This is a genomic window from Candidatus Desulfatibia sp. (assembly GCF_036446775.1).
Lineage (GTDB): Bacteria > Desulfobacterota > Desulfobacteria > Desulfobacterales > UBA11574 > Desulfatibia_A.
Genome location: NZ_JAZFTO010000305.1, coordinates 1 through 44,451, shown reverse-complemented (window position 1 = coordinate 44,451; position 44,451 = coordinate 1). Strand labels below are relative to the sequence as shown.

Sequence of the window (44,451 nt, the reverse complement as noted above, 5' to 3'; positions counted from 1 at the left end):
CAACCCTGTATCGAATTAATTATTTGACGAGGCTTGTTTCACGGTGCCTTGCGCCGTTAATAGCATTCAATTGCCATGATACCGATACGTTGTACAAGCAGGCAAAACAGGTAAGGTGGGAAGATTTTTTTGCCAAAGGCTCTACATTCGCTGTGTCAGGGAATGTTTCCGACAGTACTATTTCGCATTCAAAGTTCGCTTCTCTGCGCCTTAAAGATGCTGTTGCTGATTATTTCAAGGAAAAAACCGGTAAGCGCCCGGATGTGTCTATAAGGAATCCTGATATCCTGCTAAACCTTCATATCAGGCATGACAAGGCCGAGATAAGCTTAGATACGTCGGGAGGTGCACTTCACAGAAGAGGATACAGAGCAGAGACCGTATCGGCGCCTATGCAGGAAACTGTCGCGGCAGCGATTATTCGATTTACAGAATGGGACGGGTCTGTCGCTTTATATGATCCTTTGTGCGGTTCGGGAACACTTTTGTGTGAGGCGCTTATGCGGCACTGCAACATTCCTGCGAGTATTTTTAGAAATAAATTCGGTTTTGAATTTCTACCTGACTTTGACGGCTCTGTCTGGAAGCAGGTTAAAAAAGAGGCTGACGGAAGCATCCGGGAATTGTCTAAAGGGCTGATTGCAGGCAGTGATGTGTCCAAAAAAGCTGTCAAGGCGGCGAGGACAAACATAATGGGGCTTCATTACGGAAAGAATGTAAGCGTTGAAAGGGCCGACTTCAGAAAGTTACCCGCTATTGAAGGGCAGGTAATTGTAACAAATCCTCCCTATGGCATTCGAATGGGGGCAGATGAGGACCTTGAAGCGCTTTACAAAAATCTCGGTGATTTTCTTAAACAGAAATGCAAAGGCTCAACCGCTTATATTTATTTCGGAGAACGGGGGTATATAAAAAAAATAGGCCTGAAAGCATCATGGAAAAAACCGATCATGGCAGGTGGGCTTGACGGCAGACTGGTTAAATACGAGCTGTACTGAACCGAAGCTAACAGGCCTGATGCGCACATTTATTATGTCCTGAAAAACCTGGTCCTCTGGGCCTCCGGCTCGTAGAGCCTACGCCTCGGAGAGCCAGGTCAGAGATACCCGGCTCTGCCTTGGCAGTTTTGTGTCTAAAATCACAAAATACAAGCACCAAACATTAAATAAATAACAAATCACAAGCACCAAATTTCAAATAAATCACAAATTCCAAGTCTCAAATTCCAAACAAGGGCTAAAACTATTTTTTTTATTCTTTTGTTTGGTATTTGTTTTTTCAGTCATTGGAATTTATTTGTTATTTGTATTTTGTTATTTGGGATTTCCCCTTTTGGTCATTGTTATTTGTTTGATATTTGATATTTGTTATTTGGAATTTAATTTACTCCATTTGAGATAGGTGCACCCCTGTGGGGGCAAACTAAAGCCTGGTCCTCTGGGCCTCCGGCTCGTAGAGCCTACGCCTCGGAGAGCCAGGATTCTTTACTTACTAAAGACCGTGAAACCTGTAGATATTTTTAAATGCGAACAATGCGGTGATTGCTGTAAAGGATATGGGGGGACTTTTGTAACCGAGGAGGAAATTATAAGCATCGCCGATTATTTGGGTGCGGATCCCAAGTGTTTTGTTAAGGATTACTGCCGGATATCCGGTGGTAAGCCTGTTCTGGCCCAGGGCAATGATGTTTATTGTATTTTCTGGAACGGGCTTTGCGCGATTCATCCGGCTAAGCCCCGCATGTGCAGGGCATGGCCTTTTATTGAGAGCGTTTTGGTTGACGTCGGCAACTGGCAGATCATGGCGGCGTCATGCCCGGGCATTCATACGGATGTGCCTGACAGTGTAATAAAAGAATGTGTGGGCCAAGCAGTTGCAAACTTCCGGTTATAGAATTCTATTGATTTTTTTCCCCTGTTCCACACTGTATACTATTAGCACACTAACCAATAACGTCTAGTTGCGGTGAATATTGGAGTAATGGATAGCCGGACATTTTTTTTCCAATACTCCGCTACTCCATCATTCCAGCCAAGACTATCAAGAAGGCCCCTATATAGGTGGAAGATAACAACCACATGTACGGGCCTGGATTCTTTGCCACCATGATTGGGATATTTGACTCAGGAATCGGCGGACTTACAGTCGTGAGGTCCTTAATGGACCAGCTTTCCGGCTACGACATTATCTACTTTGGAGATACTGCCCGTACACCGTATGGCAGCAAGAGCCCCGAGACCGTCATTAGATATGCACTGGAAAACACTGATTTTTTAATGAATCAGGGTGCCAAAATAATAGTGATGGCATGCAACACCGCTTCAAGCGTGGCTGCCGAAAGGGTATCGGCAGAATTTGATGCCCCTATATTTGAAGTTATTACACCGGCGGTGGAGGTGTCGCTGCAGACTTCAAGAGGACTTAAAATTGGAGTTATCGGAACAAGGGCCACGATAACAAGCGGGATTTATGAGAAAAAGATCAAGGCAATCAACCCGGATGCCAAGGTCTATTCTGCGGCCTGTCCTCTGCTTGTACCACTAGTGGAAGAAGGATGGATGCAGAAGCCCGAAACCGTGATGATTATCAAAAAATATCTGCATCCTCTAAAAGTCCGGCAGATAGACACACTTATTTTGGGTTGCACCCACTATCCCCTTTTAAAAAAATCAATCCAAAGAAAAATCGGTAAAAAGGTATCCGTCATAGACTCTTCCATTGCCGTTGGCGCTAAAATTAAAGATTTTTTGGCAGGACATATTGAAGTCGATAATCTGTTAAGCAGAAACGGCAAGTTGAGGCTCTTTGTATCAGATATAACCGATCAGTTTGAAAAGACAGCCCAGATCACACTCAAAAGAAATGTACATCTTGAGCCGGTAAAACTATAAAATCGCTCCGCGATTTTATACAACATAAGAGATTACAAGCTCATCAGGGTTGCTTTTATGAATGGGTATGTGGAAGCCTTGAAACTGAGCGCCGGAGAAAAAGAAAAGTTGGAAAATGATAAAGCTTTGTTAGTAAAAACAGTGGAATCGGCCGCTGACCGTTATATAGGAAAAGTTGAAGATATAAACAGATAGAGACAATTTCAAAATAATTTACATTTTTATAGGATGAAATATACATATGGTTATACATCATTTAAAATGCGCAACTCGTAACGCGCAAGCCGACTTCGCCATAGCTGCTTTAGCTGCGACGGCTGAACACGCAACCACCCCATTGCGTTTGACCCGGTTGGGGATCTATATTCTTTTTTTGACAGCCGTCGTTTTTTTCTACCCTGTTGGCGCTAAAGCCGACGATTTAGGCCAAAAGGTCGCGCGCATTGTTAAAGATTTTGAACAGCAGATAGTCGGCCTTGAGAGTGGTAATGAATATTTTATTGTGGTCCGTTCGTTTTTCGATGTGAACTCGAAACAACCGAGCAAGCGCAGTGAAGAAGTAACGGACAGCTTTTTTATAAATATCCGTGACAGATATTTTGGCAAAAGCAACGTCGTGATACTGAATTGGAGAAGCATAAAACCTTTTGAAATAGAGGCGTCTTCCAATGCAGATGAAATTTTTTACAAACAAGGCCCGCGGGAACAAAAGCTTGTGGAGAATTTCGGCAAGGGTTTTCTTGTTACCGGCACTACGGCCACAGCTGCTGAACTTGTCGAGATACACGCCAAATTAATTGATATGACCACCGGCAAACAGCTGGCAAGTTCAAAAGCAACCCTGCCGTCCGGCCCGGACGATGTTATGCCCGTCCAAAAGAGACCGCCGGTTGCATTGTTAGGCGCGCAAGAAGTTGTGCAGGCTCAAAAGAAACCGCCGGCCGCGCCGCTGACTGCTGTTGCTGCCGCCCCCCCCAACAAAGAAATGCCATCCGAAAAAAATACAGTGTCTGACGCCCTGAAAACTGAAATGCCTTTAAGAGAGAAGCTTAAAGATCTGCAATACAAAGTCATGCAAGGTATAAATTCCAGGTATGAAGGATATGTGAAAAACGGTAAAAAGCACGGTCAGGGGACGCTGTATTTTAAAAACGGCGATAAATATATCGGTGAGTGGCGGGAAGATAAAAAGCACGGCCAGGGAACCTATATATATGCAGATGCTGAGAAATATGTTGGGCAGTGGAAAGACGGCCGTATGCACGGGAAAGGGACTTATTTTTTTAAAAGCGGCAACAAATTCACAGGCCAATGGCGGGAAGATAAAAAGCACGGCCCTGGCACCTATTTTTTTAAAAATGGTGACCAATGGAAAGGGTCCTATGTAAACAACAAGAAACACGGCCGTGGAGTGTATACCTGGGTGAGCGGCGAATCACAGGAAGAAGTCTGGGAAAACGGAAAATTGGTCAAGTAGTGCTTCCAGCCCCTCCCAAACATTTATCACGAAACCACGAAACCACGAAAAAAGATATTAATAAAATTTCGTGCTTTCCCTATTTCGTGTTTTCGTGATTGTTTTATTGTTATTGTAAAAAAAAGCATTTGGATTTGATTGAAGGGTTACCCTCTTTACCTGCCATCCTGTAAAACGCGTCTATAACCATTGCGGGTGTTGTGCTGTGCAGGCATTCTGTTGTTTCGCAGTTCACGCCGCCTTTTTCAAAACACGGGCGGCAGTCGAGGCCGGGTCTTACCGTCTTTACGAATCGGCCTACAGGTTTCCATCTTTGAGGATCGGATGGCCCAAAAACTGCGATCGTGGGAAGACCCAGAAATGCGGCAAGATGACTGATGCCGGAATCGTTGCCGATAAACCCGCCCGCTTTTTTCAACAACAATGTAAGTTCCAACAGATCATCAAAAATACGAATTTTTATTTTATCATCACCTTGTGCTTGCAAAGATTCTGCCATAAAATGTTCGGCAGGACCTAATATAAATTCCGGTGTATAGCCGTTTGAAATTAATATTGTGGCGGTTTCAATAAAATTTGCAGCCTCCCAGTTTTTTTTTCTGCTTCCGGATCCGGGATGGATCAAGACCTTAACCGGATCGTATCCTCTGTCCCTCCTACCGCTGAATACCTTAGAAAAAAATAACGAATCGAGATCATTATCGGTATCATCGATCATACCGCGTTTGGCCAGGTTGGCCGCAATATGGCTGGTGACATGGATGTTTTGATCAACATCCGGCCTAGGCGGAATAAGATGAATCTTTTTTCCTGTAATTTTGTTGATAGTCTCTTGAAGCTTACGGGAAAATGAAAAAAGGACGATGCTGCCATAGGCACACAGCAGGCTTTTTACCGCCGGATCAACCGATCCGGCATAAAGGGAAGCAAAGGCGGCTGTCTCCAGAGCAAACCAGCGGTCGACAACCTTTAGTTCAGCGGCAAGTTTTCCAAGCTCGTCTCGCAAAAGGGCGTCAATGCTGCCGAACGACCGCCTCAGTCGGAGAAGGGCCGGGAAAGTAGTTATGACGTCGCCGAGGGCACCATGGTGGATGATTAACAGCCTTTGTTTGTTCATAAGTTGGTTTGGGCGGGGCTATCGCGGTTAAATTGTGGATGCTTTACTTTTACCTGGCTACCGTGTAATTAGGTCCTACAATCAAAAAATTGTTGGAAATGGTGGACTGTACCTGTTCCATTTTGCTTCCAAAAAAGATATTTTTGATCAGGCCGTGACCGTAAGCACCCAGGACTACAAGGGCATCATGGGGAACTTGATAGAGGTTTTCTTCAAAGCCACCGCTTTCAAAAAAGTGCCATTTGTTGACATACCGGTCCACTTCTTCTTTAAGGTTTTCTGTTTCTATCACCTTTTCGTACACTTCACGTGATCCTCTCTCCGTCTGAGTGAAAACATTCAGCGGCAGGTTGGAAACTCGGCTGAGCCGCAAGCCCAGTTTGAGGGCGTTGACGGCATTGGCCGATCCGCCGAAGAAGGATGCTATGCTTTTCCATTCCTTATAGACCGGGCTTGTAATCAGAACGGGAAACCGGGCGGACTTCACAATACGCCTTACCCTGGGACCGATGTAGCCCAGTCCGATTTTAGAAGAAAGATCGCTGATGCTGCGGGGACAGCACATGAAATCAAAGTTTGTCTGAATATCCGGCAGGGTAGAGGCCGTGAAATGCTTTGGGTCCAAAAATCTCGGTTGGATGCCGGCCTGCTCTACCAGTTCGGTTGCGTGCATCTTGGCCGTTGACGGGAATGTGAGATAGGAGCCGTCGAGATCGATCTGAACCACATCGTTTTCAAAATACATTAAAAATTTGGTGTGGCGGGGGATGTAAATCACCGGAGAAACGCTTAAAGTTTTGCAAAAATAAAGCGATTGAAGCAGGGTTTCTCTTCCCAGAGGATTATTCCTAAAAATATGAAATAGTTGTTTATCCATTAGCATCTCCTCTATGCTGTTAGGCACGGGACAATTTGTAATATCATAATACCATAAAATGTGGTTTTTTGCAGCATGCTTTGTTCTTTGGTTGTATAAAATCGCGCAGCGCTTTTATTGGGCGGTCTGAACCATTAGTTCTTTGCGATATTTATCCAGCAGGGTCGCCTTGGAAATCAGGCCAATAAAGCGATTGTTGGCGACTACCGGCATGGAAAACAGGTGCTGTTCATCCATACGACTTAGAATTTCGGACAGATCATCGTCCGGATGCACGACTTCAACGTTAGTATCCATAATCTGACCTATTAATACGGTATCATACATGACTGGATTGAAAAGGTACGGTCGAATGTCGTCCAAATGGATAATTCCCATGAAATGACCGTTGGCTTCGTTTTCAACCGGAAAGTAATTCCGGCGCGATTTTTGTACAATATTGATAAATTCTCGCAGCAGCATGTTTTGTTTAACGGCGATGCAGTCCTTTTCAAGAAGCTCACGCACGGTCATATCAGACAACACCCGGGCATCGGTCCCCGGCCTGAGAAGATGCCCGAGATCAACAAGATCCTTGAGGTAAAAGGATGCCGGTTCAATCCAGTGACAGAGGGTCGTTGAGATTGCCGAGACGATAATTAGCGGCAGAATAACTTCATAGCCGCCGGTAATCTCGACAATCAGGAAAATTCCCGTAAGCGGAGCCTGGAGAATTCCGCTAATGAGACCGGCCATTCCCAGCAAGGCAAAATAGCCTTCATTAACCCATGATACTGACGGCCACAGCAAAATAAGACCTTGATGATAGGTTACTCCTACCAGGCTTCCGATTACCAGGCAGGGGGCAAATATTCCGCCGGAGCCCCCCCAACCCAACGTCAAGGATGTGGCCAGGATCTTGGCAAGGGCGGCAATAGCCACCAATACGAGTCCCTTGGCAAAAACACCTTCGATCATGATACGAATCCAATGGTAGCCTTCGCCCAGTACGACCGGTAAAAACATTCCGACAATGCCGACCGCGCAACCGCCGATAGCGGCCCGTACCCATACCGGTGCCGGAACCCTGCCTGAGATTGAATGCATGGACCTTAGCATGCGGGTCAGCAAAATAGATGCAGCGGCTGCCAGTACGGCCAGCCCTATAGAGGCTAAAATATCTGTAAAGTCGATGCTGAACTGCCGGTGGCTGAAGGCGATCTGGTTGCCTTGCAGGATTCGGCTGATTTCAGTCCCGGTCACGGATGCTATGGCAATCGGGATGATATGCAGAGCTTTCCACTCACCCAGGATCACTTCAATCGCAAATACCATTCCGGCAATGGGGGCGTTGAAGATGGCAGATATAGCACTGGCAGCGCCGCAACCGACAAGCGTTACCCGCTGGCGGTCGTTCAAAAAGAAGAACTTTGCTATATTGGAGCCGATGGAAGCCCCGCTCATAACCACCGGAGCCTCAGGGCCGGCTGATCCTCCACTGCCGATGGTAAGACAGCTTGATATCAGCCTCGAAATACTCGAACGCAGCCGCAACAGTCCGCCATAGCGGGACACGCTGTAAATAACTTCCGGGACACCGTGTCCCGCTCCTTCTTTTACGATCTTATCCAAAAACAGCGACGAGAGGGCGGCGCCCACGGCCGGGAGTGTGAATGCCCACCAGTAATGGCGGAAATGCTGCAGCCATTCAAACATGGCCAGCAGTGATCGGTTCAGCGCCACTGCCGCCAACCCGGCGCAGTTGCCGACGATAACGGCCATAATTATAAGCAGAAGGCGGTCGTCTAAGCGAAAAATAGACCAGCTTGCAGGATAGCGCCACGATTGAAAAATGCGCATATTGTCAAGACCTAACCCGGATCAACCCGCCGGAAGCGGACAAGCCGGACCAAAAAAAAGTTGCCACCAAGGCACGAAGACACAAAGACATAAAAAATATATTTATTATTCTTTCTTCGTGCCTTGGTGTCTAAGTGGCAATTAAAAAAGTTTTGTACAAAAAGCAAAAAAGTCCGCCATAAAAACTAATAATGATCGGCTTTATCGAGTTGCTTTTCAAAGTCAGCTATTTTTGAAAAAAAAGCATCTGAGTCAGAAGATGTTTTCAAAAATTCCACAAAAGCGTTGTCGCGAACACAATAAGAAAGCCTTGAAAGCAGGTGCAGATGAATCTTTATTGTCGGGCTTAGCAGGATGAACATGACAAACACCGGTTTGTCGTCGATGGCGGCGAAGTCTATCGGTTTTTCAAGAAAACAAGTGGCGATTAAAGGCTTTTCAATGATATCCGCAAGAGGATCATGGGGATGGGGGAGAGCCACTCCTTTGCCGATACCGGTGGAGGTAAGGTTTTCTCTTTCAAGCAGCCGTTCATACAACCGGATTTTGACTGATGCAGACAAGGCCGGCATCTTGTTAACGGCGTACTGCAGGACTGCCGGCACATCACTCCCCTTTACATTGTGCAATACACCGCCACGTTTCATCACAGGAAGAAGATTTTCCAGCCGGGAACCCTCCTGCGGCGCTTTATCTTTTTGGGGTTTGGTAAAAGGCAGGTTATGGACTTCCGCCCATTTTTCTATGGCTGAATCGTTGAATATCAGGTTATTGCCGCTTTTTTGGATTGGTATTCTGCCCTGGCGGATCCAGCGTTCTACAGTACTTAACGGAAGTTGAAGACACTTTGCGACTTCTTTGATAGACAGTTTCATAGTACTCTAATAAGCGAAAGGTTTGCCCGCCCAGGCGGGTAAACCTCAGCCCTCTGGGCTGCGGCACCGCACTTTCTCTTTAAAAAAGATTTTATCTTTCATTTGAATTCATCCCGCGCTGCCCCGCTGCGGCGGGATTTCCGCTTCGCTTCAGCATGCAGCGGGGAATTCAAATTTAAAAAAGAAATCGGCTATAATTACCTCCAAAAATCTATTAAATCAAGTGGTTTCTTTGTAAGTAATGGTAATGTCTCTTTTGGGATAGGGAATCTCAATTTCATTTTGATCGAAGGTCGCTTTTACTTTGTCAGTTATGTAGGAAATCGTATCCATGCGTTTGCGGGCATCATCAATCCATACTCTCAACTGAAGATCTACCGACGAATCCCCGAAATTCCTGACCACCACTTTGGGTGCCGGGTCCTTTGAAATCCAGTCGGCCGAATCAGCCACGGATATTATTAAACGCTTGGCTTTTTCAATATCCGCGTCATATGCAATGCCGATATTAACCCGCACTCTGATTTCTGATGAAATAATAGTATAATTGACGATGTCGCGCTTCATGATCTCATTGTTGGGGATGATGATGACAATGTTGTCCGTAGTTTTGATCTTTGTTGCCCGTAAGCCGATGTATAAAACATCTCCCCAGGTGGCACTGCCGGTAGGCGCACTCCAGATTTCGATGCGGTCGCCGATTTCAAAAGGGCGGTCGATAATCAGCAATATTCCGGCGATAAGGTTTGACAAGGTATCTTTGGCGGCAAAACCGACGGCAATGCCGGCAACTCCGGCCCCCGCAATAAAGGGCATAACATTAACCCCCAGTATGTCCAGAGCCAGGATAACCGCGGTAGCATAAATGATGGCGCCCGTAAATTTTTTCAGTAGGTCGAAAATTATATTATCAACTTTGGTTTCGGTTTGGTTTGCTACTTTATCTTCAAGATAGGTCAGCAAGATTGCCAGAAAGCTATTAAAGGGTGCTGCCAGGAGGATAATCAAGAAGGCATGGAATATTTTTTCCAAAATTAAAACATCAAACAGCCTCATCAGATACGTACCGGCTACAATGATAAGTCCGTAGAAAAGCACCTTTTGAATCAGATCAAAAATTTCAAGGTTTATGCGGATAAATTCATAATTTTCTATTTTTACTCTGAAAGAAGCAAGGATGCGTTTTAGAATGAACCAAACAATAAACGAGCCGGCGACGGCAAACAAGGCCTTTAGCAGAACCTGAAGATAAGGGGATGTTGGACCTAAAGCTGTCTGGAGTTCGTCAAAAAAAGCAAAAAAATTCTTCATAAGTATTTATCGATATAAGACACTTTTGTTACTTCAGTCAAGTTGTCCTTTTTAATCTCGCTGATAATAGGTTTGCCTGGAATGAAGGGGGCCGGGTCAATAAGACAATAACATCGTGAAAATAAATACAATATAGGCATAGCGCGTGCCGGCCATACAACCAGAATCTATAAGGTGGGTTTAATTGGCAACTTTTTTGAACAATTTGCCATGTGAGGTAACGTTCAATCGCAAGCGAACGGCTAGCTCGCGTTTTGCTCAAGCCATTTATCAACATCTTCCTTTTTAAACTTCCAGAGACGGCCAAGGCGGTAGGCTGGCAGCCCCTTGGTCTCGATCCACTTGTAGACCGTGTCTCGGCTGAGGCCAAGGTATTGACATATGTCTTCGACAGACAATAGACGCTCTTTGATCATATTCAGCTCCTTTACTTGTGATGAATTCGTAAAAAGTAAAATATTTAGCTTTTTTACAAAACCAACAATGAAGTAAATCTTTAGAAATGATTTACTTTCAAGAAATGTGCCACATTGTTTGCCCCTATTGCCACCTGGCCCCCCGATTGAATCCGGAAAGCCAAGAAAGTGTCTTAACTTCCTGTTTTTATGGGGATAGGGGAGGGGTGAGCGTAATACAAATTACAAGCTCCTTGACATGGTGATCCTGCTCGACGGGACGGCCTGCTGCGGCAGACCTTAGAGAGTTTCTCATAATCGTCATCAAATTGACGCCGTATGACTAATTCTTTGACGATTTAGGCCGACAAGCAACTTTTTCTAATGACGAGACCCTTCGAATAGAATGGGTCAATTTTAAAAATTCAGATTGGATACGACCGTCTGAAATTTTTCGAATTCACTCTCAAGTTGCTTAAGGGCTGCCTGGGCCAGGACCGGATCATTATCCTTTCCGGCCGTTTCCATGCTCAACGCTGCATTTTTCAGTGCGTATGCCCCCAAATTTGCCGACGCGCCCCTGATGGTATGTGCCTGGTGGGTTACTTGCTCAGTATCGTTATTTTGCAGGGCCTGTTTCAATGCTTGCAGCTGGTCCGGAAAATTCTTCAGAAACAGGTTTAAAAGTTCCTCCAAGAGTTCTTTATCACCCCCCGTTCGGTTCAGCAATTCATCTTTATTGAAGATATCTGCTTTATCTTGCTCTATGCTGTCAGCGGTTTTGTGGTTGGCCGCATCTGCATCTGCTGTATACTTTGCGATAATTGCAAGAAATTTTTGGGAATCTATCGGTTTTGAAATATAGTCATTCATACCCGCCTTCAGGAAAAGTTCCCGGTCTCCGGTCAAGGTGCTGGCGGTTACGGCGATGATGGGGATATCATGGTTGCGGACTTTGGATTGCGGATCACGGATAATCCGAGTGGCTTCAAGACCATCCATCTCCGGCATGCGTATATCCATCAAGACAACGTTGTAGGAACTTTTTTCGAGGGCTTCAATTGCCTCTCTGCCATTGGCAGCAACATCGACACGGCAGCCAATTTTTTTCAATATCGAAACGGCCAGCTTTTGATTGATTTCATTGTCTTCAGCAAGTAAAATGCGGACCCGGCGTCTCTTTGATTCGGCCAGGGTGTGGCGGGTGACAAAGGCCGGTTGCCGTCCTGTCAAATGTTGATTTGGCTTTTTGGCAAGCACTGCGACCAGACAGTCGAAAATAACTAAGCGCTCGAGTGGTTTTGGAAGGTATGCGTCAAAACCGACTTCCTTAACCCGGGCAGCATCACCGCGCTGAGCCTGAGACGTAAGCATTACAAGTCGAGTTTCCTTTAATACAGGGTCAGCTTTGATGGTTTGCCCAAGTGTTTCTCCGTCCATATCCGGCATCACCTGATCGAGGATCGCCAGGTCGAACGCAGCTCCGTCTGCAACTGCCTGGTGTAACAGGGATAGGGCTTCATAAGCGCCGGAAGCGCCGCTGTATTGACATCCCCATGATTGCAAATAATCACCAAGAACAAGCAAATTTTCGGGGTTGTTATCAATTGCAAGAACTCGTTTTCCTTTAATGTCCGCCAGAAATTCAGGGAGCTCCGCGACGGTCTCCGGCTGTTTTTCAAAGTCCGCCGTAAACCAGAAGATAGAGCCTTTTCTCTGTTTGCTTTCAACTCCGATTTGACCCCCCATTATTTCTGCCAGTTGTTTTGAAATGGCAAGCCCAAGACCGCTACCGCCATACTTGCGCGTTGTTGAAGCGTCTATTTGGGAGAAAGATTGAAAAAGAAAGTTCATGCGACTAGCAGGGATGCCGATTCCCGTATCCTGAATAGAGAACCTGACCAAGGCTCTTTTACTGGTCTCTTTATCCAAAGTTATATGAATTTTGATTTGGCCGGTTTCCGTGAATTTTATTGCATTGCTGATGAGATTAAGCAGAACCTGCCGCAACCGCCCGGGATCACCCCATAGCAAGGATGGGACCTCGGGGTGGATCGTGCAACTAAATTCCAGACCCTTTTTATAAGCGTTTTGAGCCATCAAATCAGTCACATCTTCCAGAGTGACACGCAGATCAAAGTCGATCATTTCTAAGTCTAATTTTCCGGCTTCAATTTTTGAATAATCCAAAATATCGTTGATAATCCGTAGCAGAAGGCCGGCACTTTTCTGAACAGCGACGGCATATTCGCGCTGCTGCCGATCAAGATCGGTGCCAAGCAGCAGTTCCGCCATGCCGATCACGCCGTTCATGGGGGTCCGGACCTCATGGCTCATATTGGCAATAAATTCGCTCTTGGCGATGCTGGCGATTTGGGCTTCTACGGCCATTTCATTGGCTTTGGCAATGGCGTTTTCAAGCTGGTCGTATATGCTCTTCTCCCTTATGATCCGTCCCATCCTGGCCTTTAATTCCTTTGATTCAAAAGGCTTGTTCAGATAATCGGCAGCTCCGGCATCTATAATGTCAACGTAAGTGTAATCATGCGAATGGCCTGTCATGATGATAAAGTCTAAATCCGGAAAAGACTCTTTGGCTTTTTTCATCAACTGGATACCATCCATTTCCGGCATGCTAATATCAGAAATTACCATATCGAAAGTGTGGCTGTTAAGGATCTTGAGGGCTTCAGAAGCATTAGAGGCGACTTCACAGGTGCAGCCGATCCCTTCCAGCATGCTTCGCATATGCCTTTGAATCATCTTTTCATCATCAACGACCAAAATGGATTTACACAAATTGTTTTCTATCGGTCTTGCCATTGCTTTATCCAAAGTATATATGTCAAGGTTGTGTATATTGATAGATGTTGAATTTTGACCGCTATGCGGCTTAAGATACTCGGTCCTGGCCAGACAGGGATTAATCCGCAAGCAATCCGGGTTGAAATCCGCCACCAATGATATCGGAACATTTTCCCAAAACTTAAGGGCTTTTAGAAAAACTGTAACCGTTCAGGGGTTCAGGGTTCATAGGTTCAAGGGTTCAGAGGTTCAAAGGTTCAGAGGTTAACGCAGAACGCAGAACGCAGAACGCAGAACCCAGAACGCAGAACGTTGAACCCAGAACGCAGAACGCAGAACGCTGAACCCAGAACCCAGACCGGCCTGGTGTCCAATTTATGTGCAATCCTATGGTATCTAAAGGTCTACGGCTATTTATATAAGTTGAATAACGAGGTCTGTAATATGAAGAAACAGGCAAACTCGCGAACGTGTTTTTTGTGTGGTCGTCAAAATGATATTTCGTTAAAGATGAGTTGGTACGAAGATCACGATGCTCAGCAAGTGCGGGCTACAGTGACGGTTCCCGAGCATTTTAACGGCTATCCCGGGGTTGTTCATGGCGGCATCGTTGCCGCCATACTTGATGAGACGTCCGGACGGGCCATCATGCTGAAGTCCGGCCAAGATGCACTGATGGTTGCTTTGAAACTGGAGGTCTTGTTTCGCCGCCCGACCCCAACCGACATACCGTTGACGGCGACCGGCCGGGTGATCAAGCAGAGTGCAAACCGGGCCAAGGTTGCCGGCGAGATCCGTCTTCCTGACGGGACGCTCACCGCCGAATGCAAGGCGGTGGTGGTTCGTCCGCCGGCGGAAATTATGGAGAGCTGGGAGGCCGAGAAGCCCTACTGGAAAGTGGATGACGACTAGACCACAGATATACGAAAATCTGGTAAAACTTGATGATTAAGGGGCTGGGGATTTTTCGCTGTAAGACCGCTCATCGGAAAAATAGCCATTTATGGATGGGAACTATTTAACGGCTGAGACTATACTCGCCTTGATAAATTCGCGGTTCATGCGGGCGATATTGGTAATTGATATCTTCTTGGGACATTCTGCTTCGCATTCTCTTTCGTTGGTGCAGTTTCCAAAATTGAGTGCATCCATGGTCCTGACCATGGACAATGCACGTTGGGCTGCTTCAGGTTTTCCCTGGGGCAGCAGAGCAAGTTGAGATATCTTGCCGCCAACGAAAAGCATGGCCGCAGCGTTAGGGCAGGAGGCCACACAGGCTCCGCAGCCGATACAGGCCGCGGCATCCATCGCTTTTTCGGCTATTTCCTGGGGTACGGGGATGGTATTGGCTTCCGGTGCCGCACCGGTGTTGACGGAAATATATCCACCGGCCTGAATGATTTTGTCAAAGGCACTGCGGTCAACCACCAGATCTTTAATGAGCTTGAACGCTCTTGACCGCCAGGGTTCGACGACAATGGTATCCTGGTCCGAAAAATGCCGCATATGAAGCTGGCACAGGGTTGTTCCCTTTTCAGAACCGTGGGCCCGACCGTTCGCAACGGCTCCGCACATCCCGCAAATGCCTTCCCGGCAGTCATGATCAAAAGCAATCGGATCTTTGCCGTTCAGGGTCAACTGTTCGTTGACGACATCGAGCATCTCTAAAAAGGACATGTCCGTGGAAATATTTGTAGCATGATAGGTTACAAAACCGCCCTTGACATCGGAACTCTTTTGGCGCCAGACTTTTAGTGTAATATTAATGGTTTTTATCACTTGTAACTCCTTTGGGTTAATTCGACGTTCTCAAAGTTAAGCGGTTCCTCGTTAAGATGCGGTGCTTTGTCATTTCCTGCAAACTCCCAGGCAGCGACGAAGCTGTAATTTTTATCGTCACGCAAGGCCTCATTGTCCTCGGTTTGATAGGCTTCGTTTAAGTGACAACCGCAGGATTCCTTGCGGCCGTGGGCGTCGATGACCATCAACTCGGCGAACTCAAGAAAATCGGCCGCCCGTCCGGCCCGCTCAAGACTCTGATTGAAATCTTTATCAGAGCCCGGGACAATAACGTTTTGCCAGAATTCCGAGCGCAGCTCTTGGATAAGTTTTTGTGCTTTCAACAGCCCCGCTTCGTTTCTTGACATACCGCAGTATTCCCAGAGAATGTGGCCAAGCTGTCTATGGAAATCATCAACGGTACGCTTGCCGTTTACGGCCAGCAACCTGGCAACGCGGTCTTTTGCTTCCGTGGATACGGATTCGAAGGCCGCATGATCGGTTGTTACTTCCGGGAGGGCCGTGCCGGCAAGATAGCCGCCAATGGTGTATGGGATGATGAAATAGCCGTCTGCCAGTCCCTGCATCAGGGCGCTGGCACCCAGACGGTTGGCACCATGGTCTGAAAAGTTGGCTTCACCAAGGACAAAGAGTCCCGGAATGGTGCTCATAAGATTATAGTCGACCCACAGTCCCCCCATGGCGTAATGAATCGCCGGGTAGATCATCATGGGTTCTTTATAAGGGTTGGAGGCCGTGATTTTTTCATACATCTGAAAAAGATTGCCGTATTTTTGGCCAATGACGGCTTCTCCATCCGTTTTGATGGCATCTTCAAAGTCTAGATAAACCGCCAAGCCGGTTTTGCCCACCCCTTTTCCCATGTCGCACTGGGCCTTGGCATTGCGCGAAGCCACATCCCGCGGGACCAGGTTGCCGAAGCTTGGGTATCTATTTTCCAGGTAATAATCTCTTTCAGCCTCGGGAATCTGGCCGGGCGGGCGTTTGTCTCCGGGATTTTTCGGCACCCAGACCCGGCCGTCATTTCTTAAGCTTTCACTCATCAATGTCAGTTTGGATTGATAGATCCCGTGCACGGGAATACAGGTTGGATGAATTTGGGTGAAACAGGGATTAGCGAAAAAAGCGCCGCGTTTGTATGCCCGATAGATAGCGCTGACGTTGGATGCCATGGCATTAGTGGACAGAAAAAACACATTGCTATAGCCCCCGGTGGCTAACACCACGGCATCGGCAGCAAAACGTTCGATTCGGCCTGTAATCAGATTGCGGGCGACAATTCCCCTGGCCTGGCCATTTACAACAACAAGATCCAGCATTTCACGGCGGGTAAACATTTTGACGTTTCCGGCAGCTATCTGCCGTGATAAAGCGCTGTAAACACCCAGCAGAAGTTGTTGCCCGGTCTGTCCCCGGGTGTAAAACGTCCGGGATACCTGGGATCCGCCAAAACTGCGGTTGGCAAGCAGTCCTCCGTAATCACGGGCAAAGGGGACCCCCTGAGCAACGCATTGATCGATAATACTGTTGCTTATCTGGGCCAGGCGATAGACATTGGCCTCCCTGGCCCTGAAATCGCCGCCTTTGATGGTGTCGTAAAAAAGACGTTGGATGCTGTCGCCTTCATTAGTGTAATTTTTAGCGGCGTTAATGCCTCCCTGGGCGGCAATGCTGTGAGCACGCCGTGGGCTGTCCTGAATGCAAAAAGTTTTGACCCGGTAGCCCAGCTCGGCCAGCGATGCAGAGGCACTGCCGCCCGCAAGCCCTGTACCAACGACGATGATGTTAAACTTTTTTTTGTTGGCCGGATTAACAAGTTTAAGTTCGAAACGGTGTCGATCCCACTTTTCAGCAAGCGGCCCTCCGGGAATGTTGGCATTAAGCGCCATAATTTTTCCTTTTGCAACGGATCTGAAACTGCAAATTCAGACCTCGTAAGTTATAGCATATTATAGTGCAATATTTTGGACAAAACGCGCCACTTCTAATCAAAGAATTGGGTTCAAAGGTTCAACGTTCAAAGGTTCAGAGGTTGATCCCCTCATTTAATTACCCCTATGGAATCAATGGTTAAGGGAAAAAGCGCTAAGCGCTTAACCTTGAACCGGGAACCCGACTCGGCTGAGCTCGTCGCAGGCTGAACCTTATAACCCAGACCGATCTGATGTCCAATTTTCATGTAAATCCATGTCATTTTAAATTCTTATAGTTATTTTTAAATAATAAATTATGAGGTCTGTACTTTAAGAAATAAACGTAAAATATATGGGGATAAACCCAAAGCCGATCCCGACAATCAAGCTGAAGATGATGCTAGCTGCCGTGATAATGGGCATGTATTTGGGATGATTGGCCCCGATGGTCTGAAAAGCGCTCCACAATCCATGGCTGACATGAATTGCCGCAACGATCATGGCGGCCACATATATGAAAACATAGACCGGGTCTGTAAATGCGCTGGCGACAATTTGATAGATGGTCGTGTTGGTTTTATCCGTAAAACGAAAATTTATCAGGTGAAAAATGATAAATGCTAACAGGGCAAAACCGGTATAAGGTATGGTTGCCGACCCCAGGCTGCGGCCTCCGGCTCTTTTGTTGACGGCATATCCGACCGGCCTTGATCTATAATTTTGATAAAAGAGTGTTGCACCTGTCAATACATGGATGATTGCCAGGGTCAACAAGATCCATTCAAATACGGTGAGAAGGGGACCCAATGAATTCAGGTGCGCAGCGTAAGCGTTAAAAAGATCTTTTCCGCCGTAAAGCATTAGATTGCCGGCAAGATGTAAAACCAGAAAGCAGCAGAAACACAGACCGGTTATGGCCATCATCAGCTTTTTTCCGATGGAAGTCCCCAGAGTGTTTATCAGCCAATTCATCTTTTCCTCCGATATTTAGATTACTTTTTGCTACCAGACGAGTGCAAGTATAAAATTTAGTTATTCTTGTCGGGTCTATCAACGTGATTTTCGAACCACCAGGCATCCCAGGCCGTTTCCATTATGCTTTGCGCCAGATCTTTACCGATTTTTGTTTCCAGACGTTTTAACGCAAAAGGGAGCCATTTATTTGGCGGATTGTAGCCGATGTCCGCCAGGGCCTTCAACTCCAAAATAAAAGCGAGTTGATCCGCATCTCGCGCAAGCTTGGCTTCCAGAGACCGGCCTTCATTAAATTCATGGATAAGATCGGCGAGATCAGACCCAAACGGAAGGCTGCGGGTTATATCAGCCACGGCTTTTTTTTCGTGGACGGTTACGTATTTTTTTTGGACATAGTTCAGGTCGCCGGTTTTGGCCTCGGGAAGATCATGCACCAGGCACATACTTATCAGTCTCAGGGCATCGACATCAGGCTCCAGCTGAGACATGACATAGGCAATAAAGACCGTGCCAAATGAATGTTCAGCTACAGATTCCTTCCCCACGCCCAGAAAATGATAGCCCGATCTGGGGATATCCTTTAAAATTTTGGCTTTAAACAGAAGGTTGGCGATGTTTCTCATACATTCCCCCTTTCCGCCTGTCATTTTTAACCGATATTCCGGATCTGTTTTTATGCCTATTGACAGGCTGGTTATCAAACAAAACAATAATTACAAGCAATGTCAAGAGCAACCAAATTCCTTGACACTCTATCCGGGTTCATATACGCTTTTATATTTAAAACTACCTGTTATTGAAGTATGTTTTAGGCACGCAGGTGTTATGAAAAACCGGAGTTATTATGTTCTCTGTAGACATGGATTTAATCAACATTGTTATGAACGCCGGGTTGATGGTTAAGTTTGTACTGATACTGCTGCTCTTTTTTTCCATCACGTCATGGGCGATTATGATCATGAAATATCAGTATATAAAACGGGCATATAAAGAATCAGCAATTTTTACGGATTTTTTCTGGAAAAGCAGGGATCTCTCCGATGCTTTTGCGAAAGCCAAGCAGCTTCGAGGCAGTCCCATTGCCAGGGTTTTTCGCGTTGGATATATAGAACTTAAAAAGTTAAGTCCATCCGGCCATTTGGCCACATCGCAACCGCCGCAATCATCCGAAGCGGCAAATCCCTCTTTAAGTTCAAGATTTGCCGGGACTGATAATATAAAGCGAGCCTTGCGCCGGGCAACAAATGAGGAAACAACTCAGATGACCCAGATGGTTCCTTTCCTGGCAACAACCGGCAATACAACACCTTTTATCGGTTTATTCGGGACCGTATGGGGTATAATGAACTCTTTTCATGGTATCGGGCTGAAGGGTTCCGCCAGCCTTGCCGTGGTGGCTCCCGGCATTTCCGAAGCGCTTATTGCAACTGCCGCCGGGTTGGCAGCTGCAATACCGGCGGTGATCGCCTTTAATCATTTTATACATAAAATAAGGACGTTCGAGGTTGAATTGCAAAATTTTTCAGCAGATTTTTTAAATATTATTGAACGAGACATCTTGAATGGAAAGGGTGGTGATTAATGGCGATTGAGAGCAGCAGTGACCGTCTTATGTCCGATATCAATGTAACACCGTTTGTAGATGTCATGCTGGTACTGCTGGTTATTTTTATGGTTACGGCGCCAATGATGATGCAGGGAGTAGACGTTGTTTTGCCGGAAACAAATTCTGAGCAGCTTATTCCCCGGAAAGAGCATCTGATCATTACAATCAATAAGCAGAATCAGGTATACATCAACGACTATCAGGTTGAGCTTGATTTTCTTCGGGAGAAATTGATAAAAATTTTTGAAGGCCGTGAGGATCGGGAAGTTTTTCTGCGGGCGGATAAAGATATTTCATATGGTGTTGTGGTCTTTGTTATGTCCGAGATAAAAGGGGCCGGAGTTGAAAAACTGGGCATGGTAACCGAGCCGCTCGAGCAAGAGGATAAAGGCACGAAGTAAAAATGCATTCTCAAGTATTTTGGTCTCAAGGAATCGGGAATAAATCCCGTCCATTCTTGATATTTTTTACACTTTCAAGCATATTCCATGTCGTTTTTTTCGGGATGTTGATTTTTACCCCCGGCTTTAAAATGGAGAGAATGCCTACGCTTTCAGTGATAAATGTCAGCATGGTTACATTGCCCGCCCAGGAAAAGAGACCGGCGCCGGGCCGGCAGTTGCCGGTTCAAACCCAAAAAAAGTTAAATGTTCCCAAAAATTTGCCTAAAACCGCTTCAGAAGTTTACCAGGAGCCGCCCAAAGCTGTTTCTGCGGCGCCAAAGAAAAAAATCAAAAAGTCTCTCAAAAAAGAGACCTTCAAGTCTTCGAAGATGATTAAGCGTGCCATAACAAGGCTCGAAAAGAAAGTTGAGGAAGCCAGGCCCGCTCAGATTACCCAAGCGATTGATCGCCTGCGGGATAAAGTCGGTAAGATCGAAGAGCTTGATAAACAAAAGAACAAAGCCCTAAAGGGTCCGGCTCGGCCGGGCGTTGGCGAATCCGGTAGAAAGCGGGCATTGGAACTGCTTGATATTTACCGGATTGAAGTAGCCTACCAGATTCAAAAAAACTGGGCCTTTGTTGAGCAGTTGGCCGGTGGCCGCAGCGATCTTGAAGTTAAACTGGCTTTTAAAATTATGCCCAGCGGTGAAATCAGGGATATCTGGTTTGATAAAAGGTCCGGGGACCGCTATTTGGACGAGTCAGCCAAAAAGGCTGTCCTCAAATCGAATCCGGTACGTCCGCATCCACCGGGGGTTGCAAGGCCGTCTGTAATAGTCGGCTTGAGATTTACGCCCAAGGGAGTAAAGTAGGTGATAACCGTATTACGCCTTAAAACCATTTTTTTGATCACAATCGTGTCCATTATTATTGCTCCGGCAGTATGCCGAGCAGAGTATGATTATATTGATATTACCAATCCTTTTTTGAGAAAGATTCCAATTGCTGTGCCTTTATTCAAGAACATGTCGCCTGACAAAACTGCAGCACAGGCAGCACGACCGGCATCTGATTTACTCTCCGATACTTTGGAATTTACCGGCTATTTTAAGATGCTTGACCGTGAAGCCTTTTTTGTTGACCCGCAATCCGAATCGGTCTCTTCAGTAGTTAACTTCCATAACTGGACCGGTATCGGCGCAGAGCTTTTGATCACCGGCCAAATTCTGGTTATTGATAATCTGGTTGAAATGGAGCTTAGACTGTACGACACTTTTAAAGAAAAGCTGTTGGTGGGCAAAAGATACAAGGGATGGCTTAATGATCAGCGTAAAATGGTACGCCGCTTTTGTAGTGAAGTGATATTTTTTTTAACCGGTAACAGAGGGTTTTTTAACAGCGAAATCGCATTTATTTCCACCGGTTCGGGGAATAAGGAAGTTTACATTTCCGATTTTGACGGTTATAATCCCAGACAAGTAACAGACACAAAGAGTATCACTATTTCGCCGGCTTGGTCGTCGGACGGAAAATGGCTCGCTTACACCTCATATATCAACGGCAACCCGGATCTTTATATTAAAAACTTGAAAGAAAAGCGCGGCGCTGTTGTTGCCAAAAAAGGGATTAATACAACTCCTAGCTGGGTTCCGGGCAAATTTGAATTGGCGGCGACCCTTTCATTTTCGGGCGACCCGGAAATTTATCTGTTGACCGGAACCGGGAAAATTATTAAAAGATTAACATATACTTGGGGAATTGATGTTTCACCGACCTGGTCCCCTGATGGCAAAAAAATGGCCTTTGTATCCAAAAGGTCAGGTACGCCCCAGATTTATATCAAAAATATAGAATCCGGTCGGACTGAAAGGCTTACATTTATAGGGCATTACAATACGCAGCCAAGCTGGTCCCCCCAAGGGGACAAGATAGCATATTCGTCCATTGACAAGGGTCGGGGCAATATTTGGGTAATAGGCATTGACGGCAATGATCCGATTCAATTGACAAGCGATGAAGGGAACAGCGAGTCGCCGACGTGGTCCCCGGACGGAAGCCTGATTGCCTTCAGCTCGACTCGTGAAGGGCCCTCAAAAATTTATGTTATGACTGCTTATGGAACTGACCACCGCAGGCTACTTACATTGCCGGGTAAGCAGACAGAACCAAAATGGTCACCAAGTCTTATAAATAAATAAGGTACTATATTTTTAAAAGGAGGGAAAAATGCGAAAAAAGATGTGGATAATTCTGGCCCTGTTATTTGTAATCCCCGGATTGCTGTTTACGGTTTCATGTGCAAAAAAGACTGTCAAGGATGAAACTGTCTTACAACAACAGGCAGAGGAAGAGGCGCGCATCAAGGCCCGCGAGGCTGAACAGACGGAAAGGCAGCGTAGAATGGAAGAAGAAAGTTTGCAGGAAGAAGCAAGACGCAAGCTGGCGGCTGCCCAAGAAAGGTTCTTGAATGAAGACATTCACTTTGAATTTGACAGATCCGATCTACTTCCGGAGGCACAGGAAATTTTGAGATGGAAGGCGGCATGGATGCAGAAGAATCCAAATGTTCAAGTGACTATTGAGGGACATTGTGATGAGCGCGGGACCAGCGAATACAACCTTGCCCTGGGTGACCGGCGAGCCAACAGCGCCAAGTCCTATTTGATGGATCTTGGCATTTACGGGTCGCGGCTGAACACTATCAGTTACGGCGAAGAACGTCCCGCAGAGTATGGTTCCAACGAAGAAGCCTGGGCCAAGAACAGGCGGGCGCATTTAACGCTTGAATAGAATATCCCGGCTGAACACAATCGTGAGTGAGTCAAAGAATTGCTGATATTACTTGCAGTCGAATCCTGCTAAAGCGGGACTGCAGGAAGCTTCAATTTTCTTAATGGCTTATAAAGATAGTGAAAATTGGCAAGCGGCAGACGGGATGCCGCTTGCCTGATGTAAGGCATGAGCCCGCCTTTTACGGCGGGCTGTTTTTTGGTAAAACACCGACAATTTAAACCACTACCTGCTAAAACAGGTAGATTTCTGTTCCAACTGAAAGTCAGTCGAAAGGTACTTGGACGAATTAGGTTCACCGTTCTGGGTTCTGCGTTCTGGGTTATTCGTTCTAGGTTCTGCGTTACAGGTTCTGCGCTCTGGTTTCGGATTCTGCGTTAACCCTTAAACCTTTGAACCCGACTCGGCTGAGCTCGTCGCAGGCTGAACCTCTGAACCTCTGAACCTTGAACCTTAACCGCAAATCATTATGATGCTAAAGCTTTTCGCCTAAAAGGCGAAGGTTTTAAACCTGGCGAATGGAAAAATAAATACAATGAATCGATGTACACTTCAAACCATTGTTATTGGTTTATTAGGGATGATAATGCTGTTAGGGTGTGCCGGACAGCAGGATGTTCTAATCCTTGACAATCGCCTGTCTGTGATCGAGGAGCGTAGCGCTGCGACAGAACAACGGAGCCGGCAGTCTGAATCGCGTCTTGATGAATACATTAAAAACGGGCAGGATTTAAGAGAACGAGCTGCCGGCCAAAATGTATTGATCGGTCAGCTCAGAGGAGAGATTCGCGTCTTAAGGGGACAGCTGGAAGAAACGGAATATCTGCTCAAGCAGAAAATTAAGGCTTTTAAAGGTTCAAAAGGCAAGCAAAAAAAACAACTTGATAGAATTGAGCAGATGATAAGTTCAACTAAGGATCGAATTCTACATATAGAACAGTACCTCAATCTTGAAACAACAGAATCAGAGTTAAAACTTGAAAAAGAGCCCTATACAAAATCCGATATTCCTTCTAAAAAAGAACTTTCAGCAGACAAAATCTACAAGTCGGCAAGACAGGCTTTTGCTCAAAATGATTTTGAAACAGCCCGGGAAGGATTTGGGCAATTGCTAAAACGTTATCCGAAATCACCGCAGGCTGATAATGCTCAATTTTGGCTTGGTGAAACCTATTACCGTGAAAAGTGGTATGAAAAAGCCATTTTAGAATACCAGAAAGTCATAGAAAAATATCCAAAAGGAAATAAAGTTCCGGCCTCTCTTCTCAAGCAGGGTTTTGCCTTTGCCAGCCTGGGCGACAAAGCCAACACCCGTCTGATTTTAACGGAACTGGTAAAAAAGTATCCAAAATCGAATGAAGCTAAAATCGCAAAACAAAAATTAAAAAGGTTAAAGCCTTGAATGGTAACGGTTATCGGAATAGATCCAGGGCTGGCTGCTACTGGTTTTGGAATCGTCCGGGGCAGCGGGCTTAAGATAGATGACTTTTCCTTCGGCAGTATTAATACTCCGAGAAATATATCTTTACCACATCGTCTTGAAAAAATTTATTCGAGACTAATGCGGGTTTTGGAAGATGCACAGCCAGATCTTATGGTAGTTGAAGATGTTTTTTCCGTTATAAAATTTCCAAAGGCAGGCATTACCTTAGGGAAAGTTAACGGTGTTGTTCTGCTGGCCGGGTGTAAGGCTGACGTACCAGTTGCCGAAGTCCCCGTACGCGAGGCCAAACAGATATTGACGGGCAACGGCAATGCCAGTAAAAAGCAGCTTGAAAAGGCTGTGCGGCATTTATTAAAACTGCAAACACCTATTCGGCCTTACCATGCTTCCGATGCGATGGGTTTAGCGCTTTTGGGCCTGTTTCGTTTTAAAAAAAGATAATGATCGGTTACCTTGAAGGCACATTGTTGAAAAAGGAGGGAGAAAAGATACTCCTGCTGGCCAACCAGGTTGGATATGAGGTTTTACTGCCCGCCTTTGTAATGGAGACCTTTCGAACAAAATCTATTGGCGAAAAGATATCCCTTTATATTTTTCATCAGCAGACCGAGCGCCAACCCAAGCCGCTACTGATCGGTTTTAATCTTGAAGTCGAGAGAGAATTCTTTCAACATTTTATTTCGGTAGAAGCCATTGGCGCCATGAAGGCGGTTAAGGCCCTGGATATTTCTGTGCGCGAGATTGCCAGGGCCATAGAGGCCAAAGATGTACAAAAGCTAAAGCAATTAAAAGGAATTGGTGAACGGACTGCTCGCAAAATAATAGCCACCCTTGAAGGTAAAATGGACAAGTTTGCATTAATCCGCAAAGCGGAGAAAGTAAAGATATTGGTAGAGGAGGATGTTGCCCAACAGGTCATGGATGTCCTTGTTGTTCAGTTGGGCCATAGAGCCAGTGATGCCACGCGGATGATTGCCGCAGCCATGCAACGCAACAGTGCGATTACTACTTCTGAAGAACTCTTTGAAGAAGTATATCGGAGCGAGAAATCAAGGACTGATCAGTAATATGACCGACGATATCCTATCAGATTCTTTTAATAAGCAAGGTGTACTGGCCGGGGCAGGCCTGCCGGACGACCGGGAAGCGGCAATTCAGTCCCTGCGACCTGAAAAACTCGCAGACTATGTCGGCCAGTCTGAGGTGGTGGAAACCCTTAAAATTGCTATTGAGGCGGCCAAGCAGCGCCAGGAGCCGATGGACCACATTCTTTTGCACGGACCGCCAGGTCTGGGGAAAACAACCCTGGCGCATATTATTGCCAATGAAATGGGAGGAAATCTTACGTCAACTTCCGGACCTGCCCTTGAAAAGGGCGGAGATCTGATCGGCATCCTTACGCATCTTGAAGATGGAGATATTCTTTTTATCGACGAGGTCCACCGCCTCCCAAAGTCGGTGGAAGAGTTTCTTTATCCTGCCATGGAGGATTTTGCCGTTGATTTTGTCTTTGATAAGGGGATGTATGCCCGCAGTCACAAATACCGCCTGAATCGATTTACGCTTGCCGGGGCGACTACCCGGGTAGGGCTCTTGTCGGCGCCCCTGCGGGATCGATTCGGCATTTTCAGGAACCTTGATTTTTACAGTGAAGAAGAACTGGTCAAAATCATCAGACGTTCGGCGATGTTGCTTAACGTTGAGATAGATGATGAAGGCGCCGTCGAGCTTTCAAAGCGATCCCGAGGAACGCCCAGGATAGTAAACAGGCTTCTCAAACGGGTGCGGGATTATGCCCAGGTGCGGGCGGACGGAGTCATTATCAAAAAAACAGTTACAGAAGCATTGTCCCTGGAAGGGGTTGATGAAAAAGGGCTCACGAAGTTTGACCGTAGCTACCTGCAAACAATTATCAAGTTTTATAAAGGCGGTCCGGTTGGCATTGAAGCTATCGCTGCCACCCTTCAGGAAGAGACTGATACGCTGGTAGATGTGGTTGAACCCTATCTTTTGAAAATCGGAATGGTCACAAGAACATCTTCAGGTAGAAAGGCATCGGATACAGCGTATCGTCACTTGGGGCATAGTATTCAGCAAAAAATGTTTCACTGAACCATGTCGATAATTACACTCTTAACGGATTTTGGCCTTAAAGACACATATGTGGGTCTCATGAAGGGCGTTATCCTGTCAGTAAACCCGGATGCCGTGATTACTGATATTACCCATCACGTTGATCCCCATGACCTGAGCCAGGCGGCCTTAATCATTAAATCCTCTTATCGTTATTTTCCGGCAGAAAGCGTGCATGTCATTGTCGTGGATCCCGGTGTCGGGAGCCGGCGCGCAATAGTTGCTCTTAAGATGATGGGACAGACATTCCTTGCGCCGGATAACGGGATATTGACATTGATAGTCGATGAAGGGGATATTGATGCAATCGTTCGGGTCGAAAATTCGGACTATTTTTTGAAAACGGTCAGCCAGACTTTTCACGGCCGGGATATTTTTGCTCCGGTCGCGGCACATATCTCCCTGGGGGTCGATCTAGAACGGTTGGGAACGCCGATTGCTAAAAAAGACCTGGTCCTCATAAGAATTCCCAAGCCGTATGTTGGCAAAAGAGATGAACTCGTCGGAGCGATAGTCTCCATAGACCGTTTTGGTAACTGTATTACAAATATTGATTCAGATTGTCTGGCGGCTTTTGTAAATGCCGGCAAAAACAAAAGGCTTCAAGTCGCGATCGGACAGAGTAAAATAGAGGGATTGTCTTTAAATTATGAAAGTGCAAGTCCCCAGAGCCCTCTGGCCATAATCGGCAGCTACGGATATCTGGAGATCGCCGTGAATTGCGGTAGTGCCCAGCGCTATTTAGGGGCCGCAAAAGGAGATGCTGTTCACTTGACATTGTCCAAATAAAATCGCTAAAGCGATTTTATATGAAGCGGCTCTGCCGCGCCGAAGCCCTTTTTACCCGAGGTTATTGAGAAGTTACGATTGTTGAACTTAATACAGTGATATGTTAGATATACAGATAAGAGAATGCAGCCTATGAAACGTCTTTCGGGAAACCGGGTAAAAGAGTTAAACGGAATTGCCGTACCGAAACCAAAAAAGAGGGCCAGCCACTGGACCCTTTTGTTCGTAGAAGATCGTGGAAAAGTAATTTCAGTCAAGCGCTTTAAAGGATTGGCGATTACACTCACTTTTACGGTTTTCATTGTGTTTGCCTTAGCGGTTGGTCTTTATTTTATGTACAACAGCAAAGCTGAAGAAAATAGGATCCTGATAAAAGCTTTGGGAGTTTCACGACAGAAGGTAAAGACTATGCAGGATGAAAAGGAACTCCTTATGGTTCGTATGGTCTTGGCTGAATCGAAGATTAAAGCCGGCCGGATCGAGACCGAAGAAAAAACAATTGAAAAAAAGACGGACCGGTCTAAAGATAAAAACGCTTCTGCCGCTATTAAACCCCCAGTGCCGGATATTAAAAAAGTTGTTGAAACCGTAAAAGAAATACCGGCTGAAAAAGAGGTTTTAATTGCAGCAGTTCAAGAGGATGAACCGGATATTTCCGAACCAAGCATGCCGGATGCAGAACCACCAATCGTCCGCATTGAAGAATTGATAGTTTTGGATACATTAGAAAACGATAACTTGAAGGTAACGTTTAAACTCAGAAAAATCGATCAGAACACCGAAACGATTTCAGGGCATGCCTTTGTGATATTAAAACATGATAGGGATGACCGGAAACAATGGTTTACAATTCCGTCTGTCTCTTTGGTATCAGGCAAGCCTTCCCAGATACGCAGGGGGCAATATTTTTCAATTTCCCGTTTTAAAACCATGAAATTTCAGCACAAATACTCGGGTGACCTGAATCGTTTTCAATATATGACGATATTTATTTATACCGCAGATGAAAAGCTGTTGTTGGAGAGTGAATTCCACATAAGAGTTCAGAAAGAGAATCCTGAACCGAAGGAAGGATAAAATAGTGTTTCCAACTGTCAACCGAGCCGGATTTGTTGTGCACGTCAAAGCCGGAATAATTATTTTTGTGATTGTACTTGTTTTTATGCTGCCGGGTTCTGTCCGTGCCCAGAAAAGGATACACACCGCTTTTTTTGAAGGTACGGATTATGAACTTAACGTATATAGAATCTACGGTAAAGAACCCGGCAAAACACTGCTGCTTATCGGCGGGATCCAGGGAGATGAGCAGGGGGGATACCTTTCCGTTGATCATTATGCCGATATCAGCCTGGCGCAAGGGAATCTTATTGTCGTACCCAGAGCCAACTTTCGATCCATAGTGGCCAAGCGCCGCAAGATAAATGAAGATATGAATCGAAAATTCGCCGAAGATCCCAAAAGCAACTATGAAACCAAAATTGTTGCAATTCTAAAAAAGCTGATCAGTGAGAGTGATTTCCTGCTTAATTTGCATGATGGTTCCGGTTTTTATTCCGAAAAGTGGGAAGGGCCCAACAGAAACCCGAAAAGGTACGGTCAGTCGATTATTGCAGACGTCGATATTTATGTGGATCCTAAAACCGGAAAAACGATCCGGCTGGGCGACATGGCAAGGTTTGTCAGTCAGGAGATCAATAAAAATATAAAAAATCCCCGCAACCATTTTCATTTCAATAACCACCAAACAAAAGAAATTGCCTCCCTGCATAAAGAACAACGAAAATCCGCCACATATTATGCTTTATATACATATGGCATTCCGGCTTTTGGAATTGAAAGCAGCAAAGCTCTTCCCCTGGAGCAAAAGATTCGCCATCATAATCTTGCCATCAATGCCTTTATGGACTACTTGGGGATTGTACCCGAAACACCGGGAATTAACCTTGAGCGTCCGGCACTCAACTATCTGGTCGTTTCGATCAACGATTCTTTGCCCGTGGTAGTCAAGAACCGGCAGTCACTGTCGATCAACGCCGGTGATACGATTATGATATCTCATATTGAGTCCAATTATAAGCGCGGACTGACTGCCGATATTGTCGGTTACGGAACCGTAAGCGATATCTTTAAGAAAATCCGGATCACAGGACCAACAAAAATTATTGTGCGCAAAGATTACTATGCATGCGGCCGCATCAATATAAAAATGAGGGGCGGCGGGAAGAAGATAGCAGTTGATGTTGCCGTATCAGATCAACAAAAGTCAGGCTCGGGCATGCTTTTATACAAGGTCATAATTAACGGCGAAGAACGTATCTTTGAAAATGAAGAGCACGTCAAACTCGTAAAAGGTGACAAATTTGAAATTGTGGATGTAATTAACTATATTGGCGATACTTCTGATTTGATTGTTAATCTCAAGGGGTATGTGGGAGATCCTGACAATAACACCGGCGAGGACCGGGGATATGTCATCAATACCAGCCGAGATTTGTGGAAAAGCTATTCTCTGGAGAAAAGAGGGAAGTATTATCAAATGATCGTCGAAAATAATGGTGATATCATTGGAAAACTATTCTTTGATCTCGAAGACCCGGTTTTGAAATATATAGTTTTAGGGACGGAAAACGGCGAACTGCGTGGTTTGACTCCCGGTGACACGGTTTTGGTGGATGCCGATAAACCTTGGAAGCTGTTTGATATAAATACTAATGTTGTTCGGAATGCAGGCGTGAAGGCCTTTATTGCCGGTTCCGGCTTTGTTAGGCGGCCTGTAGATATTGGCAAGCCTATGGCGATAAACAACATAGCAAACAGCGAGGCAGACAAAGCATCATGTCGTTATCGCCTGGAAATTGAGCGTGATAAGATATTCCTCGGTTCAGTTACTTTAAATTGTTCGCAGGAGACGCATAATGAAAAATAAATCCAAAGACTTTTCCATCATTGACAGAGAGTTGACGGTTGACGGCACGATTTCCAGCAAAGGTAAGCTGGTGATCAAAGGGGTTGTCAAGGGGACGCTTATCGGGGAAACCGTAATTATTGCCGAGGAAGGGAAGGTCTTTGCCGATACAAAAGCTTCCAGTATGACCATTGGCGGCACGTTCGAGGGAGAGATCAGGGCTTCAAAGGAATTGATTATCCTTTCTACCGGAAACTGTTCGGGTAAAGTAGTCTGCAAAGATTTTGTGGTGGAAGCCGGGGGGGTTTTAAACGCCCAGGTAAATTGCATTACATCTCAGGATTCTAAATCTCAGCAGGAGTTGTTGGCGGTTAAAAAATAAATCAGTTCCTTGAGGCAGTTTCAAAACATCCCCTTTCGTGGCACAACTTTTTTCATTGCCACCCCGCCTGCCAAAGTAAGTCCGGCGGGCAGGTGTGGCATTTTTTTTTGGGCGTCTGTTTTCGGGGCTTATAAGGGCATGATACGGGAGTGTATCTGATATGAAAAAGTCGATTACGGCCTTCTTTGGGTTTGCTTTGATTTTACCGGCACTGTTATTCTGTAGTTACGCTCAGGTCGAAGCTAAAAAAGAAGTGGCGCAGCCGGAGTCCCGCCCCGCACTGATAGAACTCGATATTGCTCTGGTCTTAGATAATTCCGGCAGCATGCAAAAAAATGACCCGCACTTTTTAGCCCGGGAGGTCGTTACGAATTTTATGGTTGGATTCGGGGAAAATTCTCGTATCGCCATGATTATTTTTGACCAGGAGGCCAAGCTGGTTGAATCGCTTACAGACCTGACAGGTTTGATGGCCAGGGCCAATTTTCTTAAAAGCCTCGAGCAAGTTAATTACAAAGGGTTGTTTTCCGACAGTCCGGCGGGAATCGAAAGGGCTATTTATGAGCTTAAGCTAAACGGGCGAAGCAATGCCCGCAAAGTGATCATTTTGCTGACCGACGGTATTGTAGATACCGGAGACAAAGCCCAGGACCTTGAAAAGACCAAATGGCTGAAGGAAGATCTGGCCCAGGAGTGCAGGAATGCGGGCATTAAAATTTTCGGTATCGCTTTTACGGACAAGGCGGATTTTAGTCTGATACAGACGCTGGCTTTCAAAACCGAGGGCGAATATTTTCGAGCGTACACGGTTGAGGATATACAGAAAGTTTTTGATAAAATAAGCAACCTGATCAGCAGACTGCCGTCCGGACCGCAGCTCGCGGACAAGGGCATTATGCTGCCATCGCCCGCAGGCAGTGAAACAACGGCTCCGGCAGTTACATCTAAGGCACCACCTTTGGCAACAGAGCCTGTTGTTGCGGCAAAAAAAACACCGGCGCAGTTTAAAAAACCGGGTTCCTTTGTGCTTATTCTATTAATCGGCATCTTCGTTCTGCTGGCAGCCATTGTCATGATCATGGCCTTAAACAGGAAAACCAGAATGTCCGTTCCTGGGGCCGCCGGCCGGTCTCGCAGGGACCGGTACGCACCTCCCATGCCCCGGGCCGAACTCATTGATGTCAAAAATATTACCGGTCAAAAAACTCTGGAGTTGAACAAGAGCCTCATAAAGATCGGCCGGGACACAAACAATGATGTTGCCATCCCCGCAGAGACCGTTTCGAGTCTGCATGCTACCATTGAATATCAGGATGGTTTTTTTTACCTGGAAGATCAGAGGGGCAAAAATAAAACCTACATCAACGGCAAAGAAATCGCACCGCATGCACCTATAAAACTCAAAAGCGGTGATGTTATCAAAATCAATGTATATAAATTCATCTTCATTCTTCCGGATCTTGTTCCAGCCGGTGAAACCGTGATAGATTTCAGCGGTAAAACTGAAACTCAGGTCCAAGCGGCCACCATTATCCGTGGACAGGTTATGTCAACCCTGGAGGCTTCCGGCATGCCTCAGGCCATGTTGATCGATGTTAAAAACATCACCGGCAAAAAGACCCTGATTTTGAATAAAAGTGTCATTAAAATCGGCCGCGGCGTGCACAATGATGTTGCCATAGATCAGCATTCCGTATCTGGTTCGCATGCTGCCATTCAATACAAAGAAGGGTTTTTTTACCTGGAAGACCAGCGGAGTAAAAATAAAACACGGTTAAACGGGGAAGAGATCGCGCCGCACACACCAATAAAACTCAAAAGCGGCGATGAAATCGTGTTCGATATCTATAAATTCATATTTCTTTTAGAACAACAAACGCCTTCCGGTGATACGAACGAGAATTGGTAAGTACAGACCTCGTAAATAATGACAGATTGCGGGGAAAATTTTGGACAAAACGCGCCATTTCTAATCAAAGAGTTGGGTTCAAAGGTTCAATGTTCAAAGGTTCAGAGGTTGATCCCCTCATTTAATTACCCCTATGGGATCAATGGTATAGGAAAAAAGCGCGAAGCGATTAACCCGACTCGGCTGAGCTCGTCGCAGGCTGAACGCTGAACGCTGAACCTCCTAACCCAGACCGACCGGATGTCCAATTTTTTTGCAATCCCGCAGTATATAAAGGTCTACGGTCATTTTTATCTGATGAATGACGAGGTCTGAAGTAGTATCCTCATACCGATTTTTATTGTGTCAAAAAATCCAGCATGATTGTCAAATATTCATCATAATAATCACATCCGGACGATTTGTATATTTCAGCTATCTATTTGAAATATATTGATATCAGTTTTTTATACAACCGTTTGTTCAAATTTGCATGGTTCTTGCATTTATTTAGACAGGATTAACAGGATCTTCAGGATTTACTTATAATTTTCACAGTTTCCAGCCTGTCCCGCTGAAAGCGGGGAAGAAACTGTGAAAGACTAATCTCCTATCGGTGGAAATTAGATTATTAAGCTCGAATCACATAAGTGACCGTGGCTTTCAGGTATTACATATTCGCCGAAGGCGATGATGTTTTAGCCGTTTCATCCCCGCTTTCAGCGGAACAGGCAGGGACGGCTAAAGATTAAAAATCCAGTCAATCCTGTTAATCCTGTCGAATATAAAACTACAATTAAGCCCACCGGATTCTTTGATTTTTTTTGCGAAACCGATAGAGGTGAATTTATGGATAAAGATCAATCAGCCGAGCTAGAGCAATTAAAGCAAGATTTCTATAAAAAAGAGCAGGAAAGCAATAAGGAAAAAGAGTGCCTTTTAAAAGTCATTAATTCGTTTGGTATGGTGATGGCAACGCATGAGGAATTTACAGAAGAGTTTGGCGCCATCAAAAAAAGCGTGAACACGGACAAAGCTTTGCCACTGGATTTGATTGAGAAGGAAACTGAGAAGCTCAGAAGCAAGATTTTTACAATGGAGACCGCCAGGGGATTTGATGAAGAAGGGATAGTACAACTGGATGAACTAAAGGAGAGCCTGCTGGGGGTATGCAGAATTGTAAAAAGAATTACAGTTGCTCTTCTTGATGATTTTTATCCGCTGACCAGTGAGTTGAAAGCAACTGCCGACTCGATTCAAATCGACTGCCGTACCGATATAACCCAGGCTGAACTGGAGGACACCACGGTTGACTTTTTGAGTTTTATTAAAAATCTTAAGGTCAAGATTGCGGAAGACTTCAGATATATCAATAACACTTTGCTTACACTTTTAGAACATGTCAAAAAACTGGAAAAGGATTTGGCAGGCGAATTTGATGAAGATGTCAGGCAAAAAGAGATCGAGCAGTTTGAGATAAAGATTCACGATAAAGTAGGATCAATAGTCGACTCTTTTAATATCCATACAAGCATTGATGAGATAAAGAGAGCTGTGGTTGAAAAGCTGGTGAAAATAAAAAGCCTGGTGTCGCAAAGAAAAAAGAAAGAAATGAAAAGGATTCGAAAATCCAAGAAAAATATTAATAGACTTAAAAAAAGGATCGCTGTGGCGGAACGGGAAGTCGGCGAAATGACCCAAAAGGCCAAATATTTTCAAACGGCGGCTACAAAAGACGGCCTCACCGATCTTTACAACCGTAATACTTTTGATTTGAGGGTAAAGAGTGCTCTAGAAACTTTCGATGAAGGCGGCCAACCATTTTCAGTAGTGCTTTTTGATATAGATGATTTTAAAAATATCAATGACACCTTTGGTCATCTGTCCGGGGATAAAGTTTTACAAAAAGTAGCTCAGTGTCTGCAAGCAACCTTTCGCAAAAATGATTGCATAGCAAGATTTGGAGGCGATGAGTTCGCGGTTGTCATTGAAGGGCTGGGTGAAGAAATGGCCCGGGAAAGAATCGTGAAATTTAAAGAAAATTTCAGAAAAAAACGTTTTTATTCCCGTAATACCGGAGATATCAAAGTGACCATAAGCGCCGGTTTTGCGCAGGCCATGGCCGGAGAAAGTTCTGCGGACATTCTGCGCCGAGCAGATATGGATATGTATGCTTTGAAGAAACAGAAACACTAAGGTCTCGCTAAGGTTTCCGCCGATGCGGCCCATCCAAAACATCCATCCGGAATTTGTCATCAAGAATTTATAGCGATGCTTTAAATATTTTTTGCAGGAAATTAAGGTTAAGTTTTCCCCCATAATGGCCGATATAATATCAAACGAGACCATCCTCCGCCCGCCACAGCGGGACCGCGGGGCTGCAACTTATTACATGGAAGGAGAGACAACAAATGGAATTGTTATTTGAATCATTTATGGAAATACCGCTTGACTTTGTGAGGCTTCAGGGCCTGGTCCAATTGATTATTATATCCGGATTACTGATTTTTAAGCTGATGATACCTAACCCTAATAAGGTGAAATCAGAACAAAGTGACTGATAATAGGTCAGAGTGTGCTTCATAATCGGATTGCGTTTTTTGCTTATTATTGTACAATCCTAATTGAGTTAAAATTCAATTAGATATTTGGCCGCATTCAGCCGAGCCCCCCCCCACGATTTTGCTAAAAACCGGGCACATTCAGAGAATGCCAAAAAAGATAGACTGCTATAAATGCCGGCATTACTATGTCACCTGGGACAAAAATTTTCCTCATGGCTGCAGGGCCATGGGTTTTAAATCCAAACAACTGCCTGCCATCGATGTCCGGGTCAGTTCTGATCAAGATTGCCTGCTAATTAAACCTAAGAGAAAAAAAAATAAGGAAAAATAAGTTGGCTCTTCCGGAGAATTTGTGGGTAAATATTACAATTAAGCCCACCCACAAATTCTTATGACGATCCTGATTTTTTATGTCAGAGATTTATGATCGCAAAGGTAGTTGATTAATATCCGAAATCTGGTAAAATCAATTTTAATGATCTGAGGAGGGCCAGACTGTCAAATTTTGGGAGGTAAAAGGGGTAAAGGGCGATTGCTGAATTTTACCAAAAAGGCACCCTATTTACTAACCTGAACCGTGGCAGAAGAGGCGCAAAGATATTTCATGACAAGCAGGATTAGTGGCGGCCTGTCCTCTCTAAAGTGTTTTTAGGAACGCTACCAGGGCATCCACCTCCTCTTCAGACTGGACCGACGCCCGAGGATAACAGCAACAGCGAGGAGAATCAGGAGCACGCCAGACAATATGAGCTTTATTTTGATGGGAAGCAGCCAAGCTCCGGCGTAGCGATATTGCCAGTCCATAAATCCAAGCAACCAGCCCGCAAGACCAAACACAAATCCTCCCATCACTAACCCCATCGGCAAATGGATGCTTTTGGGGGCTGAAGTGGATGAAGATAACCAATCCTTGCCAGTGTCTGATAGACAAATTCGATCATATTGAGCCCCTTCTGCCCCAGGCTGAATGGTGGATTTCATCTCGATGTTTACAGCCGAAGCGGCGGGTACCGGGAAAAGGCGAGCAGATGGTCAGCTACAGTTGCATTTCGGTCGATTCAACCCCCAGGAGGTGATTGAACATCTTACTGAACCTGATGGAAGATATGCGGCAAGAATGCGCTCCGTTACCGTGCTGTTTGCGGATCTTAAGGGTTTTACAAAGATGTGCGACAATACGGACCCCGCTGAAGTAGTATCGATCCTGAATGGTTACTTCCGGTGCATGAGCGAGGCACTCGCAAATCATCACGCAGGTGACCGAACTTATGGGAGATGGAATACTGACGCTATTTGGTGCCCTCAGGTCCAATCCATGGCAGGTGCAGGATGCTGTGATGGGTGCGCTGGCCATACGAAAGGCGCTGGTGGAGTATAATGAAGAACTCCGTTCCAAGTCCCTTCCCGAACTGTCATTTGGAATCGGTATTCATCAGGGCGAGGTCTTGGCCGGGGTAATGGAATCCATAATACGGTAGCCGTCGACAGGTCAAATAAGCGGTGAGGAATGACCAGGAGAAGTGCCATGAACAACTACTCAGCCTTTTCGGTAATTCGCGTCCTTTTGTGTGAATAAGATCGATCACAAAATGCGGGACGAACCGGACCAGTACCATAGTTATGCGTATATCCAGATGCCAATTCTTTAGTCCATAGGCTGAAGGATGAGTACCCTGGCATTAATTGGTGTTGGGAAGCCATGTCATTCAAAAAGTGGGTACTCAACAAATATCCAGGGATATAAGCAGATTGATTTTCCGCCCGAAAAGGATTTTTTGTTTAAGGATTTAAAGTGTGCAATTCGGTTATGACCCTACAGTATTCCAGATTATCTGCACTTGTGACGGTTTTGGCAAGTAGTCTACAGGCTGGGTTTATGGCTTATGCATTAAACCTTAAATCGGTAAAGTTCAAGATTTGAAACGGAAATCGCAAACGGAATTGGGCGGCATGCCGCATTTGCGTTGAGCGAGACTAGCGGTGTTCATAAATACTGAATTTAAATAAAGGTTCATGCAATAAATTAATATATGGAATCAAGCTTGACAAAATGCTAACAATAGGACAGTTTAATATTAAACGAATTAATATTTAATCATATGCAAACTATCAACCATGGATAAGAAAAGCATTAAGGGGTTAGGATTCAAGAGTAGGGCTGTGACATCATTTTTGCAGTATATGTGGGCCTACGAAACTATCAAGGCACGCATATTCAGCATGTTGAATAAATACGGATTAACAGCCAGCCAGTTCGGGGTGCTTGATGCCCTGTTTCATCTCGGTTCCCGTTCACAGCGTGATCTTGGTACTCACATACTGAAAAGCGGCGGCAATATTACCATGGTTATTGACAATCTTGAAAAGGCGGGACTTGTAAGAAGAGAAAGAAGTGTAGAAGACCGAAGGTTCATTTACGTTCATTTAACGGATAAGGGCAAAAAACTATTCGTTGAAATTCTTCCTCTCCATTTAAAAGCTGTGGAAGATGAAATGAGCGCCCTCACATCCCGCGAGATGGAGGAACTTGGTCGTCTGTGTGTTAAACTTGGCTCGAAAAAAGGAGGTGATAGGAAATAACATCATATTTTTTTTGCGAATTAGTTGAATGTTAAATTAATCAAATATTAAAAGGAGAAAATCTTATGACTAACCCCATAATTAAAGAACTTGAACAAGGAACATATTATTGGTGCAGCTGTGGAAAGACTGAGACACAGCCATTTTGTGACGGTTCACACGAAGAAACAGGGCTCACACCGCTTGAATTTGAGATAACTGATATGAAAGAGGTGGCATTATGTAATTGTCAAAAAACCAAAAATCCACCCTATTGCGACGGGTCGCATAAAAAATAATGGCGTAGTCATGGAGTGGATTGATTTTTCTATCAATCCACTCCATATCAATTATAACAGAAGTCAGCAATGTTCAATAAATTTGTTCAAACAGATGATGACGTATCAAGTGGAATGACCCCCTAAAACTGCACAAATCAGTATAAAGAATCAGAGTGTCCTGACAGGGATTTGGGGTTGATTCCAATAAAAATTCAAATTCACTTGGAGGACGATACCCCCGGGCAGAGTGAAGCCGCTTTTGGTTATAAACATCTTCGATAAAGTCGCCGATTGCCTGTGTGATTTGGTGCCGAAACTTGAGTAATTACCGAAAATAATTTGAAAGGAGGAATAGTATGAAATACTTTTTCACACTTTTTTTTGTATTGATTTTTTCATCTTCTGCTTACGCTTCTGGGAAGATAGTATCTTACAAGGTGAATGGAGAACCTTATGAAGGATATTTTATAAGCCCTTCTCCCAATGCCACACTGATACTGCTAATCCATGACTGGGACGGTCTGACGGATTATGAAGTGAAACGTGCCAATATGTTGGCCGATATGGGTTATGCGGTTTTTGCTGCCGACTTGTTTGGCGCCGGAGTTAGGCCAACAGAGGTAAAGGATAAACGCCGGCACATCGGTGAATTGTATAAAGATCGCAAAAAAATGCGCTCCCTGTTACGAGGTGCACTGGAAACTGCAAAATCCGAAAGCGCCAATGCTCGTAATGTTGTCGCAGTGGGATATTGCTTTGGTGGTGCCGTTGTCCTTGAGTTAGCCAGGTCAGGAGCAGATATGAAAGGCTTTGTCACATTCCATGGTGGGTTGAGTATTCCAGCAGGGCAAGACTACTCCAAAACGAAGGGCAAGCTGCTGATTCTGCATGGAACTGCAGATACTTCCGTTACCATGGATCAATTTTCCAAACTTGCCGGTGAGTTGGAGGAAAAAGGCATTTCGCATGAAATGATTACCTACAGTGGAGCTCCACATGCCTTTACCGTATTTGGTTCCAGCCGGTATCGTGAAGATGCTGATAAAAAATCATGGAAACGCTTTACGGAATTTCTAAACGAGCTGAGTAACTGAAGAATTCCTATTGATCCAGTTTTTCTTTGAACTTAGTATGTTATATGCCCCAATATGAGAATAGAATGGAGTCGTTTTATCAAACCTCTTAATATTATTGCCGCGTTTAATATTTTTATGTATCTCTAATCAAAAACAAAGTCGAAAAAATCGTAAAATTTTACTGCTGCTCATCACTTGGTTCAACGCTTGAACGCCATGAGGCGGTAGAAGATGGCTTTAACGGTCGGTGTAAGACGCGCGCGGTTATATGCGTCGCCACATTGACGAATGGCATCAGTCGCGGTCGGATAAGGATGAATAACATTGGCCAGCTTGCCAAGCCCCATCCCACTCTGCATTGCCACCGTGATTTCGCTGATCATATCGCCGGCATGGCTTCCGGGTCGCGCTCCGGGATTGCCGGCTGTAGCGTGAGGATTTGGGCTTCCGCTGGCGCGACCGGCGTAACAAAATCCGCCCAGCTGACGGAGCTGCCATCAGGTTTGCGTGCCGCTATGCCGTGGTCCTCATCAGACGTGAAGCGGTAGAATAAATACTTGTTCTCAAACGAGTGTGCGTCTTGTACATGATGAAACACGCCGGCATTTAACATCATGTTGCCGATGCGCACGGCATCCTCTTCGTTGCCGGCAACGTCCTCGTCCACCAGCTTCTTGACCGCCTCATTTCCGACAAAGCATTTCATATACGTCTTCGGCGGGAATCCATATTTACGATCTCGGATGTCGAGGACACGCTTCATGCGTGTGGCCAACTCTTCAAGATCGGTGCTGTCGAACGACGCTTCAACGTCCTTGTGCTCTTCTTTTGCCATGTTACTTATCCTTTTTTATTATTTTCAGTTTTCACTGCTTAATTTTTGGGCAATAAGATCAATAATCAATGCAGCCGTCCACGAAAAATCTTTCGCACCCAGTCCTCTGCCGGAATCAGGATCGTAATACTCATAAAAGCCGTAGCGATCAGTAAGCGCAATTAATGAATTTTCAATCCACTCGGCAAGCTCCGCTTCGCCATACTGTCTTACTCCCTGAGCAATATACCAGTTAATATTGACCCAGACCGGGCCTCTCCAGTAAAATTCTCTTTCAAAGTCAACCTGACACATATCATAGCTGGGTATGGCAACACAGTCCATATCTGCTATACAGAAACAATGCGTTCGAAGCGTATCCAAGACCACTGCTCCCCTGTCCTTATCCGGGATACCGGCAAAAAGGGGCATATATGAAAAAATCGTATCCCGTTTTATGTGTTTCTGGTGCTTAAGATCAAAATTATAATAAATGCCTTCATTCTCATCAAATAATTTTTTATTTATCGCCGTTTTGAGATTTTCTGCTCTTTCATGGTGGACGTGCGTATCATATTCCAGGACTTCTGCAATCTTCCCAAGGTCCAGTTCGGATTTACAGAGAATAGAGTTAAAAAGAACTCCCTGGATTATAAATGGATGATTTTCTAAGATTTTTTTCCAATCATAATTATTTTTATATAGATTTTCAATGAGGTATGAATACTTTTCAATATATGTACGCTTGGGCCGCTCACCCTGTTCTGCAATCTCATCATATTTTTCTTGCATACTCAAAGCCCATTCACTGGTGTCTGTTATGGCAGCAAGCGGTTCATCCCACAACGGAGCATTATCAAGTCCCGATTCCCATGGATGGACAATAGATACAAGATTTTCAGCCTCCGGATCACGCCAAGTAAAATAAAAATCATGGAGTTTTTTTAGTTTTGGATATATTTCCTTTAAGAATGACAACGCCCTTTCCTTATCAGGATCAAGCTTTGCGGAATCAACTATCATGGTAGCATGTACAGAGGGCTGGCTGATACCTGAAGTAAAAATACCGGATGGAACTTTTCCTGAATTGTCGGCGTTCCAGTAGTCCGGTCCCGGGAAATGATGGGTATACTCAGGGTTGAAAATGATATGCGGGAGAAAGCCATCACTAGCGAAACAGGCTTCCCCAAAAGCTGTTCGGTCATAAGCCGCTGAAGTATTACGTAGGAAATATCGCATGCCTTACAACGCTTTTTGATACGGAAAAAAAGAAACTTCCCGGCATACCGATAAAGGGTCAATCTTACAGTTTTCTTTTTCGTCATATTATGCCTATATCTCCGACTCCTTTTCTCCACTAAATACGACTTATAGTTCGAGGTCCCCAACTTCCAGATTCATAAAAATGAAGCATTTCCGACTTGTTGTCACAGGTTTCACACTCATTTAATATGGGTGTTAGAAAGGACCAGCAATGTTCAAGGCTGTCCTGGCGCCAGAAAAGCATCTGATCACCCAACATGCAGTCGATGAGCACTTTTTCATAGGCATCCAGGATAGGCCCGGTATAATTTTGATGATAAGAAAAATCCATGTTTACAGAACGTAGGCACACCCGTGCACCTGGATTCTTTGTCTGAAAAGTAAGGGTGACTTTTTCATCCGGGTAAATACCGAGTGTTAATTGATTGGTATCAATGCGCTCTCCCAGGATTTGCCGAAACATGGAGTGGGGAATCTCTTTAAACTGAATGGTTATTTCAGTTATCTTTTTGGCCAAACGTTTACCGGATGTAAGGAAAAAAGGAACGCCCTGCCAGCGCCAGTTATCAATGAAGACTTTCATTTTAGCAAAAGTCAGCGTCAGCGAGTCAGGATTTATTCCGGGTTCTTCGCGGTAGCCTGGAACCGGTTTTCCATTAATTTTGCCCGGGCCATACTGCCCGAGTACAATGTATTCGTTGAGCTTTTCAACCGGAAAAGGCCTTAAAGAGCGAAAAACCTTTACTTTTTCATCTCTAACACGACCGGTTTCAAATTGGGACGGCGCTTCCATGGCCGTAAGGGCCAGCAGCTGCATCATATGGTTTTGAAACATGTCCCGAATAACCCCTGCCTGTTCATAATAACCCGCCCGATGTTCGACACCTAAAGTTTCTGAAGCGAGTATGTTGACATGCTCAATATATCTTCGATTCCAGAGGGGTTCAAAAATGGCATTGGCAAAACGAAACATCAGTACGTTCTGGACCGTTTCTTTTGCCAGATAATGGTCTATCCTGAACATTTGGTGTTCTTTAAAATATCTCTGAATGCTCTGATTCAGTTCAACAGCGGTCTTAAGGTCACGGCCAAAGGGCTTCTCAATAACAAGCCGTGACCACCCGTTACCGTTTTCTCTTTCCTCACTAAGACCTGCCTGTCCTAACATTTGCGCAACCGGTTTATAAAGAGACGGAGGAAGTGCAAGGTAAAAAATTTTGTTTCCCTGGGTATTATGTTTCTGATCCAATTTCCTGAGGAACTTGGCCAGGTTAATAAAAGAACCCAAATCTCCATAATCAACGGACCGATAATGAAGAACATCAGAAAAGGCCTGCCATTTTGCATCATCCATAAGGCCTTTTGCCATCAAGGACTTTTCCATTTTTCCTCTGAATTGCTGATCGTTCAGCTTTGTTCGACCGCACCCAACAATACGAAAAGAATCCGGCAGACCGTCATTTAAATATAAATTGAAGAGGGCCGGAACCAGTTTTCTGGCAGTCAGATCCCCTGAGGCTCCAACGATAACGATGGTACAAGGATCACTATGCTCGACGCCTATACATTTCTTGGGGCTAATCTCCTGAGCAGGTGCGCTGACCTCAATAATGGGATCTGTAGCATTATTCTTGTTTTTCATATCGTTATCCATGGAATTTTCTCTTTTCATCCATTTAACTTTTTTTATCTGTGGAAACCACTGCATGTCCGCCAAACTCCCTGCGAAGGGCTGCAAGGACTCTGTCGGTAAAAGGGTCTTCCTGCCGGGAACGAAAACGCCGCAGCAGAGCAAGGGTGATGACCTGGGCCGGCACGCCGGTTTCCAAGGCCTGCTGGATGGTCCATCTTCCTTCTCCTGAATCTTCAACATATCCTTTGATATCTGAAAGTTTTGCGTCTTTTCTAAAGGCGCCTTCAGCCAGTTCCAACAGCCATGAACGCACCACGCTCCCCTGATTCCAGAGATGGGCAATATCGGCATAGTTGAAAGAATCCGCATAATCGGATGCCTCCAGAATTTCAAACCCTTCACCATAAGCCTGCATCATCCCATATTCAATGCCGTTATGTACCATTTTAACAAAATGACCGGCACCTGATGGCCCGCAGTAAAGGTATCCCTCTTCCGGGGCCAGGGTTTTAAATACAGGTTCCATGTGATGAAATGTGTCTTTTTCTCCACCGATCATCAGGCAGTAACCGTTCTGAAGTCCCCATATCCCTCCGCTGACACCGACATCCATAAACCGGATATTTTTTTCAACAAGGAGTTCGGCTCTACGAATGTCATCTTTATAATATGTATTGCCGCCATCGATAATGATGTCGCCCGGCGAAAGGAGGTCTTTGAGCTGATCAATATGATCATCCACCGCCTGTCCGGCTGGAAGCATTATCCATACGATGCGGGGTTGAGAGAGCTTTTCAACAACCTCGGCAAGCGAATACGCCCCGATAGCCCCTTCTTCTTTGACCATCGCATCGGTCTTTTCCGGCGAGCGGTTGTAGGCAACGACCGCGTGGCCTCCGCGCAGCAGCCGTTTCGCCATATTCATGCCCATTCGTCCCAAACCGATCATTGTAACCTTCATAGTCTTTTATCCTTTTTCTTTCTTTTAATATTCTACAGGGGTTTCCAAAATAACGCTCCATTTCTGCTGCCGGATAAGAACGATTCAGTCGGAAAATATTTCTGAAACCAACTCTATTTGCCGTTAAGCAACCAATCATAGTCAAGGTATTTTACTTTTATCATACTTTTGCTGTCTTCCAACTGTTTTTTTTAGATCTTCCTGGGCATATTTCAAAAAGAAGCCGCCAACATCGTTATTGAAATCTTCTGAAAACCATTTAAATATGCTGCTTACATAAAACGTTCGCCTTTCAAGACTGTTGCGCCGGGAATCATTGATAAATGCCCGCGCCATTTCATCCAGTTGCTGCTCCAGAATGTCCGCTCGATAGGGTTCAGGTCGCAGTAACTTGCGGGACTGCTACGAAGCACTGGACGACGACAAAGCCGTCGGTGTGGATGGCGTGACCAAAGAACAGTACGGGGAAAACCTCGATGGGAACCTTCAGGACTTGTCAGACCGGCTGAAGCGTATGGTATATCGTCCACAACCCAGACGCCGGAGCTACGTACCGAAGCCGGGCAGTGACAAGGGGCGCCCGCTGGGAATCAGCTGTTTTGAGGATAAAATAGTTGAACTGGCGGTCAAACGCGCTCTGGAACCGATCTACGAGGTAATCTTTGAAGACAGCAGTTATGGGTACCGACCCGGTCGCAACCAGCA

Annotated in this window: 42 protein-coding genes and 2 pseudogenes; 27 read left to right on the top strand and 17 right to left on the bottom strand. The window is 45.3% G+C overall.

Annotated elements, in window-relative coordinates; genetic code table 11:
• The 5 genes from V3S16_RS14305 to V3S16_RS14285 form a co-directional block, all read left to right on the top strand.
• Positions 1–998, top strand: a 998-nt coding sequence (locus V3S16_RS14305) for a THUMP domain-containing class I SAM-dependent RNA methyltransferase (RefSeq protein ID WP_413886094.1), incomplete at its 5' end; no start/stop codon positions are given.
• A gap of 502 nt (positions 999–1,500) precedes the next feature.
• The gene (locus V3S16_RS14300) at positions 1,501–1,893 is read left to right on the top strand and encodes a YkgJ family cysteine cluster protein (protein WP_413886092.1); all 393 of its coding nucleotides are present in this window, start codon (positions 1,501–1,503) and stop codon (positions 1,891–1,893) included.
• Between the two features lie 167 nt (positions 1,894–2,060).
• Entirely contained in the window at positions 2,061–2,891 is an 831-nt protein-coding gene (murI, locus tag V3S16_RS14295) for a glutamate racemase (RefSeq protein ID WP_413886090.1), read from the top strand.
• A gap of 57 nt (positions 2,892–2,948) precedes the next feature.
• Entirely contained in the window at positions 2,949–3,086 is a 138-nt protein-coding gene (locus V3S16_RS14290; RefSeq protein WP_413886088.1) for a hypothetical protein, read from the top strand.
• A gap of 46 nt (positions 3,087–3,132) precedes the next feature.
• The gene (locus tag V3S16_RS14285; protein ID WP_413886086.1) at positions 3,133–4,368 is read left to right on the top strand and encodes an MORN repeat-containing protein; all 1,236 of its coding nucleotides are present in this window, start codon (positions 3,133–3,135) and stop codon (positions 4,366–4,368) included.
• Between the two features lie 109 nt (positions 4,369–4,477).
• Here the strand turns inward: V3S16_RS14285 and V3S16_RS14280 are convergent, their stop codons facing one another.
• The 7 genes from V3S16_RS14280 to V3S16_RS14250 form a co-directional block, all read right to left on the bottom strand.
• The gene (locus V3S16_RS14280; RefSeq protein WP_413886084.1) at positions 4,478–5,485 is read right to left on the bottom strand and encodes a glycosyltransferase family 9 protein; all 1,008 of its coding nucleotides are present in this window, start codon (positions 5,483–5,485) and stop codon (positions 4,478–4,480) included.
• A 49-nt stretch (positions 5,486–5,534) separates the two neighbouring features.
• Positions 5,535–6,362, bottom strand: a complete 828-nt coding sequence (locus V3S16_RS14275; protein WP_413886082.1) for a universal stress protein — start codon at positions 6,360–6,362, stop codon at positions 5,535–5,537.
• Between the two features lie 114 nt (positions 6,363–6,476).
• Complete coding sequence (locus V3S16_RS14270) at positions 6,477–8,201, bottom strand: chloride channel protein (protein WP_413886080.1); 1,725 nt, start codon at positions 8,199–8,201, stop codon at positions 6,477–6,479.
• 185 nt (positions 8,202–8,386) lie between these two features.
• Entirely contained in the window at positions 8,387–9,076 is a 690-nt protein-coding gene (locus V3S16_RS14265) for a PTS sugar transporter subunit IIA (protein ID WP_413886078.1), read from the bottom strand.
• Positions 9,077–9,295: 219 nt separating this feature from the next.
• The gene (locus tag V3S16_RS14260) at positions 9,296–10,387 is read right to left on the bottom strand and encodes a mechanosensitive ion channel family protein (protein WP_413886076.1); all 1,092 of its coding nucleotides are present in this window, start codon (positions 10,385–10,387) and stop codon (positions 9,296–9,298) included.
• A 242-nt stretch (positions 10,388–10,629) separates the two neighbouring features.
• Positions 10,630–10,803, bottom strand: coding sequence for a helix-turn-helix domain-containing protein (locus tag V3S16_RS14255; protein ID WP_413886074.1), 174 nt, complete (start codon positions 10,801–10,803; stop codon positions 10,630–10,632).
• A gap of 396 nt (positions 10,804–11,199) precedes the next feature.
• Complete coding sequence (locus tag V3S16_RS14250) at positions 11,200–13,605, bottom strand: response regulator (RefSeq protein WP_413886072.1); 2,406 nt, start codon at positions 13,603–13,605, stop codon at positions 11,200–11,202.
• Positions 13,606–13,899: 294 nt separating this feature from the next.
• Here V3S16_RS14250 and V3S16_RS14245 point away from each other — a divergent pair, with 294 nt between their 5' ends.
• Positions 13,900–14,499, top strand: coding sequence for a PaaI family thioesterase (locus tag V3S16_RS14245; RefSeq protein WP_413886070.1), 600 nt, complete (start codon positions 13,900–13,902; stop codon positions 14,497–14,499).
• Positions 14,500–14,601: 102 nt separating this feature from the next.
• On the opposite strand, the gene V3S16_RS14240 is transcribed toward V3S16_RS14245, so the two are convergent.
• From V3S16_RS14240 to V3S16_RS14225, 4 genes are all read right to left on the bottom strand, one after another.
• Positions 14,602–15,366, bottom strand: coding sequence for a succinate dehydrogenase/fumarate reductase iron-sulfur subunit (locus V3S16_RS14240; protein WP_413886068.1), 765 nt, complete (start codon positions 15,364–15,366; stop codon positions 14,602–14,604).
• Positions 15,363–17,276 (bottom strand): fumarate reductase/succinate dehydrogenase flavoprotein subunit, encoded by a 1,914-nt coding sequence (locus tag V3S16_RS14235; protein WP_413886066.1) that lies wholly within the window; start codon positions 17,274–17,276, stop codon positions 15,363–15,365. The genes V3S16_RS14240 and V3S16_RS14235 overlap by 4 nt, the downstream gene beginning before the upstream one ends.
• A gap of 354 nt (positions 17,277–17,630) precedes the next feature.
• Complete coding sequence (locus tag V3S16_RS14230) at positions 17,631–18,272, bottom strand: succinate dehydrogenase cytochrome b subunit (RefSeq protein ID WP_413886064.1); 642 nt, start codon at positions 18,270–18,272, stop codon at positions 17,631–17,633.
• Positions 18,273–18,328: 56 nt separating this feature from the next.
• Positions 18,329–18,898: an HD domain-containing protein gene (locus tag V3S16_RS14225; protein ID WP_413886062.1), complete on the bottom strand. Its 570-nt coding sequence runs from the start codon at positions 18,896–18,898 to the stop codon at positions 18,329–18,331.
• Positions 18,899–19,119: 221 nt separating this feature from the next.
• On the opposite strand from V3S16_RS14225, the gene tolQ reads away from it, so the two are divergent.
• From tolQ to V3S16_RS14125, 20 genes and pseudogenes are all read left to right on the top strand, one after another.
• A complete protein-coding gene (gene tolQ / locus V3S16_RS14220; RefSeq protein WP_413886060.1) occupies positions 19,120–19,857 on the top strand; it encodes a protein TolQ in 738 nt (245 codons plus the stop codon).
• On the top strand, positions 19,857–20,282 hold the full coding sequence (gene tolR / locus V3S16_RS14215) for a protein TolR (protein ID WP_413886058.1): 426 nt from the start codon (positions 19,857–19,859) through the stop codon (positions 20,280–20,282). The genes tolQ and tolR overlap by 1 nt, the downstream gene beginning before the upstream one ends.
• Positions 20,283–20,422: 140 nt before the next feature.
• A complete protein-coding gene (locus V3S16_RS14210; protein ID WP_413886056.1) occupies positions 20,423–21,136 on the top strand; it encodes an energy transducer TonB in 714 nt (237 codons plus the stop codon).
• Positions 21,137–22,462, top strand: coding sequence for a Tol-Pal system beta propeller repeat protein TolB (gene tolB, locus V3S16_RS14205; RefSeq protein ID WP_413886054.1), 1,326 nt, complete (start codon positions 21,137–21,139; stop codon positions 22,460–22,462).
• 28 nt (positions 22,463–22,490) lie between these two features.
• Positions 22,491–23,054 (top strand): peptidoglycan-associated lipoprotein Pal, encoded by a 564-nt coding sequence (pal, locus tag V3S16_RS14200; RefSeq protein ID WP_413886052.1) that lies wholly within the window; start codon positions 22,491–22,493, stop codon positions 23,052–23,054.
• A 760-nt stretch (positions 23,055–23,814) separates the two neighbouring features.
• On the top strand, positions 23,815–24,456 hold the full coding sequence (gene ybgF, locus V3S16_RS14195) for a tol-pal system protein YbgF (protein ID WP_413886050.1): 642 nt from the start codon (positions 23,815–23,817) through the stop codon (positions 24,454–24,456).
• Positions 24,457–24,939, top strand: coding sequence for a crossover junction endodeoxyribonuclease RuvC (locus V3S16_RS14190; protein ID WP_413886048.1), 483 nt, complete (start codon positions 24,457–24,459; stop codon positions 24,937–24,939).
• The gene (ruvA, locus tag V3S16_RS14185; RefSeq protein ID WP_413886047.1) at positions 24,939–25,565 is read left to right on the top strand and encodes a Holliday junction branch migration protein RuvA; all 627 of its coding nucleotides are present in this window, start codon (positions 24,939–24,941) and stop codon (positions 25,563–25,565) included. The genes V3S16_RS14190 and ruvA overlap by 1 nt, the downstream gene beginning before the upstream one ends.
• Position 25,566: 1 nt before the next feature.
• Complete coding sequence (ruvB, locus tag V3S16_RS14180; RefSeq protein ID WP_413886045.1) at positions 25,567–26,610, top strand: Holliday junction branch migration DNA helicase RuvB; 1,044 nt, start codon at positions 25,567–25,569, stop codon at positions 26,608–26,610.
• A 3-nt stretch (positions 26,611–26,613) separates the two neighbouring features.
• Positions 26,614–27,420 carry an S-adenosyl-l-methionine hydroxide adenosyltransferase family protein gene (locus V3S16_RS14175; protein ID WP_413886043.1) on the top strand — a complete coding sequence of 269 codons (807 nt, stop codon included), beginning with the start codon at positions 26,614–26,616 and terminating at the stop codon, positions 27,418–27,420.
• A gap of 132 nt (positions 27,421–27,552) precedes the next feature.
• Entirely contained in the window at positions 27,553–28,497 is a 945-nt protein-coding gene (locus V3S16_RS14170) for a hypothetical protein (RefSeq protein WP_413886041.1), read from the top strand.
• Between the two features lie 4 nt (positions 28,498–28,501).
• Positions 28,502–30,346: a M14/M99 family metallopeptidase gene (locus V3S16_RS14165; RefSeq protein ID WP_413886039.1), complete on the top strand. Its 1,845-nt coding sequence runs from the start codon at positions 28,502–28,504 to the stop codon at positions 30,344–30,346.
• Entirely contained in the window at positions 30,336–30,707 is a 372-nt protein-coding gene (locus V3S16_RS14160; RefSeq protein WP_413886037.1) for a bactofilin family protein, read from the top strand. The genes V3S16_RS14165 and V3S16_RS14160 overlap by 11 nt, the downstream gene beginning before the upstream one ends.
• Positions 30,708–30,867: 160 nt before the next feature.
• Entirely contained in the window at positions 30,868–32,616 is a 1,749-nt protein-coding gene (locus tag V3S16_RS14155) for an FHA domain-containing protein (protein ID WP_413886035.1), read from the top strand.
• Positions 32,617–33,444: 828 nt separating this feature from the next.
• Positions 33,445–34,791 (top strand): GGDEF domain-containing protein, encoded by a 1,347-nt coding sequence (locus V3S16_RS14150; protein ID WP_413886033.1) that lies wholly within the window; start codon positions 33,445–33,447, stop codon positions 34,789–34,791.
• 1,335 nt (positions 34,792–36,126) lie between these two features.
• Positions 36,127–36,399: pseudogene (locus V3S16_RS14145) on the top strand (adenylate/guanylate cyclase domain-containing protein); the annotation flags it as partial.
• 28 nt (positions 36,400–36,427) lie between these two features.
• Entirely contained in the window at positions 36,428–36,637 is a 210-nt protein-coding gene (locus V3S16_RS14140) for a hypothetical protein (protein WP_413886095.1), read from the top strand.
• A gap of 682 nt (positions 36,638–37,319) precedes the next feature.
• Entirely contained in the window at positions 37,320–37,739 is a 420-nt protein-coding gene (locus tag V3S16_RS14135) for a MarR family winged helix-turn-helix transcriptional regulator (RefSeq protein WP_413886031.1), read from the top strand.
• Between the two features lie 65 nt (positions 37,740–37,804).
• Positions 37,805–38,017 (top strand): CDGSH iron-sulfur domain-containing protein, encoded by a 213-nt coding sequence (locus V3S16_RS14130; RefSeq protein ID WP_413886029.1) that lies wholly within the window; start codon positions 37,805–37,807, stop codon positions 38,015–38,017.
• A 338-nt stretch (positions 38,018–38,355) separates the two neighbouring features.
• Positions 38,356–39,093, top strand: a complete 738-nt coding sequence (locus V3S16_RS14125) for a dienelactone hydrolase family protein (protein WP_413886027.1) — start codon at positions 38,356–38,358, stop codon at positions 39,091–39,093.
• 182 nt (positions 39,094–39,275) lie between these two features.
• Here V3S16_RS14125 and V3S16_RS14120 read toward each other — a convergent pair whose 3' ends face one another.
• From V3S16_RS14120 to V3S16_RS14095, 6 genes are all read right to left on the bottom strand, one after another.
• A complete protein-coding gene (locus V3S16_RS14120; RefSeq protein WP_413886025.1) occupies positions 39,276–39,458 on the bottom strand; it encodes a hypothetical protein in 183 nt (60 codons plus the stop codon).
• Entirely contained in the window at positions 39,455–39,910 is a 456-nt protein-coding gene (locus V3S16_RS14115) for a DEP domain-containing protein (RefSeq protein ID WP_413886023.1), read from the bottom strand. The genes V3S16_RS14120 and V3S16_RS14115 overlap by 4 nt, the downstream gene beginning before the upstream one ends.
• A gap of 24 nt (positions 39,911–39,934) precedes the next feature.
• Positions 39,935–41,128 carry an MGH1-like glycoside hydrolase domain-containing protein gene (locus tag V3S16_RS14110; RefSeq protein WP_413886021.1) on the bottom strand — a complete coding sequence of 398 codons (1,194 nt, stop codon included), beginning with the start codon at positions 41,126–41,128 and terminating at the stop codon, positions 39,935–39,937.
• Positions 41,129–41,246: 118 nt separating this feature from the next.
• Positions 41,247–42,860, bottom strand: coding sequence for a glucose-6-phosphate dehydrogenase (gene zwf / locus V3S16_RS14105; RefSeq protein WP_413886019.1), 1,614 nt, complete (start codon positions 42,858–42,860; stop codon positions 41,247–41,249).
• Complete coding sequence (gene gnd, locus V3S16_RS14100; protein ID WP_413886017.1) at positions 42,829–43,746, bottom strand: phosphogluconate dehydrogenase (NAD(+)-dependent, decarboxylating); 918 nt, start codon at positions 43,744–43,746, stop codon at positions 42,829–42,831. The genes zwf and gnd overlap by 32 nt, the downstream gene beginning before the upstream one ends.
• A gap of 141 nt (positions 43,747–43,887) precedes the next feature.
• Entirely contained in the window at positions 43,888–44,082 is a 195-nt protein-coding gene (locus tag V3S16_RS14095; RefSeq protein ID WP_413886016.1) for a hypothetical protein, read from the bottom strand.
• 55 nt (positions 44,083–44,137) lie between these two features.
• Here V3S16_RS14095 and V3S16_RS14090 point away from each other — a divergent pair.
• Positions 44,138–44,451 (top strand): annotated as a pseudogene (locus V3S16_RS14090) (group II intron reverse transcriptase/maturase); the annotation flags it as partial.

Excerpts from the sequence above, each read along its gene's own strand:
- V3S16_RS14290 (WP_413886088.1), top strand. The coding sequence starts at position 2,949 with ATGAATGGGTATGTGGAAGCCTTGAAACTGAGCGCCGGAGAAAAAGAA.
- V3S16_RS14285 (WP_413886086.1), top strand. The coding sequence starts at position 3,133 with ATGGTTATACATCATTTAAAATGCGCAACTCGTAACGCGCAAGCCGAC.
- V3S16_RS14280 (WP_413886084.1), bottom strand. The coding sequence starts at position 5,485 with ATGAACAAACAAAGGCTGTTAATCATCCACCATGGTGCCCTCGGCGAC.
- V3S16_RS14275 (WP_413886082.1), bottom strand. The coding sequence starts at position 6,362 with ATGGATAAACAACTATTTCATATTTTTAGGAATAATCCTCTGGGAAGA.
- V3S16_RS14270 (WP_413886080.1), bottom strand. The coding sequence starts at position 8,201 with ATGCGCATTTTTCAATCGTGGCGCTATCCTGCAAGCTGGTCTATTTTT.
- V3S16_RS14265 (WP_413886078.1), bottom strand. The coding sequence starts at position 9,076 with ATGAAACTGTCTATCAAAGAAGTCGCAAAGTGTCTTCAACTTCCGTTA.
- V3S16_RS14260 (WP_413886076.1), bottom strand. The coding sequence starts at position 10,387 with ATGAAGAATTTTTTTGCTTTTTTTGACGAACTCCAGACAGCTTTAGGT.
- V3S16_RS14255 (WP_413886074.1), bottom strand. The coding sequence starts at position 10,803 with ATGATCAAAGAGCGTCTATTGTCTGTCGAAGACATATGTCAATACCTT.
- V3S16_RS14250 (WP_413886072.1), bottom strand. The coding sequence starts at position 13,605 with ATGGCAAGACCGATAGAAAACAATTTGTGTAAATCCATTTTGGTCGTT.
- V3S16_RS14235 (WP_413886066.1), bottom strand. The coding sequence starts at position 17,276 with ATGGCGCTTAATGCCAACATTCCCGGAGGGCCGCTTGCTGAAAAGTGG.
- V3S16_RS14230 (WP_413886064.1), bottom strand. The coding sequence starts at position 18,272 with ATGAATTGGCTGATAAACACTCTGGGGACTTCCATCGGAAAAAAGCTG.
- V3S16_RS14225 (WP_413886062.1), bottom strand. The coding sequence starts at position 18,898 with ATGAGAAACATCGCCAACCTTCTGTTTAAAGCCAAAATTTTAAAGGAT.
- tolQ (WP_413886060.1), top strand. The coding sequence starts at position 19,120 with ATGTTCTCTGTAGACATGGATTTAATCAACATTGTTATGAACGCCGGG.
- tolR (WP_413886058.1), top strand. The coding sequence starts at position 19,857 with ATGGCGATTGAGAGCAGCAGTGACCGTCTTATGTCCGATATCAATGTA.
- V3S16_RS14210 (WP_413886056.1), top strand. The coding sequence starts at position 20,423 with ATGCCTACGCTTTCAGTGATAAATGTCAGCATGGTTACATTGCCCGCC.
- pal (WP_413886052.1), top strand. The coding sequence starts at position 22,491 with ATGCGAAAAAAGATGTGGATAATTCTGGCCCTGTTATTTGTAATCCCC.
- V3S16_RS14190 (WP_413886048.1), top strand. The coding sequence starts at position 24,457 with ATGGTAACGGTTATCGGAATAGATCCAGGGCTGGCTGCTACTGGTTTT.
- ruvA (WP_413886047.1), top strand. The coding sequence starts at position 24,939 with ATGATCGGTTACCTTGAAGGCACATTGTTGAAAAAGGAGGGAGAAAAG.
- ruvB (WP_413886045.1), top strand. The coding sequence starts at position 25,567 with ATGACCGACGATATCCTATCAGATTCTTTTAATAAGCAAGGTGTACTG.
- V3S16_RS14175 (WP_413886043.1), top strand. The coding sequence starts at position 26,614 with ATGTCGATAATTACACTCTTAACGGATTTTGGCCTTAAAGACACATAT.
- V3S16_RS14170 (WP_413886041.1), top strand. The coding sequence starts at position 27,553 with ATGAAACGTCTTTCGGGAAACCGGGTAAAAGAGTTAAACGGAATTGCC.
- V3S16_RS14160 (WP_413886037.1), top strand. The coding sequence starts at position 30,336 with ATGAAAAATAAATCCAAAGACTTTTCCATCATTGACAGAGAGTTGACG.
- V3S16_RS14155 (WP_413886035.1), top strand. The coding sequence starts at position 30,868 with ATGAAAAAGTCGATTACGGCCTTCTTTGGGTTTGCTTTGATTTTACCG.
- V3S16_RS14150 (WP_413886033.1), top strand. The coding sequence starts at position 33,445 with ATGGATAAAGATCAATCAGCCGAGCTAGAGCAATTAAAGCAAGATTTC.
- V3S16_RS14140 (WP_413886095.1), top strand. The coding sequence starts at position 36,428 with ATGGGAGATGGAATACTGACGCTATTTGGTGCCCTCAGGTCCAATCCA.
- V3S16_RS14130 (WP_413886029.1), top strand. The coding sequence starts at position 37,805 with ATGACTAACCCCATAATTAAAGAACTTGAACAAGGAACATATTATTGG.
- V3S16_RS14125 (WP_413886027.1), top strand. The coding sequence starts at position 38,356 with ATGAAATACTTTTTCACACTTTTTTTTGTATTGATTTTTTCATCTTCT.
- V3S16_RS14120 (WP_413886025.1), bottom strand. The coding sequence starts at position 39,458 with ATGATCAGCGAAATCACGGTGGCAATGCAGAGTGGGATGGGGCTTGGC.
- V3S16_RS14115 (WP_413886023.1), bottom strand. The coding sequence starts at position 39,910 with ATGGCAAAAGAAGAGCACAAGGACGTTGAAGCGTCGTTCGACAGCACC.
- V3S16_RS14110 (WP_413886021.1), bottom strand. The coding sequence starts at position 41,128 with ATGCGATATTTCCTACGTAATACTTCAGCGGCTTATGACCGAACAGCT.
- zwf (WP_413886019.1), bottom strand. The coding sequence starts at position 42,860 with ATGCAGTGGTTTCCACAGATAAAAAAAGTTAAATGGATGAAAAGAGAA.
- gnd (WP_413886017.1), bottom strand. The coding sequence starts at position 43,746 with ATGAAGGTTACAATGATCGGTTTGGGACGAATGGGCATGAATATGGCG.
- V3S16_RS14095 (WP_413886016.1), bottom strand. The coding sequence starts at position 44,082 with ATGGCGCGGGCATTTATCAATGATTCCCGGCGCAACAGTCTTGAAAGG.